Here is a 45,030-nt window from a genome sequence, read left to right as displayed (position 1 = left end):
TGCTCGGCTGTCAGCGTGCTGGCCGGCTGAGCATGAGAATCCGGGGGCATAGGCAGGAGGTTAGTGTCTGAGACATGCCACCAAGTATGTCATAGATCGGTATATCTAAAAGCGGAAATCGCCTTAGCCAAGGCTTTTGGCGTCTTCGATGCTGCAGGTTGGGGCCGGCATTGTCGTTGTTCGCAGTGACTCCCAGGAAAACAGCATCAAGTCAACTTGGCCCTGCGGGCTATGTGGTTCGGCGATGGCGGTCAATCGCTATCTCATCTTCTCGCTAGGATCGGCAGGAACCCAACAGCCATGAAACCCAGGCGGGACGGCGTTTGGCAGCTCAATCGTTGCTTGGATCGCCAGATCCTCCGCGCGCAGCACCAAGAGATCCGAGCGCCGCTCAGCACCGCGATAGACCAGGCTCAGCAGCCAGTCCTCCTGATCCGGACGCGTCGCGGTTGGGATGGGCTCTCCCGGTAGATCGGCGCCAAGATCCTGCTGGATTAGCTCGCCGGTCTGCATATCGAAGCGCTGCACTGCGCTGAAAAATGGGAGCCGGCGACCGACTGGCGTGCCGATACCATAGATCTGCCGCCGCTCGGCGCCGAGTCGACCCGGATTGACGGTTGGCAGCTCGAAGCCGACCTCCTCGCTGCAGGGACTGAGCGAGCAGCGATTAGCTGCGGGATCGATCTGAAGACGCTCCAGTCGCGGCAGCCCACCGGTCTGCTCAACCTCGCGAAAAAAGCCATCGACATCACCCAGGGCCGGAAAGCTTGGATAACGGATCACGTGCAGATCAAGACCGCCGTCATCGCGATCGCTGGCCGCGGCGATGTGGAAGACGAAGCCTGGCACCCCATCGATCAGCTGCGTCGGTCCGCCTGCGCGCGGTATGAGCAAGGCCTGCATCGGCCGCTCTGTATTGAGCTTCAGCGACGCCGCTGGACTCTTGAGCCCGAGCAGCGCGCGCGGGATATCGAAATCGGCAAACGGCAGCAGCACACAGATCCAGCGGGCGGTCACGGCGATATCGTGCACGAAGCTGAAGCGATCGAGCTGATGGACCTCGGGGGTTGCCATCATCCCTCGGGCATCGACCCGGTACAGTAGCAGCCGGCTCGGATGCCCAAGCACCAACCCAAAGTTGATCAGCTCGCCGGACTCGGCATCGAGCTGCGGATGCGCGGAGAAGGGCAGCAGCGGCGTGCTCCAGCGTGAAAGCGGATCGAACCGATTGCGTAACAGGCCGGCAAAATCCTCTTCACCCAGGGTCGCCAGCGTTACCGGGTCCAGGCGATGCGGCGCGCCACCTTCCCAGAGCGCCAGCAGCCGCCGACCCTGCCAGATCACATTGGTATTAGCGGCGTTCTTGAAGCGCAGCCTGAGACCGTTGGCCAGGAGCCCACCCGGTTTCTGCGTACCGAAGCCACGCCAGAGCATGCGTCCGGCGCCCTCCTCTGCGCAAAAAGCCTGAGTGCGAACGAAGCGATTAGTGTAGCGCACGCGCCCATGCACGAATTCGAAGCGACAAACATGGCCATCACCGTCGAAGGCGTGACCATAGGGCACACCGCCGCGCTCGAAGTGTCCCGGCCCGTTGCGATAGAGCACGCCATTCAACGCAGGGGGTAAGGTCCCCGAGACGCTCAGCTCGATATCGGTATACTCGCGCTCCACCGGCGTCATTGCCTCCGCCAGTATCTTCAGCATCTCAGCCCGATGGATGGTCATGAGGGATCTCGAGTTCTTGAAAACAGAGCGAGCACAACGGGCCACCCAGCGACTGTCACAGGTGGCGCTCTGGGGCTGTGTGTTGGTCGTCGCCTACCTGGCCTTACTGCCGAGCGCCGATCCGATTAGCGCTTCCTGGGATAAGGCCAATCACCTGTTGGCCTTCACGGTGATGGCTTGGCTGGCCGATCTCGGCTGGCCAGCGAAGCAGCAAGCCCCGCTGCGTTGGGGCCTGCTGCTCGGCTACGGCTTGCTGATTGAGGCCGTGCAGCACTTCCTGCCGCTGCGGCAGTTCTCGTTGCTTGATTGGGTTGCCGACGGCATGGGTATCCTGATCTACCTTGGCCTAAAAGCCAGCTGGCAACGCTACCAGTAAATTGAAGATAGCCTATCCAGCTTCCATCCCTTCAACCCGCTGGAAGCCCCGCGGCAACAAGGCACCTCGGCGCCCACGCTCGGCCTGATAACCCGCGATATCAGCCGGCTTCAGCGTCAGCTGACGCTTGCCGCTGAGGATGCTCAGGCTCGCTTCAGGCGGCAAGGTGCAGAGCGCCGCGACCACCTCCTCACGCGCTTTCACGCGAGCGCTTGGGATGCCGATCAGCTTATTGCCCTTGCCGCGCGTCAGTTCGGGCAGCTCTGCGGCGGAAAAGACCAACAGATGACCGGCGGTCGTCGCGATCGCGACCTGCGCATCCGGAGCGTTCGCCAATGCCACCGGCGGCAGGACCCGAGCGCCCTCGGGCAACGTCAACACCGCCTTGCCCCCACGCGGCTTGGCGATCAAGGCCTCCAGCGTGCAGATAAAGCCATAACCTGCATCCGAGGCCAGCAATAAGCGCTGGGCCGGGTCGCCGCCGAGCAGCGCGATGAAGCTCGCCCCTGTCGGCGGATCGAGCCGCCCGGTCAAGGGTTCACCCTGACCGCGCGCCGAGGGCAGCGAGTGCGACGGCAGCGAATAGCTGCGCCCGGTGCTGTCCAGGAACACCGCCGGCTGATTGCTGCGCAGCCGAGCCGCCGCCAGGAACCGATCCCCGGCCTTATAGGAGAGGCTGGCGCCATCGATCTCGTGGCCCTTGCCCTGACGCACCCAGCCCTTCTCCGAGAGCACCACGGTGACCGGCTCGCTCGGTGCCAGCTCGGCCTCGTTCAGTGCTGCGGCCAGCGGCCGCTCGGTCAGCGGCGAGCGGCGCTCATCGCCATACTGCTTGGCATCTTGCTTGATCTCGTCGATGATCAGATCGCGCAGCTTGGTCTCGTCACCGAGGGTTGCCTGGATGCCATCGCGCTCTTTGGCCAGCGCGTCCTGCTCGGCGCGGATCTTCATCTCCTCGAGGCGCGCGAGCTGGCGCAGCCGGGTGTTGAGCACATAATCGGCCTGCACTTCGGTGAGGGTGAAGCGCGCCATCAGTACCGGCTTGGGCTCGTCCTCGCTGCGGATGATGTGGATCACCTCGTCGATGTTCAGAAACGCGATCAGCAGCCCGTCGAGCAGGTGCAGCCGCTCGAGCACCTTGTCGAGCCGATGCTGCAGGCGGCGGCGCACCGTGCTGCGCCGATAGCTCAGCCATTCGGCCAGGATCTCGCGCAGGTTCATCACCCGTGGCCGGCCATTGAGCGCGATCAGGTTCATGTTGACCCGATAACCGCGCTCCAGATCAGTCGTCGCGAACAGGTGCGACATCAGCCGCGCGACGTCGATGCGGTTCGAGCGCGGCACCAGCACCAGCCGGGTCGGGCACTCGTGATCCGATTCATCGCGCAGATCCTCGAGCATCGGCAGCTTCTTCGCCTGCATCTGCGCGGCGATCTGCTCCATGATGCGACTGCCGGAGACCTGATAGGGCAGGGCGGTGATGATGATGTCGCCCTGCTCCAGCTCGTAGCAGGCGCGCTGCTTGACCGAGCCGTGGCCGGTCTCGTACATCCGGCGCAGCTCCGCCGGTGGCGTGATGATCTCGGCGGCGGTCGGAAAATCCGGGCCGGGGATGTGCCGCATCAGGGCATCCAGCTCGGCATTCGGATGCTTGAGCAGATGGATGCAGGCGCGGGCGACCTCGCGCAGATTGTGCGAGGGGATGTCGGTGGCCATGCCGACCGCAATGCCGCTGGTGCCATTCAGCAACAGGTTCGGCAGCCGCGCCGGCAGGGTCTTGGGCTCTTCCAGGGTGCCATCGAAGTTCGGCTGCCAGTCGACCGTGCCCTGGGCGACCTCGGCGAGCAGCACATCGGCATAGGGCGTGAGACGCGACTCGGTGTAGCGCATCGCCGCGAACGATTTGGGATCATCCGGCGAGCCCCAGTTGCCCTGGCCGTCGATCAGCGGATAGCGATAGCTGAACGATTGCGCCATCAGCACCATCGCCTCATAGCAGGCGCTGTCGCCGTGCGGATGGAACTTGCCGAGCACATCGCCGACGGTGCGCGCGGACTTCTTGAACTTGGCCGTCGCCGTCAGCCCGAGATCGGACATCGCATAGAGGATGCGCCGCTGCACCGGCTTGAGCCCGTCGCCGATGTGCGGCAAGGCCCGATCCAGGATCACGTACATCGAGTAATCCAGGTAGGCCTTCTCGCTGAACAGGTGCAGCGGCAGGCGCTCGAGGCCTTCGGGGCTGTAAAGTGGGTTATCGCTCATGCAATGACGGCAACGGGGTGGCGAAGGCTCATCAGTGCGCGATCGTCGCCACGCCATGGCCGAGCGAGGCGCTGACGATCATCGCCATGAGCGTGAGGACCACCCAGGTCATGGCGCCGGCGATCAGGTCATCGGCAATGATGCCGATACCGCCACGGAAGCGATTCTCGGCCCAGCTCACCGGCCAGGGCTTGTAGATGTCGAACAGGCGGAACAGCAGGAAGCCCATGATGATCCAGGCCAGGCTGACCACGGGGGCCGCCGCCATCGCGACCAGGAAACCGACCACCTCGTCCCAGACGATGGCCGAGGGATCATCCTCGCCGAGTTCGGCAGCGACCTTGCCGCAGGCCCAGACACCGACACCGATCATGGCGGCGACAGCGAGCAGGTAGACCAGACCCGGCAGGTTGGCGAGCAGCAGATAGATCGGGATCGCGACCAGCGTGCCCATGGTGCCCGGCGCCTTCGGCGAGAGACCGGCGCCGAAGCCATAGGCGATCAGGTGCTCGGGGCGGCTGGGCTGAAAGGTCGGACTCAGGGTCGCATCGGAGGTCGGGGGCGTGCTCATGGGTTATCTCCTCAAAGCAGGTTGGAAGGCTTAATTTTGTTGCGAGGCCTATGCAGCCGCGCATCGTCGATTATCCGGGATTATCTGGTCAGGGCGCATCAGGGTGCGAAGTGATCGTAGCCGAGGTGGTCACTGTGCCATTGATGGCCGTCGGCGGTCATCCAGCGCAGCCCTGGCTGTGCTTCGATCTCGCCGATCTGGGTCAGCGGACAGCCGGCGGCGGCCGCGAGCACCTTCAGCTCGCCGATGTGCGTGGGCGGCAGGGTGAAGCAGAGTTCGTAGTCATCACCGGCGGTGAGCGGCAGCGTCCAGTCGTGCTCGGCGGCGACCTCGCCGGCGACCTGATCGGCGAGCGGCAGCCGATCGAGTTCGATGCGCGCACCGCAGGCCGAGGCGCCGAGGATGTGACCCAGATCCGAGGCCAGCCCGTCGGAGAGGTCGATGGCGGCGCTGGCGACACCACGCAGCACCTCGCCGAGGGCCACGCGCGGCGTCGGGCGCTCAAGGCGCTGGCGCAGGTAGTCGCCGAGCGGCTCGCCGCGCTGCAGATGGCGCAGCGCGAGCCCAGCATCGCCGAGCGCGCCGCTGACGCAGACCAGATCGCCGGGCCGCGCACCGGAGCGGCGCAGCGCGTGACCTTGGGGCACCAGTCCATGCACCTGGACCGACATCGTCAGCGGCCCACGCGTGAGATCGCCGCCGACCAGGCGCACATCTTCCTGGCGAGCCAGCTCGGCGAAGCCGCGCGCGAAGGCCGCCAGCCAGGTCTCGTCGGGCGTCGGCAAGGTCAGTGCTAGCGTGGCCCAGGCCGGCTCGGCGCCGACTGCGGCCAGATCGCTGAGACCAACCGCGAGCGACTTGTGACCCAACCCCTCGGGGTCGGCCTCGGGCAGGAAATGCACGCCGGCGACGAGCGTATCGATGCTCAAGGCCAGCTCGCGATCGGCCGGCACCCGCAGCAGGGCGCAGTCGTCACCAACATCGAGCAGGACATCGTCGCGCGCCGCGCCGAGGCCGGTGAGGTGGCGCTGGATGAGGTCGAATTCGGACATCGCGAGGGTCCTGTTTTTGCTCTCGTGAAAATACGCCGGGCGCGGCTCGGCTCCGGCTAGGACGAACCCTTGGCCTTGCGGGCCAGCTCATCGGTGCGTGCCGAGCGCGCGACCCGATCCAGGACCGCGTTCACATAGCGATGGCCCTGCTCGGCACCGAACGCCTTGGCCAGCTCCACCGCCTCGTTGATGACGACCCGTACTGGCAGCTCGAGACTGTACAGCAGCTCGTAGGTGCCAATGCGCAGGATGCTGCGCTCGACCGGATCGAGACTCTGCAGCGAGCGGTCGAGGTTGCCGCGCAAGGCGTCGTCGATCTCGTCGGCCTTTTCCGGCACCCCGTGCAGCAGGCTACTGAAAAGCTGATGATCGTAGGGGCGGGCGCCGCTCGAGGTGGCCGTCGTACTCGACGGCTGATCGGACATGCCTTCGGCGAGCGCCTCCATCCAGGCCGGGTCATCGAAGAAATGGCCGGCAATCTCGGTCGGCGATTGGCCGCTCACCTGCCATTGATAGAGCGCGAGCACGGCGTAGCGACGGGCCTCGCTGCGGCGTCCGGCCATCTCAGGCGAGCCCGCGCAGCAGGTCGACCATCTCGATCGCCGAGAGCGCGGCCTCGGCGCCCTTGTTGCCGGCCTTGGTACCGGCGCGTTCGATGGCCTGCTCGATGGTGTCCACGGTGAGCACGCCGAAGGTCACCGGCAGCCCATGCTTGAGGCTGACCTGGGCCATGCCCTTGACGCATTCGCTGGCGACGTACTCGAAGTGCGGCGTGCCGCCGCGGATCACCGCGCCGAGGGCGATGATCGCATCATGGCCGCCCTTGGCCGCGAGGCGCTCGATCACCACCGGCATCTCGAAGGCGCCTGGCACGCGCACGATGCTCAAGTCCGCCTCCTCGGCGCCGTGGCGTTTGAGGGTGTCAATCGCGCCCTTTTCCAAGCTCTCGACGATGAAACTGTTCCAACGCGAGACCACCAGGCAGTAGCGCGCGTTGCCGGCGCGCAGGGCGCCTTCGTAGGTCTTGATCATCTGTGGGTTCTCTCAAACGCTAGCCACCGAGGTACTCGACGACCTCGAGGTCGAATCCGGAGATGCCGTGCATGGCCTTGGGCGCGCTCATCACGCGCATCCGGTGCACGCCGACATCGGCGAGGATCTGCGCGCCGATCCCGTAGGTGCGCAGCTCGTTGCGGGCGCTGTGCGGGGCAGGCATGCTCGTTTGCCGAGCCGCTTCCGGAACCGTTTCCTGGGCTGCCTCCGGAGCTGTTTCCTGAGCTGCTTCCTGAATGGGGTCGCGGTTAGTTGGTTCGGTGATCGCGGCCAGTTTGGCCAGCACATCATCGCCCTGATCGCGATTGCGCAGCACCACGATCACGCCCTCGCCGGCCCCGGCGATCTGGCGCATCACATCATCGAGCGGCCAGCCACAGGCCGGGTGCTGGGCGCCGAACAGGTCGCAGAGGGTGTTTTGCAGATGCACCCGCACCAAGGTCGGCCGCTCGGCGTTGATTTCACCCATGACCAGCGCCAGGTGGATGTCGTTCTCGATGGTATCGCGATAGGCGGTCACCTCGAAGGTACCGAATGCCGTCGGCAGGCGACCTTGCGACTCGCGGATCACGGCCTTCTCATTGGCCACCCGGTAGTGGATCAGGTCGGCGATGGTGCCGATCTTCAGGCCATGGGCCTTGGCGAAGCGCTCGAGATCCGGGCGCCGCGCCATGGTGCCGTCCTCGTTCAGGATCTCGACGATCACCGCCGCCGGCTCGAAACCGGCGAGCCGGGCCAGATCGCAGCCGGCCTCGGTATGGCCCGCGCGCACCAGCACCCCGCCCGGCTGCGCCATCAGCGGGAACACATGGCCGGGCTGGACCAGATCGCTCGGCTTGGCCTCGGCGGCGACCGCAGCGGCGATGGTGCGCGCGCGATCGGCCGCCGAGATGCCGGTGGTCACCCCGCGCGCGGCCTCGACCGAGATCGTGAACGCGGTCGAATGCGGGGCGTTGTTGGCGTTGACCATCAGCGGCAGGCGCAGGCGCTCACAGCGCTCCTTGGTCAGGGTCAGGCAGATCAGTCCACGGCCATACTTGGCCATGAAGTTGATCGCCTCCGGCGTGACGCTGTCGGCGGCGAGCAGCAGATCGCCCTCGTTCTCGCGATCCTCGTCATCCATGATCACCACCATGCGCCCGGCGCGGAGTTCGTCGATGATCTCGTTGGTGGAATTGAGGGCCATAGCGGGGAATAACGTTAGGGTGAGCGATGCGGTGTCAAGCCGACAAGCATAACGCAGCATTGACACACCGTCACTCAGTGACGATGCAATCGCCGCCACCGCCGATGATAGACTGCAACCATCATTCTGCTTTTGGAGAGGTTCTCGCACATGGCCGAGCACAACCCGCTCACCCCGCCGTCACGCTTCAGCCCGCACACCCATCAGCGCGGCTTGGACAAGGTCGCGCGCATCCCGGTCAAGGTCGAACGCCTCTCCGAGGTGCCGCGCAAGCCGGCCTGGATTCGCGCCAAGGCGCCGACCGGCCCGGGGGTCGCCCGCATCAAGCGGCTGCTGCGTGAGAACCGGCTCGCGACCGTCTGCGAGGAGGCGCAATGCCCCAACCTCGGCGAGTGCTTCAACCACGGCACCGCGACCTTCATGATCCTCGGCGATGTCTGCACCCGGCGGTGTCCGTTCTGCGATGTGGCCCATGGCCGACCCGAGCCGATCGACGAGACCGAGCCCGAACTGCTCGCCGAGTCCATCGCGCGCATGGGGCTGGGCTATGTCGTCATCACCTCGGTCGATCGCGACGATCTGCGCGATGGCGGCGCCGGGCACTTCGCGGCCTGTCTGCGCGCGGTGCGGGCGCGTTGTCCGGGCACCCAGCTCGAGGTCTTGGTGCCGGATTTTCGCGGGCGCGAGGCGCAGGCCCTGGCCGCGTTCGCGGGCGCGGCGACGCCGGATGTGTTCAACCACAACCTGGAAACCGTGCCGGCGCTCTACCGCGAGGCGCGTCCAGGGGCCGATTACGCCGGCTCGCTGGCACTGCTGCAACGCTTCAAGGCGCTGTATCCGCAGGTGCCGACCAAGTCCGGGCTGATGCTCGGCCTCGGCGAGACCTCGGAGCAGGTGCTGGCGGTGATGGCCGATCTACGCGCGCACGGCTGCGACATGCTGACGCTGGGTCAGTACCTGCAGCCGAGCCGCGAGCATCTGCCGGTGCGCCGGTACTGGGAGCCGGCCGAGTTCGAGGCGCTGCGCGTCGCCGGCGAGCGGATGGGCTTCACCAATGTGGCCAGCGGTCCGATGGTGCGTTCTTCTTATCATGCCGATCAGCAGGCGCTGGGTGCGCTTTGAATCGGAGGTCGCGATGTTCACCGGCATCATTGAAGCCATGGGGCGAATCGAGACGCTCGAGGATCGCGGCGGTGATCAGCGCATCCGCATCGATGCTGGGGTCGACGCCGGGGTCAAGGCTGGCGCGCTCGATCTCAGTCAGGTCTCGATGGGCGATAGCATCGCCGTCAATGGCGTCTGCCTGACCGTCGTCGAGCTGAGCGCGCGCGGCTTCGCGGCCGATGTCTCGCGCGAGACCTTGTCGCTCACCACCCTGGGCACACTCAAGGCCGGCGCCCGCGTCAACCTGGAGCAGGCGCTGCGCCTCTCGACCCCGCTCGGCGGGCACCTGGTCAGCGGCCATGTCGATGGCGTCGGCACCCTGCTCGAGGTGCGCGAGGATGCCCGTTCCTGGCGTCTGCAGATCCACGCGCCCGGCGAACTGGCGCGCTACATCGCCCCCAAGGGCTCGATCTGCGTCGACGGCACCAGCCTGACCGTCAACCAGGTCAAGGGCGCGGTCTTCGACCTGAACATCGTGCCGCACACCCTGGGCGCGACCATCATCGGTGAGTATCGTGTCGGCACCCGGGTGAATCTCGAGGTCGACCTGATCGCGCGCTATCTGGAGCGGCTGCTGCTCGGCGAGCAGGCGGCCGAGCACGTGGACGCGGGTCTCACCGAGGAGTTTCTGCGCCGCCATGGGTTCGCCTGAGCATTGCGTTGCCTCTAGAACGCCTGGACAGCGCGTCATCGTCGGTCTCTCCGGCGGTGTCGACTCGGCCGTTGCCGCGCACCTGCTGATCGAGCAGGGGTATCAGGTCGAGGCCCTGTTCATGAAGAATTGGGAAGAAGACGACGAACCCGGCTACTGCGCGGCGGCCGAGGATTTGGCCGATGCCCAAGCGGTGGCCGAGCAGCTTGGTCTCCGGCTGCATACGGTGAACTTCGCCAGCGAGTATTGGGACCGGGTGTTCGAGCATTTCCTTGCCGAGTATCGCGCCTTGCGCACGCCGAACCCGGATGTGCTCTGTAACAAGGAGATCAAGTTTCGCGCCTTTTTCGAACACGCGCAGACGCTGGGAGCAGCGCAGATCGCCACCGGCCATTACGCGCGTGTGACTCAGGACGCCGAGGGGCTGCTGCATCTGCGCCTCGCAGCCGATGCCAATAAGGATCAAACTTATTTCCTGCATCTGCTCGATCAGGCGCAGCTCGAGCGGGCACTGTTTCCGCTGGCCGACCTGAGCAAGGCCGAGGTGCGAGCGATCGCCCGCCGGCTCGGGCTGGCCAATGCCGAGAAGAAGGACAGCACCGGCATCTGCTTCATCGGCGAGCGACGCTTCGGCGATTTCCTCGCGCGCTATCTCCCGCGCACGCCGGGGCCGATCATGACGCCCGAGGGGCGCGTTTTGGGCGAACATCGCGGGCTTGCCTGGCATACCATCGGTCAGCGCCAAGGGCTTGGCATCGGTGGTGTCACCGAGGCCGCCGAGGCGCCCTGGTTCGTCGCCCGCAAGGATGTCGCGCGCAATGCGCTGATCGTGGTGCAGGGAGGGAATCATCCGCTGCTTTACGCGGAGCATCTGCTCGGCGAGCAGGTGCACTGGATCGCCGGGCGGGCGCCAGCGGCGGCACCGTTCGACTGTCTCTGCCGGTTGCGACATCGGCAACCGCTGCAGCACTGTACCATCGTCGGTTACGATAACAAGATGTGCCAAGTTCTATTCGACGCACCCCAGCGCGCGATCACGTCTGGCCAATCGGCGGTGTTCTACCAAGGCGACGCCTGCCTAGGTGGTTGTGTGATACAGCAGGCTGACTAGGAGTGCGCTGACCGGGTCGGCCTTGAGCATCACTTTTTAGTCTACAGGCGTGATCGGTTGCGACGCAGGGGTTACGACTCAGGGGTTGCGACTAGCACAGGTTTTCGAGAGTTTACATCCATGCCCTATAGCGACCAAGACCGCATCATTGCGCTCGCCGGACTCCACCAGGCGATCCACTGTGTGCAGCGTATCGCCAACCGCGGCAGCGTCGACATCGATCAGATGGCGCCCTGCCTGCATAGTCTGTTTCAGATCGATGCCGAGGATGTGCCCTCGGTGTTTGGCGAGCCCGGCGCGGTGGCGACCGGTGCACGGCAGATCATTGCCCAACTGACCGGCCAGCCCGAGCGCAACATGGAGATGACGCGCTATGTGATCACGCTGCTCAAGCACGAGCGCATCCTGGCTGGGCGTGGCGACATGCTGGCGGCGATCGGCGAAGGCATCGAGGCGGCGCGCGAGGCGCGTGGCGACGCGCCCTTGATCGACCGCGAGGTGATCGCCCGCTTCGCCAGCCTCTACTCGGCGACCATCAGTAAGCTCGAGCCGCGCATCATGGTGCGCGGCAATCCGCTCTATCTGCAGAACGAAGAGAATCAGGAGCGCATCCGCGCGCTGCTGCTGGCCGGCATTCGCTCGGCGATACTCTGGCGCCAGTGCGGTGGGCGGCGGATGCAGATCCTGCTCGGCCGGCGCAAAGTGCTCGATGCCGCGCGCGCCTATCTGAGCCCGACGGCGAATCTGCAGCAACCAAGCTGAGCTAGAATTTCCCTCATTCTGCCGTAAGCCCAATCCCCGGAGTCCTCCATGCACGACAGCTTCAAGTCCAAGGCCCGTCTCGACGCCGCTGGCAAATCCTATGAGATCTTTCGCGTCGACGCGGTGCCGAACAGCGCGCGGCTGCCGTTCTCGCTCAAGATCCTGCTCGAGAACCTGTTGCGCTATGAGGATGGCGTGACGGTCAAGCGGGCCGATATCGAGGCGCTGGCCAACTGGGACGCCAAGGCTGAGCCGGATCGCGAGATCCAGTATCGCCCGGCGCGGGTGCTGATGCAGGACTTCACCGGCGTGCCGGCGGTGGTCGATCTGGCGGCGATGCGCGATGCGATGAGCGCGCTCGGCGGTGATCCGAACAAGATCAACCCGCTGCAGCCGGCGGAGTTGGTCATCGACCACTCGGTGCAGGTCGATAACTATGGCTCCGACAGCGCGCTCGGGCTCAATGCGCAGCTCGAGTTCTCGCGCAACCGCGAGCGCTATCGGTTCCTCAAGTGGGGCCAGCAGGCGTTCGACGACTTCAAGGTGGTGCCGCCGGATACCGGCATCGTGCATCAGGTTAATGTCGAATATCTGGCGCGTGTCGTCTTCGGCCGCGAGGTCAATGGCGTGCTTCAGGCCTATCCGGACACATTGGTCGGCACCGATTCGCACACCACCATGATCAACGGCGTTGGCGTGCTGGGCTGGGGCGTCGGCGGCATCGAGGCCGAGGCCTCGATGCTCGGTCAGCCGGTCTCGATGCTGATCCCGCAGGTGGTTGGCGTGAAGCTGAGCGGGCGTTTACCGGAAGGCGCCACCGCCACCGACCTGGTGCTGACCATCGTCGAGCAACTACGTCAGCATGGCGTGGTCGGCAAGCTGGTCGAGTTCTATGGCCCGGCGGTCAAGAGCCTGCCGATGGGCGATCGCACCACCATCGCCAACATGGCGCCCGAGTATGGCGCCACCTGCGGCCTGTTCCCGATCGACGACGAGACGCTCGACTTCCTGCGCCTGACCGGCCGCAGCGATGAGCAGGTCGCGCTGGTCGATGCCTATGCCAAGGCCCAGGGCATGTTCGATGCCGACGGCAGCTTCGAGGCCGACTTCAGCGAGACCCTGGAGCTGGATATCGGCAGCATCGTGCCAAGCCTGGCCGGCCCCAAGCGCCCGCAGGATCGGGTGCCGCTGACCGAGATCAAGGCCAGCTTCGCCGGGGCGCTGAAGACGCAGAATGCCGAACGTGGCGTCGATGACCGCCCCGCGGTGACCACTGAGATCGATGGCGAGCCGGTCGCGATCGGCGACGGCGCGGTGGTGATCGCGGCGATCACCTCCTGCACCAATACCTCGAATCCAACGGTCATGCTCGGCGCCGGGCTGGTGGCGAAGAAGGCCGCCGCGCGCGGCCTGAAGGTGCCGGCTTGGGTCAAGACCTCGCTCGGGCCGGGCTCGATGGTGGTGACGCGCTATCTGGAGGCGGCGGGATTGATGACGCCGCTCAAGCAGCTCGGCTTCCATGTCGTCGGCTACGGCTGTACGACCTGTATCGGCAACTCCGGCCCATTGCGCCCGGAGGTCTCGAAGGCGATCAGCGACGGCGATTTGACCGTCGCCTCGGTGCTCTCCGGTAACCGCAACTTCGAAGGCCGTGTGCATCCTGAGGTGCGGATGAACTACCTGGCCTCGCCGCCTCTGGTGGTGGTCTACGCGCTCGCCGGTCGGATGGGTTTCGATCCCTATAATGACCCGATCGCCGATGACGCCGACGGCAATCCGGTGTTCATGCGCGACATCTGGCCGACCCAGGCCGAGGTGGCCGATACCGTCTCCAGCTTCCTCGGCCAAGACGATTTCCGCTCGACCTACGCCGACGTCTTCGCTGGCGATGCCCATTGGCAGACGCTCGAGGCACCCGCCGGCAAGGTCTTCGATTGGGACCCAAGCTCGACCTACATCCAGGAGCCGCCTTACTTCCAGGGCATCCAGATGCAGCCGGAGCCGGTGCAGCCAATCCGCGATGCGCGCTGTCTGGCGGTGCTCGGCGACTCGGTCACCACCGATCACATCTCGCCCGCTGGCAGCATCAAGGCCGACAGCCCAGCCGGGCGCTACCTGATCGAGCAGGGCGTGGCGCCGGGCGACTTCAACTCCTACGGCTCGCGCCGTGGCAACCATCAGGTGATGATGCGCGGCACCTTCGCCAATATCCGGCTGCGCAACCGCATGGCGCCGGGCACCGAGGGCGGTGTGACGCTCCATCAGCCTTCCGGTGATCAAGAGTCGATCTACGATGCGGCGATGCGCTATCAGGCCGAGGGCGTGCCGGTGGTGGTGATTGCCGGCAAGGAGTATGGCTCTGGCTCCTCGCGCGACTGGGCCGCGAAGGGTCCACGCCTGCTCGGTGTGCGCGCGGTGATCGCCGAGAGCTATGAGCGTATCCATCGTACCAACCTGGTCTGCATGGGCATCCTGCCGCTGCAGTTCCCCTCCGGTGAGAGCGCCGAATCGCTTGGCCTGACCGGCACCGAGCTGTTCACTATCGGCGATTTGGACGATGGCAACGCCAAGCAGGTCGAGGTGACCGCGACCCATGCCGATGGCAGCGAGGTCCGCTTCCAAGCCAAGGTTCGCATCGACACCCCGAACGAGGCCGATTACTACCGCAATGGCGGCATCCTGCACTATGTGCTGCGGCGCCTGGCGGCGGCCTAAGAGGAGCGCGTGAGCCTCATGGAGTTATCTTCCCTCACCGCCATCTCGCCGATCGACGGCCGCTATGGCGCCAAGACCGCTGATCTGCGCTCGATCTTCAGCGAGTTCGGGCTGATCCGGCATCGGGTCGTGGTCGAGATCGCTTGGCTCAAGGCACTGGCCGATTGCCCTGAGATCGCCGAGGTGCCGGCGCTGTCCAACGACGCCCAGCAGCGGCTTGATGCGATCGGCGGTGAGTTCTCGGTCGAAGACGCCGCACGCATCAAGGCCATCGAGCGCACCACCAATCACGACGTCAAGGCGGTCGAATATTTCCTGAAGGAGCGCATCGCCGATCACGCCGAGCTGGCGGCGGTCGCGGAGTTCATTCACTTCGCCTGCACCTCTGAGGACATCAACAACCTGGCGCACGGGCTGATGCTCAAGGACGGGCGCGACCATGTGCTGCTGCCGCGCATGGATGCGCTGATCGAAGCTCTGCGCACGCTCGCGCATTGCCATGCCGAGCTGCCGATGCTCTCGCGCACCCATGGTCAGCCGGCTTCGCCGACTACGCTCGGCAAGGAGCTGGCGAATTTGGTGCATCGGTTGCGACGGCAGCGCGACAGCATCGCCGCCGTGGCGGTGCTGGGTAAGATCAACGGCGCGGTCGGCAACTACAACGCCCATCTGGTCGCCTATCCGGAGCTGGACTGGCCGGACTTTGCCCGGCAGTTCATCGAATCGCTCGGGCTGGCCTGGAATCCCTATACCATCCAGATCGAGCCCCACGACGGCATGGCCGAGCTGTTCGATGCCATCGGCCGCTTCAATACCGTGCTGATCGATGGCTGTCGCGATCTCTGGGGCTATATCTCGCTCGGCTACTTCAAGCAGCGCACCGTCGAGGGTGAGGTCGGCTCCTCGACCATGCCGCATAAGGTCAATCCGATCGACTTCGAGAACGCCGAGGGCAATCTCGGTATCGCCAACGCGCTCTTCGATCATCTGTCGGCGAAGCTGCCGATCTCGCGTTGGCAACGCGACCTGACCGATTCGACCGTGCTTAGGAATCTCGGCGTGGCGATCGCACATACCTTGATCGCGCTGGATTCGGCGCTCAAGGGCGTCGGCAAGCTCGAAGCCGACGACGAACGGCTGGCAGCGGATCTTGACGCCAACTGGGAGGTGCTCGCCGAGCCGATCCAAACGGTAATGCGCCGCTATGGGGTCGAGCAGCCCTATGAAAAGCTCAAAGCGTTGACGCGCGGGCAGCGCATCGGCCCGGAGGCGCTGGCGACCTTCGTCGAAACGCTCGATATCCCGGATGCGGCCAAAGCCGAGCTGCGGGCGCTGACGCCGGCGCGTTACATCGGTAACGCGGCGGAGCAGGCGCGGGCGATCTAGGTCGGAGGCTTGCGGCCTGAATCTCGCGTGCACTCAGTCAGACGCATCCATGGTGGCGAGTATCGGCCTCAGCACTTGTTGTTCGGTGCGGCCTTCATCGTGCTCGGTGAATTCTGCTTCGCGTCGATGGGGGTTGGTATCCGCATCGTCTCGGCCGAATTGCCGAACGCGATGGTCGTGTTCGGGCGCAATCTGATTGGGTTGATGCTGGTCGCGCCCTGGCTGCTGCGCCACGGCGTCGGTGATGTCAAAACCAGGGTGCCGGGCCTGCACTTACTGCGCGCGGTGGCGGGTATCAGCGCCATGTATTGTTTCTTCTTCGCGATCGCCGAGCTGCCCTTGGCCGAGGCGATGCTGCTCAAGCTGACCGCACCGATTTTCATCCCTTTGATCGCGATCGCCTGGCTGCATGAACGAGTGACCGGTTTGCTCTGGGTCGCGCTCGGGATCGGTTTCGCTGGCGTGATCCTGATCTTGGAGCCCGATCCGAGCCGGCATTGGGCTGGGATCTCGCCGGTGGCGTTGATCGGTCTGATGGGTGGCGTGCTGGCGGCGGTGGCCAAGGTCACGGTGCGTCGGCTCTCGCGCAGCGAGCCCACCGGGCGCATCGTCTTCTACTTCGCGCTCATTGGTGGCTCGATCTCGGCGCTGCCGCTCTTCTGGGACTGGCAGACACCGACCCCGATCGCGCTGCTCTGGTTGCTCGGCATCGGCATCGCCGCGACCCTGGGCCAGTTGGCGTTGACGCGTGGGCTCTCCTTGGCGCCGGCCTCACGCATGGGCGCCTTCGGCTACTTCTCGGTGGTGTTCGGGGCCGGTTATGGCTGGCTGTTCTGGGGCGAGCCGATGACCCTCACCCTGATGCTCGGCACCCTGTTGATTGCCGCAGGTGGCCTGCTAGCCAGTCGCTCCAGCCGTGTCCCGCGTATCGAGCCGTCGCCAACGTCCGGCCAGGCAGCCGCCGGGCAGGCCGTCTCCGAGCGCGCAGTCAACGCGTTCCCGATCCCCGAACTGCCGGTCCCCGGATCGGAGATACCGCCCCGCACCGAGGTGACTTCCAGCCCATGAGCGCATTGCCTGATTTTCCCGCGCTGCGATTTCCCGACGGCCTGGATGCGCAAGGCTTCCTCGCGCGCTATTGGCAGCGCCAGCCCTTGCTGATGCGCCAAGCCCTGCCTGGCTTCGAGAATCCCTTGCCCGGTGATGAACTCGCCGGACTCGCCTGCGAGCCCGAGGTCGAGTCGCGAATTGTGCTGGAAGGCCCCGAACAAAACCGCTGGCAGGTGCGGCACGGACCCTTCGATGCTGAGCGCTTTGCCGCCTTGCCGCCGAGTCACTGGACGCTGTTGGTGCAGGATGTCGATAAGCATCTCCCCGAGATCGGCGCCTTACTCGAGCGCTTCGATTTCCTGCCACGCTGGCGCATCGACGATCTCATGGTCAGCTATGCCGAGGATCAGGGCTCGGTCGGGCCGCATGTCGATGATTATGATGTCTTCTTGCTCCAAGCCGAAGGACGCCGGCGCTGGCGCATCGCAACCACCCCCGGCCTGCCGATGGAGTTCGTTCCCGATCTCGAGATCCGAGTGCTAAAACAGTTCAGCGCTGATCAGGAATGGCTGCTGGAACCGGGAGACATCCTCTATCTGCCTGCGGGCGTTGCGCATTGGGGGGTTGCCGAGGGGGCCTGTCAGACCTGGTCGGTGGGCTTGCGTGCCCCGGCTTGGCGCGAACTGGCCGATGATTGGCTCGCGCAGGTAGCCGAACGCTTTACGCCCACCGGGCGCTGGCACGATGGCCCGCCAGTCGCGCCTCCGCGGGATCCAGCCGAACTCGATGCCGACACGATCAGCGCGCTACGAGCGAGGATCGAATCCGGTCTCGCCACGGCTAGCAGTGATGATTTCCAGGCTTGGCTTGGCGGTTGGTTGACCGAGCCGAAACTCAATCTAGAACTGGAGCCACCCACTCGGCCTTGGGCCACCGATGAAGTGATCGCGGCCTTGGCGACGCATGGGCGGTTCGAGCGCGACGGACGCTCGCAGCTGTTATTCGCCGGCCCAAGCGCCGAAGGCGTGGCACTATCGTTATTCGCGAATGGGCAAGCGTATCGCCTGCCGTACGATCTCTTGCCGTTGGCATCGCTGTTGGCCAACAGTCGAGTACTGGAGTTGGAGCGCGTCAGACCCTGGCTCGCGCGCGAGGAGGTTCAAACGCTCCTTGGCGCATTGTTCAATGCCGGCCACTTCCTGAATCCGAGCCTCTAGGCTCGATCATGGCTGGCTAGATGGGGTCCGCATGCTCGCGTTGGCCTAACGGTCGACCTTATTGATGACAACGCGGCGCTGCTCGACCGAGAGCGGACTGTACTGCGGCAGGAGTTCTCGCTCACCGCGGCTTTCGGGTGGGGCGAGCAGTGAGGCTGGATAGCCCTGGGCGATGAAGTAGTCATGCACGGCCTTCGCCCGCCGCATGCCAAGGGCCATGTTGTAGTCATCGGCGCCCTTGGCATCGGTATGACCGATGATGGTGATATATTCCCGCGCCGGGGAGCGGGTCACCTTATCGATGTAGCTGTCGAGGGTGGCGATCACCCAGCGGTTGACCACGGTGTCCGGCACGATGTATTCATCGAACTCGAAGAGCAGTTTGACCGTGAGCTGTTCTGGAACCCGGACAGCACCACACTCGGGTAAGCGCTTGCGGCTCGGGTCCTCCCAGCAATTGCCATAGCTCGGTTCCGGTCCCCAAAAGCTTGTCGACGGGGCGTGGTCCGCGTCGGGCGCGGCCGAGCCGTCGTAGAATCCCGCGATCGTCTCTGCTGCGAAGAGCAGCGTTGCGCAGGCAACACAGGCGGCGATGAGCGCGACGGGGGAGGGCTTCACGGCGATGGGAGAGCGATGGAGATCCAAGTGGGCTGGATGTGGAGACGCCGGCTAGACAGGTGCCAAGCCGGCTGTTCGTGGCATGGCGCAAGGCGCATGCAACGGGAGGCAAGGCCGGCGCGGGCCAAGGCCTGTGCGTCCCGTTTGCGATCGCCGCTTACTGGCCAGCGACCTCGCTGCGCAGCACTACGCGGCGCTGCTCGAGTGCAAAGGGGTCGTACTGCGGCAGGAGATCGCGCTTGCCAACGCTTTCAGCCGGGCCGAGCAGGTTCTCTGGATAGCCCTGGGCGATGAAGTAGTCACGCACGGCGTTGGCGCGCTGCCGGCCAAGCGTCATGTTGTAGGCGTCCGAGCCCTTGGCGTCGGTATGGCCAACGACGGTGATGTATTCATCGAACGGCGAGGCCTGGACCTTGGCGATATAATCGTCGATCTCGGCCAGGACGCTCCGGTTGACCACGGTTTCGGGGACCTGGTACTTGTCGAACTCGAACAGGAGCTGCACGCTGATCTCGGGCGGCACCGCCATTTCACGCTCACAGGGCGGCAGGTTGCTCGGGCCGCCAGCGCTCTGCCAGCATTCGCCATAGCTGGTCGCCCACAGCTGACCATTTGGGAAGTTCTTGCCGCCCGCGGCGTACCAGTAGTCTTCTTGTTGGTCTTGAGCGGTCGCGGTTCCGCCGACGAGGAGGGCGGCGGCAGCGGTGCAGGCAACTGCTGCGTTGCGGAAGGATTTCATAGTGGTGAACATCAGTGGCTCCTGTCGAAAGTTAGAGGTGCGGACGACGCAAGGACGGCCTCGGGAAAATTCAGCAGCTGACGATGATCTAGCGTCGACGAATCAACTGCTGCCGTGGAACAATGATAGCGTGTTGTCGGTAAAATGAAACAGGAAAAGCGAAAAAACCGCAGTCATGCGCGAACTATACCATAGTAGTGCCGCTCGAACACTCGCTTAGCCTCTCGTTGTGAATTTACAACAACTGTATCAAAGGCCGCGAAGTCGTTGGTGGCAACACTCTCTGCGTTGGCATCGAACGGGATCGGCCGACTTAGCGAGGCGTTCGCGCACAGCGATTAAGGTATGGTGATGACACTGCAAGAGGCTGCTCAAGCTCTAAACGCCGAGGTCTCCGCGCTGACCTTCGCGGCGCCGGTTGCGCTGGTCTATCATCCGCTCTCCTATGGCTGGGAAGCGCATGCGGCTTACCTAGAGCGCTACGGTCAAGCGCGCCGCTCAGTGCTGCTGCTCGGGATGAATCCGGGACCGTTCGGTATGGCGCAGACTGGCGTCCCTTTCGGTGATGTCGAGATGGTGCGTGATTGGCTAGGAATCCAGGCCCGAGTTGAGACGCCGGCGAAGGTGCATCCGAAGCGCCCGGTGCTTGGGTTCCAATGTCCGCGCCGCGAGGTCAGCGGCCAGCGGCTGTGGGGGTGGGCAAGCGCGCGCTTTGGGACGCCGGAACGTTTCTTCGCGCAGTTCTTTGTCGCCAATTACTGTCCACTGGTCTTCATGACCGAGAGCGGGCGCAACCTGACGCCCGATGCGTTGCCAGCTGCTGAGCGGGCGCCGCTATTCGCGGCCTGTGATGAAGCATTGCGCTCGACCGTCGAGCTGCTCGAACCCGAGTATCTGGTGGGCATCGGGCGCTTCGCCGAAGAGCGGGCACTCGCCGCGCTCGGCGGGCGTGATTTGCGCATCGGACGCATCCTACATCCCAGCCCGGCCAGCCCTGCCGCAAATCGGGACTGGGCCGGCCAGGCGGAGCGGGGCTTAAGCCAGCTCGGCATCCCGCTCCCTGGCCTCCACGTAGACGCCTAGGGGGATTCAATCGGTTCCTGCCTGAACCGGGGTGGGGGCTCGGTCAGGTGCTTGATCGGTTCCATGCAAGTGACGTCGAAGGCGACATCGATGTGCTCGATGGCAATGAAAGCGGCTAGGATCATCGCCCCAGCGGCGATACGTCGCACCGGTGCGCGAGGTGGCGGCCGTTTTTGCAGCCCTAGCAGCGAGCTGTAGATCGGCCGCCCACCCATGCCTTCGGCGGTGAAGGTGGCGGCGAGGCAGGTCAAGATGATCGGCAAGGCTAGGGCCTGTGCGCCCGTGAGTTCGATCACTAGGATGATGCCGGTTAGCGGTGCCCGCACCGTGGCGGCGAACAACGCGCCCATGGCGGCGACCGCGAAAACCTCCGGGGCCTGGGCCAGCGCGGGGATGACACGCGAAACCAGATGCGCAAAGGCCGCACCGCAGAGGGTGCCAAGTGCGAGCATGGGCGCGAAGATGCCACCCGGTAGTCCCAGGCCATAGCTACCGACCGTGGTCAGTAAGCGCACGGCAAGCAAGGCGAGCAGGAAAAACAGTGCCGGCTGGCCGTGCAGCAGGTCCTCGACCAAGGTCTCGCCGCCACCCACCGTGTCTGGGACAAACCAGATCAGGGCGCCCAGAAGCAATCCAGTCATGGCGGTCACGACATAAATCGCGGCGGGGCCGAGCGCTCGATAAGCGGCGACCGAGCCCAGCAGCAGGCGGTTGAAGAGTACCCCAAGGGCGCCGATCAGCAGGCCCAGGAGCACGAAGAGTGGTAACGCCTCCAGTGGAGCGACGCCCACGCTCGGCATGGGCATGGTCGGCCCCTGCCCGAGCATCCAGCCGCTGACGATCACCGCGGCGCAGCAGGCGAGGATGACTGATTGGATGGTCGCGAAGCGATATTCGAAGTGCTCACGCAATTCCTCGGTGACAAAGACAATGGAGGCGAGTGGGGCGTTGAAGGCGGTCGCCAGGCCGGCTGCCGCACCGGCGGCGATGAGGGCCCGTTTGGCACCGGGGTTGGCACTTGGATTGGGACCGGGATTGGTTGCGGGGTGTGGCCTAAGACGCGCGCTGGCCAATTGGCCGAGCGCGGCGCCCATGTGGATGGTTGGTCCTTCTCGGCCGAGTACCAGCCCGGAGCCGACGGCCAATGTGCCGGCTACGAACTTCACCGGCAACACGCGTTGCCAGCGCAGCGTACGCTCACCGGCCAGGATCGCCTCGACCTCCTGGACACCGCTGCCAGCGGTTTCCGGGGCAAAGCGACGGACGAGCCACAGGGCCGTCACCAGCAACAGGGCGCCGAGCACCATCAGCAAGAGCCAACCGGGCACGGGGGCCGCGCTGAGCAGGGCGTGCAAGCTACCTCGGCTGGCGGCGGCTTGATCGAGCAGCGCATGGAAAGCGCCGCCGATGAGTCCGGCGCAGGCACCTACCAGGGTTGCCGAGAGATAAAGCCGCCAAGGAAACATCATCGCTGAGACATCGACCTTCAGAGCCGCAGGAAACGGTGGCCGCGAAGCGGTTGGGATGATTGAAACGTGTACATTGGGGCAACCATAACGAAAAAATGCCGTGAGCGCCGCGAAACAACGCCGTACGCATGGGCGTATCGGTCGCGTGGTGGAGTTGCGGCGGTCTGTTCGTGGGCGATAGACTCATTCCCACCCCATCGCGATAGGCTGAGTGGCCCGCTCGGCCTGGCTACCTTGGCACCCATCACCCCCTCCTAACCGTGCTCGTTGTTATGGCATCACGCTTGTCTGCTCTGGTCTTGTTTGTCTGTCTCTCGCTGTTGTTGTCAGGGACGGTTGTGGCTCAAAACGAGTCGGCCTCGGGGACTGATGCGGATGCGCCCTCCGAGGTGGCCGTGGAGGGTGCACCGCAGGCGGACTCCGACGCCGAGCCATCTGAGCAGGCGCCAGACACGCCGGTTGAGAATGGTCGCCAAGCCCTGGCGTTCGATCCCGCCTTGGTTGGGCTTCCAGACCTTCCGCAACCGATGGCCTCGCCCGATGATTTCCAGAAGACCTTGGACCTGATCGACGTGCGCATCGCTGAGAAGACCGCCGCGCTCGAGGCGGCGATGGCCGATGCGGCTGCTGCGGAAGCGCCCGCTTTTGAAGCGGAGTCGGCCGCAGATGACGCTGAAGAGAACGGATTGGATGCTGATGCCGATGCCGAGAGGGGCGATGCCGGTATCGATGACGCCGAGAACACTGCCGCGCCGCAAAGTGTGCTCGCGGCGCGGATCGCCAGGCTCGAGCAACGCATCGAGCTGCTGAAGGAACTGCGGCTGGTTGTTCAACGCAATGCCACCCTCGCCGAGCGGCTCGGCGAATCCGAGCGCGAACTTGCCAACCTGCAAGCTCGGTTAGAAACCGTGGAGACAGAGGGCTTCTCGCTGGAGCCACCGCTGCAGGTCTCGCTCTTGGATCAAGCGCAGGCGGAACAGGCACTGCGGCAGTCGTTCGCCGAGGTCGCTGTGACCAGAGCCGCGAGCGCCGAACGGCGTCAGGCCGCCGCCGAGCAGGCGCTGACGACCGCGATCAGGGAGCGCCGCGCCGCGCGTGATCGATTCACCACCGCCGAGGCCGTGGATCGAACTGTGACGGAGCGCGATGACCTCGCCGAAGCGCTCGAGCGGGCCCGTCTCCGCGAGCTGCTGGCGCGGCAACAGCTCATCGCGACAGAACGGGCGCTTGAGCTGGCGCGACAGCAAGGGCGTCTGGCCGAACTCGAGCAAGCCTTGTTAGCCAAGCGCATCGCCTATCTGGAGGAGCGCGTGGAGCTACCGCGCGACGCCCTCGAGGCGCAGCTTGAAGACCTCGACGCCACCGAGAAGGAGATGCGGGTTCAGATCGACACCCTGCAACGCACTGGCGATCAGGCGGAAGCCGACCTCTACCGCGCGCGTCAGCAGCTCGCCGATGCCAATGGAAACGCCGAGCAAGCGGCATTGGAGGAATGGGTCGCGGCGCGTCAAGCCGAGCTGGCGGCGGCCCGCACTGGGGTCGACAGCTTGGTCTCGGCGATCGCCAACCTCGAACAGATGGACCGTCTGTGGCAACAGCGTTACCAACTGATGCATGACCCGGAAGCGCTCGACCTCGCGGAGCTGCTGCGCCAGATCATCATGGAAACGACCACGGCGATCGACGAGAAGGATGCCATCGAGAGTCGACTGAATGCGCTGCGCTCGATGCAGCTGGCTCAGACACGGCGCTTGCGCGATGCCGGTCATGATGCCGTGCGCGAAGCGATGGCGGTGCGCAGTGCCGCGCACGAACTGGCCGAGCGTTATGGGCGCGAGCTGCTCGAGACGCAGGAGGAACTGATCGCGCTGCTGCAAGGCATGCGCCCGCAGGCCGAGGCACTGGTGGAGCAACAGAACCTGTCACTGCAGCTGCTCCAAGCGCAAGAGACGCTAGCGAACTGGTGGGAGGCCGAGGTGCTGGTGATCGACGATCAGAGCATTCGCGTGCGCGAGCTGATCACGGCACTGGCGATGTTCCTCGTTGTGCTCCTCATCGTCTCGCTGATTCGCATGGGTGCGCGTCGAGCGCTCAATCGGCGTCGAGCGAAGAGTTCAACGACGGATGCGGGCGATCTGCGCTTGGCGCTCTCCGCCATCGCTGGCAACACCAGCCAGTTGTTCGTGCTGATCGCGGCCTTCTTTGTCGCCATGACCTTCTCCGGGCTGGCGAGCCCAACGGTCAAGCACTGGCTCTGGAACCTGCTGATCATCGCCTTCTATATCCAGCTCGGCATCTGGGCCACGGCGGCGATGGCCGACTACTTCAATCGCAAGCGCACCCGCAAGGAGATGCACGACCCGTCCACCGTGACCGGCTACGGCGTGATGATGGTGTTCATCCGCGTCGGCATCTGGATCACCGTCGTCGTCTCGCTGCTGGCCTACTTCCAGTATCCGGTCGCGGGCCTGCTCGGCGCCCTCGGTGTCGGCAGTGTCGCGGTCGGTTTCGCGTTGCAGAACATCCTCGGTGATGTCTTCAGCTCGATGGCGATCATCCTCGACAAGCCGTTCCGCGTCGGCGATTTCGTCAAGGCCGGCGACACCCTCGGCGTGATCGAGTACACCGGCGTCAAGACCACCCGCATCCGCAGCCTCTCGGGCGAGCAGGTGGTGCTGTCCAACAGCGACATCCTCAGCAGCCGCATCCATAACTACAAGCACTTCAAGGAGCGGCGCATCGCCTTTCGCATCGGCGTCGTCTATCAGACCCCGCGCGTGCTGCTCGAGCGCATTCCCGAGATGTTGCGCGCGGCCGTCGACGCGCAGCCGAGTACGCGCTTTGATCGCGCGCATTTCGCCGAGTACGGCGACTTCGCGCTCATGTTCGAGATCGTCTACTACGTCCTGAGCCCGGATTACGGGATCTACATGGATATCCAGCAGGGCATCAATCTCGATATCCACCGCCGCTTCGAGGAGGCGGGCATCGACTTCGCCTACCCCACCCAGGAGCTGATCCTGCGGCGTGGGCCGCCGCTGGCGGCGAGTGCGGCCGATGGCTAAGCGCTACCACTGATACTCGAGTTGCCCCCGTGGTCTGCCATTCATGCCAACAGCGGCGATAGTGGAGTTCGAAATCCAGGTCGATTGCGCTGCTCTCGGAATTGCCGGTGCGCTCTTGCAGGGCCAGGTTGATGATCCCGCCCAAGCGATCACCTTTGTGCAGAATGACCTCGTCGGCCACGCTCGTGCTCAGCAGCGCAAGACCGAGGAGGGCGAGCGGCGCGCGCTGGATCAGGGTTGCTGTATCGTGATCGTTGTTGCGGAAAACAGCCATACGTTCAGTCTTTCAGTCCATCAAACTCGCTGGTCGCAGCGAGTCAAAAGGTCTTGCCGTCGAATCCGAACAGATGTCGTGGCGGTGAGGCGAATTCGATGTAGACCCGGTTGGAGGGTATCTCGAGCGTCTCGTCGAGCAGCTCGCAGAGTGCCGCCGAGAGCGCCGGGGTCTGGTCTTCGGGCAGTCCCAGGCTCTTCAGCTCCAGGAAGGCGAGCGGGCTGGTCTCGCCACCAAAGCACATGGCGGGAGTTGGCTCGAGGATCACCATCACATAGCGCTCCGGCTTGCCGAGCAGCTCGGCGACACGGGCGGAGGCGTGTTTGATGAGCGACTCGGTTGCTGTCGACTCAAGGGGTGCGTTGGTCTTGATGATGAGAGTGGGCATTATAGATCTCGCTGCAGTGGAGCGCTGGTGAGCTAAATGACTCGGCGCGGTTGCTCTCAGGGGCGATGGATGCGACCTATGTGCTGCTGGGCGGTATACGTTTAGTCTACCAACAAGCCCTGATTCGCCAGGCGCACGTCCTCAAGCTGTCGCTGGATCAGTCGGATGCTGTCGTTGCGAATGCCGAGCGCTTTGGCGATCTCACTGAAGCCGCTGATACTGTCGAGCACTTCGGCGATGACCGCGCGCGCCTGTCGCCAGTGGGCGAAGTTGGCCTGAGCCGCCAGGCGTTGCATGGCTTTGCGTGGTGGCGCCTTGCCGAAGCCGGCAAAGGCGGTGGCGTGCTCGCCATAGGGGGTGGGGCTGAAGGTGACATCGTAGAAGGGACTCGGACGCCAGTGACCCTGATCGTCTTGCAGAAACGCCCAGTTCTTGCTGTGATCATCCTGATTCAGCGCAAAGAGGTTGAACACCGCCCGGCGGAACTGCGCCTGCCCGACGGCTGGGCTTTGACAGAGCAGACTGCTGGCCTTGATCAGATCCGCGTAATCGAGACTGGGCAGGCGAAAGTCCGCGTCGAGCAAGCCGCAAGCGCTGTGCAAATGCCAGCGTCCGTCAGGCCCCTGGGTGTCGAAACGCTCCATGGCCAGCCATTGCCTTGCCCCCGAGGCGGCCGGCGCCTCCAGCAGTCGCCAATTTGCCACCTCAATGCCGGCCTGCCGGGCCATCGTCAGGTAGGCGGCTTCGCACAGCCCTTCTTCATGGCCGAGCGGCAGACTGGCAGAGGTAAACTTGACCAGATAGGCGGTGCGATCCGGGCCGGGTGTCATCCCGCAACTCTCGTTATCCGTGTCCGACAGATACAACAGCGCCTTGGGTCTGGCACCGCCCGAACTGCCGACCCGGACCAGCTCCGCCAGTACTTCGGTGGTCTGCCCCTCGTACAGGGCCTGCGCCTGTAATCCAAGCTCCCAGAGGTCGATGCGCGCATCCGTGGCCGCAGGTTGCAGCGACGAGGGCGGTTCGTAAGACAAGGCACCCAATGCGCGATTGGCCACGAAAGCCAGGCGATCCAGCGCGGTGACCTGGGACGGTAAAATCCCCGCCTGACGGAATATCCGGTCCATCAGCAACAAACCCCAGCCATCGGGCAATGAATCGGCGAACACGCCATGCAGCCCGGCATGCGGATCGCGCGGGGCGGCCTGCAGCGAGGCATCGAGCGTCAGGCCAAAAGGCGAGAGATTCGCAAACCGCGCCAGATAATCGCCGGCATACTGAAAATAGACCCCTTGCCGATTCTGCGCCAAGACACCAACGCGGTGGCGGCCGCCATCGCTGAAGGTGCGCCAAACGTCCAAACGCTTGACAGGTTCGAGGCTCACTGTGTCAACACCTCTTCGATGCTGACAGGAACCTTGGGCGGCGGATCGGTCAGGCCCTGCAAGCGACCGAGGTCATCCACGCTTTGCCATAAGAACAGGAATTGGCGCAGCGAGATCTGGCCTGTGGTTTCAAATTTTTTGATGGTCGGCGCCGGCACGGTGCTGCGCGCCGCCAGCGCCTGGCGCGAGAGCTTCAGCGTCTTGCGTCGCGCCTTGATCCAGGCGGACAAGGCAAGCTGCACATCCGCGGCCGAGTATAGGGAGAGCTGGCTCACCTCAATAATAGATACAATGGTATCTTTTCCTGTGCGGTAAAGACAGAATCAGATACCATGGTATCCTTTATGCTCTGACCTGTGCAATGTTCGTCACGGTTAAGGTATGCACCATAGAATTTATCCGAATGCTGAAGAGCAGTTTTCTGCTCCAATCCGTCCACGCCCGCTTCGCTTCACCTCCAGCATGGCCAGATCGGCCTGATGCAGCAAGGCATCCAAGTCCACGGGCTGGTCGGCACGCAGGCAGGCGAGGCCGATACTGGCGCTCAGGCTCAAAGGCTCGCCCTGATCGTTGAGGACCTTGGCCGCCCGGATCTCCTCGAGCAGGCGTTCGGCAAGGCCAAGCGCCGCTGTTTGATCTTGACTGATGAGCACGACGAACTCATCACCGCCCCAGCGTCCCACCACGTCCTCGGTGCGGGTGACACGGCTGCAGCAGGCGGCAAAGGTCTGGAGGGCGCGATCGCCGACATGATGACCATGGGTATCGTTGATGGTCTTGAAGCGATCGACATCGACCATCAGCAACGCGATCCAGCCCTGAGTCCGCTGCGCCCGGGCGATCTCGCGTTCCGCCAGCGCGGCGAAGTAGGAACGGTTGGCGATCCCGGTCAAGGGGTCCGTGCGCGCCTGCTGATGCAATGCGTTGCGCCCTTCGAGCAAACGCAGGTAGTTGCGCAGGGCGATAAACCCCAGCGCCATGATCAGGGTCCAGCCCAACACCGCCAGCCAGGCCAGACGATACCAGTCCGCCAACCAGTCGGCGCGATCGATGCCGAGGATGATCGTATAGGGAGTCCCCTCGACCTTCCGTGTGCCGAAGTAGCGGTGTTTCTGGTCCACCGGAGAGCGCACAGGGGGGTAGACCCGAAACTGTTCGTCAGAGGCGAAGAAGTCATTCATGTTTGGGTCGTCGAACAGTTGCCCGATCGCCTGCGGGAACGGCGGGTAGCGCGCCAGCAGCATCTGTTGGTCGTCCTCGATCGCCAGGGAATCGACGCGCCCCGTGCCCATGCGGGCCAGCCATTGACTGAAGAACTCGAGATCCAGGGCAATGGCGACCAGGCCGAGAAAGCGCCCGTCTTCATCCCGTATGGCGCGTGCCTGGGTCACATTCACCGGGCCGACATTGGCGCGAAAGCCGCGCGTCACCAGGCTATCGAGCTCGGGATCGGCCTGCAGACGTTGACAGTATTCGCGCTCGCTGGCGTCGAAACCGAGCCTGGCGTTGCCATGTGTGACCACGCACTGGCGATCGAACGCGCCATACAGGAAGGCGTGGGGAAAGGTCTTGTAGCGTTGCTCGAGCCGTTGGCTCAGATCGGCATGGGCCTGGGGGTCGGGATGGGGATAGCGCAGGTCATCGGGGTCGATCTGGCCGGCCATGTCCCGCAACAGGTAATCCGAGGCGACAAAGGAGCCGCGAATCCATTCGGCGATCAGTTCCGAGGAGAAGGCCAGGCGGCTCTCCTGAAGCTCCCAGGTGCGCTGATACGACGACCAGAGCAACAGGCCCAGCAGAAGACTCGACAGGCCCAACAATAGCGCATAGGTGGTGAGCCCTGAGCTCCTTTTTTGCAACTGACGACTCCTGACTAACCTAAACCCGGGATGATACCGACGACCTTGCTTGATGTCACAAGCCGGTCGGCTGGGCTGCTAAACTGCCCCATCGTCTCGGCGATCAGAGCGCAACCCATGCCTGGTCGCGCGACGCATTGCACCGAGGGCTGTTGATCTTCAACCATGTGGTATCCCCTAAACATCGCGTTCTTGATCCTGATGTGTGTTCCAGCCGCAATGGCCGCGAGCGCCGGTTCTTCGGCTCCAACGCCAGCGCCAGCGCCAGCGCCAAAACCAAGGCCAACGCACGGAGTCTTGTTCGAGGCGGTGCGCGTCTTCGACGGCACCGCCGAGCAGCTCACCGAGCCGATGCAGGTGTTGGTGGTCGGCAACCGCATCGTACAGCTCTCGGCGGAGCCGATCCCGCCACCAGCCGAGCTGGAGCTGACCCGCATCCAGGGCGCTGGCCGCACCTTGATGCCGGGGCTGATCGATGCGCACACCCATGTGATGTACGCCACGCTGTCGCAGCAGGCGATCCTCACCAGCGATCTCGGTTTCCTCAATGTCGCCGCGACCAAGGCGGCGGCAGACATGCTGATGCGCGGCTTCACCAGCATCCGCGATCTCGGCGGTCCGGTGTTCGGGCTCAAGCGCGGCATCGACCTGGGGCTGGTGCCGGGGCCGCGCATCTGGCCGGCAGGCGCCTTCATCTCCCAGAGCGGTGGTCATGGCGACTTCCGCTTGCCGACTGAGCTGCCGGCCGCGCCGGATGCCTTCTCGTTCAGCGAGCGGGTCGGCGCCGCGGTGATCGCCGATAGCCCCGATGCGGTGCGCAAACGCGCCCGTGAGCAGCTGGCACTCGGCGCCTCGCAGATCAAGCTGATGGCCGGTGGCGGTGTCGCGTCGAGCTACGACCCGCTCGATGTCACCCAGTACACGGTGCCGGAGCTGCGCGCTGCGGTCGAGGCGGCGGAGAACTGGGGTACCTATGTCGCCGTGCATGCCTACACGCCGCGTGCCGTGCGTCAGGCCATCGAGGCGGGTGTGGCGAGCATCGAGCACGGCCAACTGTTGGATGAGGCGACGGTGCGGCTGATCGCCGAGCAGGATCTCTGGTGGAGCCTGCAGCCGTTCATCGATGATCAGCCTTCGCCCTATGCCGAGGGTTCGATGAACCGGCGCAAGCAGCTGGCGATGTACGCCGGCACCGATCGCGCCTATTGGCTGGCCAAGCAGTTTGGCGTCAAGACCGCCTGGGGCACCGATATCCTGTTCAATGCCGAGAATGCCAAACGTCAGGGCGCCAAGCTGGCTGCGATGACGCGCTGGTATACGCCGGCCGAGGCGCTGCGCATGGCGACTGCGGACAATGCCGAGCTGTTGGCGCTCTCCGGTCCGCGCAGTCCTTACGAGGGCAAGCTGGGGGTGGTCGAGGAGGGCGCGCTGGCGGATCTGCTGCTGGTCGATGGCAATCCGCTCGAGGATCTGTCATTGGTTGCTGATCCCGCCAGCAACTTCCTGGTGATCATGAAGGATGGCTGGATCTACAAGAACAGTTTGACTAGCCCTGATCCGCCCCCGGCGAGCCCTCGGGCGGATAGTCCAGAGTCCCGGTGATGCGCTTGCGTTGGGCCTCGTCGATGTCGGGAAACGGCAGCTCATGCGCCGCAGCCCATTCGCGCACGCGCCGTTCGGCCGCCGCGCGCGCGTCGGCATCGAGCCCGCTGTCGCGAGCCATATACAGGGTCTGCGCCGGCAATGCAAAGCCGGTCCCCGCCTGCTGGATCGCCTGCATCACGCGCAGCATGATGTCTTCCTGAATGGCCAGGAATTCGGTGTAGGAGGTGGTGCGAATATAGGCGCGCAGCTCCAGCGTCAGCGCCTGGTCGCGAAAGCCGAGAAAGCGCGCGCGGATCGGGTACTCCTCGGTGTGAATCGTCATCGGGTGCGCGTGCAGCAGCTCGCGTAAGGTGGCGAGCAGATAGCGCAATTGATCGGCGCTGGTCTCGTAGCGCAGCGGTAGGCGTTGCTGCAGTAGAAAGCGCTCGCAGGCACTGAGGTTGACGATGTTGCGCTCGGCCAGATCGGCGTTCGGAATGGTGATCAGCGAGCGATCGAACTGCCGGATCTTGGTCGAGCGCAGACCGATCGCCTCGACGGTGCCGACCGGATTCCAGCCCTGACCGTGGTGCTCGTCGAACCGGCACAGGTCGCCGACGCGGATCGGCCGGTCGGCGAACAGGTTTAGCGCGCCGATGAAGTTCTCCAGCGTCGGCCGTGCGGCGAGCGCGATCGCCAGGCCACCGACCCCGGCGCCGGCGACCAGGCCATAGACCGGAATCCCGAGATCTTGGGCCGCGGCAAACAGCAGCCCCAGCACCGTGAACAGCGCAAAGACGCGCGCGACCCAGCGGATCAGGCTGGCATCGGCGCGCTCGGTATTGCGCCCTGGCGCGGCGATCAGCGCCTCGGGAATCCAGCGTGCGACCAGCAACACCAGCCAGATCAGCGCCAGCACCCGGGTCAGCTCAGCGAGGTAATCGGGCCAGGCGATCACCAGACCGGTGACCTGCACCTGGTCATCGAGAAAGCGGCGCAGCAGCGGCATCCAGAACAGCAGGGTGAGTGGTGCGCTCAGGCGTCTCAGCAAGGTGCTAGGGCGGGCATCCCAGGCACGGCGGTGCGCCCAACGCAGCACCAGCCCGAGGAGGACCAGGGTCAGCGCCAGATTGGCCACGAGCATCGCCCATTTCCACAGCACCTGGCCGGCGATAGGCCGCCGCGCCCAGTCGGGCAGGCGCTCGATCAGGTGCGGCGGTAGCATCCAGCCGGAGAAGCCGAGCGCTGTGGCGCTGAGGTCTCTGACGTTCTCGATGCGCGAGGAGCGCCGATAGGGCAGCCCCCGTGCTAGTTCGGCGTAGCTGCGGGCTGAGGCGACCGTCTCCGGGCTGAACAGGAACTCGCCCGCGCGCGGACCCTCCTCGACGCGCGCGATGACGATGCTGGTGTCCGGGAGGCGCCAGCGCGGGGGTTGGTCGGTGAGCGGACCCTCACTGGCATAATCGGCCGTCTCGGGGATCGCGTCGGCCTCGGGCAGATCGACGCGGGCGATGATCTCCCAGAGCCAGATGATGGTGGCGGTGGCGATCTCATGCTGCGCCGCCGGTGGCACGTTGCTCAGATCCATCAGTTGCTTGCCCTGCTCGACGGCGCGCAAGAAGGTCTGCTGGCGTTGCGCGCTGGGCGCCTCGCGATAGGCGGCATACTGCTCGGCGATCTGATCGGTGAGCCGGCGAAAGCTGTCGAAGGTCGCGCGTGGCGAGCTGGTGTCGGGTGGGCTGAGCAGGCTGGTGCCGGTGCCGGTGCTGGCGCGGTCGCTGGTGTTGGTGGCAAGCGCCGGTACGGTGATGGCGATGGAGAACAGCATCGCGCAGAGCATCCAGCCCAGTCTCCAGAAGCGCCTCCAGCTCAGCCAGGATGCGCGCGATTCAGGCCGACTCGGCATCGTGCCGACAGCGCCGGGTTGGCTCGGATTCACTGCCGGAAGCGCAGATCAAAAGGTCTTGCCGTCGAACCCGAACAGATGCCGTGGCGGTGAGGCGAATTCGATGTAGACCCGGTTGGAGGGGATCGCGAGCGTCTCGTCGAGCAGCTCGCAGAGTGCCGCCGAGAGCGCTGGGGTCTGGTCTTCGGGCAGCCCCAGGCTCTTTAGCTCCAGGAAGGCGAGCGGACTGGTGTCGCCGCCAAAGCACATCGCGGGGGTTGGCTCGAGGATCACCATGACATAGCGCTCCGGCTTGCCGAGCAGCTCGGCGACACGGGCGGAGGCGTGTTTGATGAGCGACTCGGTTGCTGTCGACTCAAGGGGTGCGTTGGTCTTGATGATGAGAGTGGGCATTATAGTCTCGCTGCAGTGGGTTGCTGGCTATGGGTGGCTTGCTTTAGGCGCGACTCCAATCCGTCCACGCCCGGTTCGCTTCACGTCCAGCATGGCCAGATCGGCCTGATGCAGCAAGGCATCCAGGTCCACGGGCTGGTTGGCACGCAGGCAGGTGAGGCCGATACTGGCATTCAGGCTCAGAGGCTCGCCCTGATCGTTGAGGATCTCGGCCGCCCTGATCTCCTCGAGCAGGCGTTCGGCGAGACCAAGCGCGGCTGTTCGATCTTGGCCGATGAGTACCACGAACTCATCACCGCCCCAGCGGCCAACGACGTCCTCGGCGCGGGTGACATCGCCGATATGATGACCGAAACAGTGGGTGATACGCACGAGGGTGTGTTTGTGCCTTATGAGTCGCAGCGCTCGTGTCTGCCTGGCGCGGCGCCTAATCGAGGCTTGTCTGCGCGTCAGACTGGCCCGTTGGCGCCAGCGGCACAAACTTGTTTGATCCTTTAGGCTGGCGGCGGCGACTCGGTATCCGGCACGCCGCCCTGAGTCCAGGCTGTGCAGACGCGATTGCGCCCCGACGACTTGGCGGTGTAGAGGGCATTGTCGGCCGCGGCGACGAGACTCTTGGTATCCAAGTAGTCATGGCTAGAATGGGCGACGCCGATGCTGACGCTGAGCGGGTGGCCGGAAAAACGGGCCTCGAGCATCCGTCCGCGTCGAGCGATCTCGCGGCGGATGCGCTCGGCGTAGCTGGCTACGCCCGAATCGCTGGGTGACATCAGCCCAAACAGGAATTCTTCGCCACCGTAGCGGCCCAGGAAGTCGCCGGGGCGGGTTAAGCCGCGCATGGTGTCGGCCACGATCCGCAGCACATCATCGCCGGTTTGGTGGCCGAAGGTATCGTTGAAGGCCTTAAAGTGGTCGATGTCGACCAATCCGATGCCGACATGACGCCCGGCGGAGACCTGCGCGAAGGATTCCTGCAAGAAGCGGTCGACGGCGCTGCGGTTGGGCAGCTGGGTCAGGGCGTCAACCTCCGCCTTGGCGCGCTCCACCGCGAACAAGCGGCTGCGCTCGAGTGCGATGCCAAGCTCGCCGGCGACGGCTTGGATCTCGTGCAGAATGGTGGGGGCCGGGGGCCGTTGCGCTTCAGGATCGTAGAGGCAGAGGATGCCCTGCAGCCGCCCCTGGCTCATCACCGGGATGGCGGCTGCCACGGACGCTCCGAGCATGCTCAGGAAGCGGCGATTGGGCGGGGTATCGTGGATCATCACCGCAGTGCGTTTGCGCAGGCAGTGGATCAGGTCGCCGCCGAGCCGATCGAAGACGATCTGCATGCCCGGCGGCTGCCCGCCTTGCGCTCGCTCGGGCAGCCCGTGGGTGGCGACGAAACGCCGCCGCTTGGGCTCGATCTGCATCAACAGCAGATGCGCGAGCGCGAATTCCTGCTGCAGTGCGTGCAGTGTCTGCGGCACGAAGACATCAGGGCTGAGGCTCTGGTGGGGGGCGGTGGCACTCTTGATCGGTCGACGACCGACCGGGCGGGTCGCGCCCTGGCTGGCGTTGACCAGGGCCAGCGCGGTGGTCACCACATTGGCGCGCAGTTGTAACGGGGAGGGGAAGTGCAGTCCATAGAAGGCGGCGATCTCGGTCATTTCTTGATCCGCCGCCGAGAGCAGCTCGGCGAGCCCGATCTGCTCGAGTTCGATCAGCTCGAGCACCTCAGGTGCCAGGGTCGGGCTGGTGTAGGTGCGAACCGAGCCGAGGCCCTGCGTCCAGGCGATGAAATCCGCGAGCGCGACGATGGCGACCTCTTGGGCTTGCGGCGTTTCCAGATGGCTCTCGGCGAGTCCGCAATGGTGCAGTGCTTGGACTCGGCAGACGATCCCCGGCAGCCCCCAGTTCTCGCTCACCAGCGCGCCGAGACGGTCGTGAGTGATGCCGAAGAAGAGCGCCTCATCGTCGCGTGTGGCCTTGCCGCTGGTGCCCACGGTACTGAGGAACTCGCTGTAACTGAGCTTGCCGTGCGATTCCAGGACGACTTTGCCGAGATCGTGCAGCAGGCCGGCTGCGTAGAGTTCATCGGGATGCTCGTGGCCAAGGCGCTCGGCGATGCTGCGGCTCAGGATGGCCACCAGCAGGCTGTGCTGCCAGAAGAAGAGGCGATCGAAGGCGCTCTTGGTGTCGCTCTCGATGATGCTCTCGTAGAAGAACAGATGCAGGGCCGTTTGACGCAGCGTCGATAACCCGAGCAAGGCGGCGGCGCGATGGATCGATGGAATGCGCTGGGGGAAGCCGTAGTAGGCCGAATTGACGAGCCTGAGCACCTTGGCGGCGAGTGCCGGTTCGGTCTCGATGAGCTGGGCGACCTCGGCGATGCCGGTGTCCTCCGAGCGGGTGAGCTGCAGCAGCTTGAGCGCCGCGGCGGGCGCCGGTTGCAGCGCGCTGACCGGGCAGCGGAGCGCCTGGTGGACGATCGCCTGGGTCTGCGGTGCCGCTCCTACAACATCCTCTGCCACGCTGTCCTATCCTGCCTCGGTTGGCTGTTTGGCGTGCTGCCACGATCTTGGCTGATCCTTATCATAGCCTGATGAAGACGGGAGGATGGGGCACAAAGGCTTGATGTGAATGGCGCGCCCGGCAGGATTCGAACCTGCGACCCCTGCCTTCGGAGGGCAGTACTCTATCCAGCTGAGCTACAGGCGCGTAGATGAAAAGCATAACGCGATTGCGGGCGGTCGTCCATGGCCGCTGCGTTGCCGATGTCCGCTGCATCCGACATTCCATGACTCAACTCGGTCGCGCTAGCAGCTCCTTGAGTGCCGCGAGATGCGCCTTGCCGCGCTCGCGCTGCTGCGCTTCGCTCACGGGTTCTTGGTCGACTTGGTGCAGCTCGGCGCTCGCTAGTTCCTCGAGGAAGCGGCTCGGCTCGCACAGCACCCGCTCGCCATAGCGTCGGCGATGGCGCGCGAGGCTGAAGTTGAGCCGATGGCGCGCGCGGGTGATGCCGACATAGGCCAGGCGCCGCTCCTCCTCGATGGTGTCGTCCTCGATGCTGCTGCGATGCGGCAGCAACTCTTCTTCCATGCCGACCAGGAAGACCTCCGGGAATTCGAGCCCCTTGGCCGCGTGCAGGGTCATCAGCGAGACCCGGTCGCCGCCTTCCTCTTCGTCCTGGCGCTCGAGCACGTCCATCAGCGTCAGGTGGGCGACCATTTCCGGCAGGCCGCCGTTTTGCACGGCGCCCTTGCGCAGCGCCTCGAGCCAGCCGATCAGCTCGGCGACGTTTTCGATCCGCCGCTCGGCCGCCTTCAGGCTCGAACTCGTGTCCTTGAGCCAGCCGTGATAGTCGCTCTGATGGACCAGGGCGCGCACGGCGCCGAGCGGGTCGGTGCGCGCGCGTTGCTGATAATGCGCGATCCAGCTCTTGAACTCGGCCAGGCGCCGGCGCTGGCGCTCGTTCAGGTGCTCGGCCAGGGCGAGATCGGCGCAGGCGTGAAACAGGCTGCTCTGGCGCTGGGCGGCGACCGCAGCCAGCTTCTCCAGCGTGCCCCGGCCGATCTCGCGCCGTGGCACGTTGATGATGCGCAGGAAGGCGGCGTCATCGTCTGGGTTGGCGATCAGGCGCAGATAGGCCATCACATCCTTGACCTCGGTGCGGGCGAAGAAGGCGGTGCCGCCGGAGAGGAAGTAGGGGATGTTCAAGGCCCGCAGCGCCTTCTCGAAGGGGCGCGCCTGGTGGTTGCCGCGATAGAGGATGGCGTAGTCGCCATAGGCGCGGTCCTTGATCTGATGGCCGTGCAGGATCTCGCTGGCGACGCGCTCGGCCTCGTGGGTCTCGTCGCGGCACTGCAGCACGCGCGCGCGCTCGCCGGGTCCGAGCGCGCTCCAGAGCTGTTTCTCGAACAGGTGCGGGTTGTTGGCGATCAGACCATTGGCGAGATTCAGGATGCGCCCGGAGGAGCGGTAGTTTTGCTCCAGCATGATCACCTTGAGCAGCGGGAAGTCGTCCTTCAGGCGCGCGAGGTTCTCCGGCCGTGCGCCGCGCCAGGCATAGATGGATTGATCATCATCACCGACCACGGTGAAGGCACCATCGGGGCCGACCAGCAGTTTGACCAGCTCATACTGGGCGTTGTTGGTGTCCTGATACTCGTCGACCAGCAGATGCCGGATGCGCCCTTGCCAATACTCGCGCACGGCGGGTACCTCGCGCAGCAGCTGCACCGGGCGCAGGATCAGGTCGTCGAAGTCGACCGCGTTGTAGGCGGCCAGGCTGCGCTCGTAGCGGGCATAGAGCCGCGCCAGGTCGGCCTCGAACGCATCCTCGGCCAGACGCTCGGCGCGCGCGGGGTCGATCAGGCCGTTCTTCCAGTGCGAGATGCGCGTCAGCGCCGCCGCCGGGCTGGTGGCCTCGCTCAGATCCGCCTCGCGCAGATGCTCTTTCAGGATCTGCTCGCCGTCCTGCGGGTCGACCAGCGAGAAGCCCGGGCGCAGCGCGCTGTGGGCGATCTCGCGCCGCAGCAGCTCGAGGCCGAAGGTGTGGAAGGTCGAAACCCGCAGTCCATGCCCGGCGCGGCCCTTGACCAGCTGACCGACGCGCGTCTTCATCTCGCGCGCGGCCTTGTTGGTGAAGGTCAGCGCGACGATGGCGCGCGCCGCGACCCCGCGCTCGCCGATCAGGTGCGCGATCTTGTGCGTGATCACCCGGGTCTTGCCGGAGCCGGCGCAGGCGATCACCAGCAGCGGGCCTTGGCAGTCGCGCACGGCCTCGATCTGCCGTGGGTTGAGGCCTTTCATCAGGGACTCCAATGGGGTTGAGGGTGAGGCGGCAACCGGGTTGGGCGTCGGGCCGGGCCGCACGCTACACTAGGCGTTTGCATGTTGTATCGAGGTCGAGGCCCATGCCAGCGTTCGCATCCTTCCCGATCCCCGCCCGTCATGGCCTCGCGGCCCTGCTGTTGCTCACGTTGGCGTTTGCGCCGGTCGCGTCGCTCGCGCAAGGCGGCGGCTTCTTGTCCGCGCCCGAGGTGCCCTCGATCCCCGGCCCCTACGCCGGCGATAGCGCCAGCGCCCCCGAGGTCACCATCACCGAGACCGATGAAGGCACCGTCTACGAATATCGGGTCAAGGGGCAAGTCTACATGGTCAAGGTCGAGCCCAGCGTCGGGCCACCGTATTTTCTGCTCGATACCAATGGCGACGGCACCCTCGATGTCGAGGAACGCCGCGCGCCCTCGGATCTCGCGGTTCCGCAATGGCTGCTGTTCAGTTGGTAGTGAGCGCAGCGAGGGCAAGCGCATGAGCCGTGCATCCGCCCCCGGCGTGGCGCATGCCTTGGCGCGTCACCTGCCGCGGCTGGCCGACGGGCTGGACTGGGTCAACCGCGCGGTCGGCACGGCGGTGGCCTGGTTGGCGCTGGCGATGGTGCTGGTCACCTTCATCGTCGTCGTGCTGCGCTATGGGTTCGACGCGGGCTCGATCGCGCTGCAGGAGTCGATCACCTATATGCACGCGACCCTGTTCATGCTCGGCGTCGCCTACACGCTGCGGCAGGACGCGCATGTGCGGGTGGATATCCTCTACCAGCGTTTCACGCGGCGTGGGCGCGCCTGGGTCGATCTGCTTGGTACCCTGTTCCTGCTGACGCCGGTCTGCGTGTTCCTGTTCATCGCCTCTTGGGAGTACGTGGCCGATGCCTGGTCGGTGCGCGAGGGCTCGCGCGAGGCGGGTGGTCTTCCAGGCGTCTGGCTGTTGAAGACGCTGCTGCTGGTGATGCCGGTGTTGATGCTGCTGCAAGGGCTGATCTGGGTGCTGCGCAATGGATTGTTCATCGCCGGCTTCGAGACCGAGGCGGTGGATCAGCCGCCAGTCGACCAGGCGCCTGACTCGCTGTCGCGCGACGACGACGAGCCAAACGCTCGGCGGGAGTCCCGTACCAATGGCTGAACTGATGCCGATCCTGCTGGTGCTGGCCGTCGGTATCGTCCTGCTGCTCGGATACCCGGTGGCGCTGTCGCTGGGCGGCACCGCGTTGGCGATGGCCCTGATCGGCGAATGGTTCGGTTACTTTGATCCCGCCTTCATCGCGGCGCTGCCGAATCGGGTCTATGGCGTGATGACCAACGAGACCCTGATCGCCGTGCCGCTGTTCGTGTTCATGGGAGTGATGCTGGAGCGCTCGCGCGTGGCCGAGCATCTGCTCGACACCATGGCGCTGTTGTTCGGCCCGATGCGCGGCGGACTCGGCATCTCGGTGACCGTGGTCGGCATGCTGCTTGCCGCGAGCACCGGCATCGTCGGCGCCACCGTGGTCACCATGGGACTGTTGTCCCTGCCGACCATGCTCAAGCGCCATTACGACCCGAGCGTGGCGGCGGGTACGATCTGTGCCTCGGGCACCCTGGGGCAGATCATCCCGCCGTCGATCGTGCTGGTGCTGCTCGGCGATGTGCTCTCCTCGGCCTATCAGCAGGCGCAGCTCGACATGGGCATCTTCTCGCCGGAGACGGTCTCGGTGGGGGATCTGTTCGTGGGGGCGCTGATCCCGGGATTGATGCTGGTGGCCGGCTATATCGCCTACATGCTGGGCGTGGCGGTGTTTCGCCCACAGGCGGTGCCGGCCATCCCGGCGGCGGAGCGGCCCCGGCACGATGCGCGTTTCTGGCTGCGGGTGCTCCAGGTGCTGCTGCCACCGCTGACGCTGATCGTTGCCGTGCTGGGCTCGATCCTCTATGGCATCGCGACGCCGACCGAGGCGGCCTCGGTCGGCGCGGTGGGGGCCTTGCTGCTCGCCGCCTCGCATCGGCAACTGGGCGTTGAGACCCTGTTCGCGGTGGTGCGTCAGACCACCATCGTGACCAGCATGGTGTTCCTGATCTTCATCGGGGCGGCAATCTTCTCGCTGGTCTTCCGCGGCTTCGGCGGCGACGAGCTGGTGACCGAGTTCTTGAGCGATCTGCCGGGCGGCACGGTCGGCGCGGTGGCGCTGGTGATGCTAGTGCTGTTCCTGCTCGGGTTCATCCTCGACTTCATCGAGATCACCTTCGTCGTCGTGCCCATCGTTGGCCCGGTCTTGCTGGCGATGGGGTTGGACCCGGTCTGGCTCGGGGTGATGATCGCGATCAACCTGCAGACCTCGTTCCTGACCCCACCGTTCGGCTTTTCGCTGTTCTATCTGCGCGGGGTCGCGCCACCGGCGTTGCGTACCAGCCAGATCTACTGGGGGGTCGCGCCGTTCATCCTGATCCAACTGCTGATGCTGGCACTGCTGGCGCTGTTTCCGGCGCTCGCGACCTGGCTGCCACATCAGGTCTATCAGTAGCGCGCCTCACGAGCGGTTTACGGGCGGTACTCGTCGCTGTCCATGTGCTACGCCAGCTAGTCCTCGCGGAAGGCGACGCTGATGCGGTCGCTGATCGGACGGATCAGGTACTCGAAGAAGGTGCGCTCGCCGGTCTTGATCATCACCGTGGCTGGCATGCCGGGTAGCAGGGTCTTGTCCTCGAGTTCCTTGAGCGACTCGGGCGGCACCCGCACGCGGGCGAGAAAATAATCCTGATCCGTTTTCTGATCCGTCATCCGATCGGCTGAGACGGTCAGCACTTCCCCGGTAACGGTCGGCGTGGTGCTGGCGTTGAAGGCGGTGAAGCGGATATCGGCCTCGAGACCGGGAAAGACCTGATCGATGTCCGTCGGCGAGACGCGCGCCTCGATCAGCAGCGGCTCGTCGGCCGGGATCAGATCGAGCACCTTGTCGCCCGGGCGCAGCACGCCGCCGATGGTGTGGGTCTGCAGATCGACCACGGCCCCGCTCGCGGGCGAGCGGATTTCTGTGCGCTCGAGCCGCGCGGAGAGCGCGCGCAGGCGTTCCTCGCGGTCGCTGAGTTCGGTCTCGACCTCACGCAACTGCTCGACCACCTCGCTGACGAAGCGGCGCTTGATCTGCGCGATCTCGAGTTCGGTCTCGCCGATCTGCACGCGGGTCGAGGCGATGGTTGAACGCCGCTCGGCCTGCTCGCCGAGCAGCTCGGCCTGTTGACGTTCGGCCTCGCGCAGCCGGCTCTTGTCGCCGAGCTGGCGATCGAACAGGCTGGTCAGCGCGTCGATCTCTTCCTGATAGAGCTTGGCGCGGCGCTTGTTGGCCTCGAGCACATCCTCGACCCCGGCGATGCGCTCTTGCAACTGCTCGATGCGCTGCTCGAGGACGCTGATCTCGCCCTCGCGCGCCTGGCGCCGGGCCTCGAACACGCGTTTCTGACCGGATTGCGCCATCAGTAGGCGCGGATCATCCATCTTGATACCGCCAAAAAGTCGAACGGGGAACTGGGGCTGCTCAAGCCCATCACGCTCGGCGATCAGGCGCGCCTCCTCGGCCGCCAGGGCGATGAGCTGGCCGCGCTCCATCTCGAGCTGGGCGCGCGTCTCGCGATCGTCGAGGCGGACCAGCAACTGATCGGCCTCGACCTTATCGCCCTCGCGCACGAAGATCTCGGCGACGATGCCGCCGTCGAGGTGTTGCACGGTCTTGCGCGCGCCCTCCACGGTGACCACGCCGGGGGCAACGGCGGCACTACTGATCGGGGCGAGCGCGGCCCAGGTCAGGAAGCCGCCGAGCCCAAGCAACAGGATGAGCAGGCCGAGCAGGCGCGCGCCGCGGTCGGTGGTGGGCACGGCGGGCGTTTGCGGCTCGACGACGCGGGTCGAAGGGGCGTTGATCTCCAAGGCGATTGACTCTCCCGGGAAGGGCGTTGTGTAAAGGAATTGGCGAAGCACGCGCGGCGGCGCGCGTCTTCACAAAACGGGTTAGACGGCTGGTTTAGGCGCAGAGGCCTAGGCCGTTGGGGTCGTGACTGTCGGGGCTGCTGGTGCCGAGCCGCCGCCGCCATCTCCGCGTAAGGCCTTCGTGGGCGCTTGGCGGGGCACCGACTTCGGCCGCGCAAACTGCGCCAGCACCTCATCACGCGCACCGAAGGCCTTGATCGTGCCCTCGCTGATGACCATCACCTTCTCGACCGCATGCAGCACATTGGGTCGGTGGGTGATCAGCAGCAGGGTGCTGCCAGCCTTTTTCAGCGCCGTGATCGCGCTCACCAGTGCCGCCTCGCCCTGATCATCCAGGTTCGAGTTGGGTTCGTCGAGCACCACCAGCACCGGCTGACCATAGAGTGCGCGTGCCAGCCCAATGCGCTGGCGCTGGCCAGCCGAGAGCACCGTACCGCCGGCACCGATCTGGGTGTCGTAGCCCTCGGGCAACTGCAGGATCATCTCGTGTACGCCGGCGCGTTGCGCGGCGTTGACCACGGCGTTCGGGTCCACTTGGCCGAAACGGGCGATGTTCTCGTTCACCGACCCCTCGACCAGCTCGACATCCTGCGGCAGATAGCCGATGTAGGGGCCGAGCGCCTCACGGTTCCAGGTTGAGATGTCGGCGCCGTCGAGGCGCACATAACCGCCCATCGTCGGCCACACACCGAGGATGACACGCGCCAGGGTCGATTTACCGGCCGCGCTCGGGCCGATGATGCCGACGCTCTCACCGGGGTTGATCTCCAGGCTGATGCGTCGCAGCACCGGCACGCGCACCTGCGGCGGGGCGGCGATCACCTCTTCGAGCGTGAGGCGCCCACTCGGCGCCGGCAGGCTCATGCCGAAGGTCCGCTCCGGGACATCGTTGAGCAACGCGCGCAGGCGCTCGTAGGCGCTGCGTGCGCTGAGGAAGCCGCGCCAAGAGCCGATCAGCATATCCAGCGGCGCGAGCGCGCGGCCCATGAGGATGGAGCCGGCGATCATCATACCGGGGGTGATGATGTTCTGGATCGCCAGATAGGCACCAACGCCGAGGATCAGCGATTGGAGCATGACGCGCAGCGCCTTACTACTGTTGGTCAGCGTGCCGGCGCGGTCACTGGCCTGGCTCTGCAGCTGCAGGACTTCGGAGTGGCGGCTCAGCCAACGCCGATGCACGTTGCCGAGCATGCCCATGGCCTCGATGGCCTCGCCGTTGCGCAGATTGCCCTCGATGAAGTTGGAATTGGCCACCGCCATGCGGTTGGCCTCGCCGAGTGGGCGCTGCGTGCTCAGTTCGTTGGCTACCGCAAGCCCGATCAGGATCACCGCGCCGCCAACCGCAACCCAGCCGATGAGCGGATGCAGCAGGAACAGCACTGCCATGTAGACCGGCACCCAGGGCACATCGAAGAAGGCGAACAGCCCACGGCCGGTGAGGAATTGGCGCAATGTGGTCAGATCGTTGATCGGCTGCGCCCCGGTGCGCCGACCCTGGCGCACGCCGGACTCGAACATCGCCGAGAAGAGGCGCTCGTTCATGTGCATATCGAGCCGACTGCTGACGCGCACCAGAATGCGCGTGCGCACCATCTCGAGCGCGCCCATGATGGCGTAGAGGCCGACCACCAGCAGTGTCAGCATCAGCAGGGTCTCGACACTGCTGCTGGCGAGCACCCGGTCGTAGACCTGGAGCATGTAGAGCGCTGGCACCAGCATGAGCAGGTTGATGAACATGCTGAACAGGCCGGCATACAGAAACGAGCCGCGACTGGCCTTGAGCGCGGCTTTGAGTTCGTCCTGAGGTTTAATGGGGGTACGCACGGCGTTCTCGTCCCGATCGCTTTGGGTAATCCCCTAGTCTACGATACCAAGACCCAGTCCGCATAGGCGGCGAGGCGCGGCGGTCCCTCATTGATTGAAGTCGAATTGCAACTCCGACTGCCCGCCAAAGAAGTCACCAAGATCCTCGCGCGGGGCTTGGCGCTCGAGCTGGCGCGCGCGTGTTTGCAGCGCCGGCAGTTGATGGGTGCTGACCATCTGCGCATAGGCCAGCGCCAGGGCGCCTTGGCGGTGCAGCTCGGCCAGGGGCTCGGCATCGAGTTTGGCCAGCGCGGTCTCGTCGACCCGTTGTAGCCCGCGCAGGGGCTGATCCTGTTCATCCTCGATCGTCCAGGGGATGAGCAGGCCCGCCGTCTCCAGGGCCGCCACCGCCTGCTCGGTGCGCGCCAGGTGCTGCGCGAGCTGGCCGAGGAACTGAAAGATCTCCTCCACCGCCGGGCTCATGCGCTCGCCGTCGAGGAACGCCTGATCCCCGTCCGGCCCCACCCAGGGGCTATCGATATCCACGCAGAGCACGCGCTGATGCGCCTCGCCCTTCTCGGGCGGCGGTGGCAGCAGCCGGAACGGATGAGAACGCAGCAACGCCGGCGTGTAGCCGGCCAACCAAGCCTGGCGCGCGTCCAGGCAATGATTGACGCCTTCGCGCAGACCGGTAAGCGCGCACAGCAGGCGCTTACCCTGGGCATCGCGTGCGAAGGCCAGCGGCAGATGGGCGGCGGCCGCACTCACCTCCGGCGCCGCCACCGGCGTGAGATGCACGCCGAGCGTGTGCCGATAATCGCGAAAACGCTGCCACCTCAGCTCGCCGAAGCGTTGCGGACTGAGAGGGATATAACGGCTCATGAGGGGCCTCCGGTGAGCAAAAAGGTGTCCATCAGGATGCCAGAGTCTAACGTTCAACCGCCGCGGTTCCAAACGTCTTGCGCAGACTTCAGCGGCTAGTGCAGCCCTGTTAAATACCTGAGACCGTTCCCAGATAGTAGCGTTGTCATTCTCATCATTCACATCGCGACTGACCGGAGGTTCTTACCGATGCCGCGCTGTAGCGCTGCCCCCATTCACGTGTCCGACAAAGACGCTCGCGCCCTGGAGGAACTGGAGCGCCGACACACCGCGCTCCAAGGATTGGTCAAACGCGCCCAGATCATCCTCCTTGCCGCGCGCGGGCGGCGTAGACGCTGTCCATGACCGCCTTGAGGCACGTGTTAACCGCCTCCCCAAAGGCGCGGGCTTGGCGCTCCAGGCTCTCCTCTAAGCCGCGGGCTTTGCGCTGCACATGCGCCAGACAGCGCAGGCGGTTGTCAACGTCACGATAGGCCCAGTAGCCATCGCTCATCAGCCAGCCGTTGAACAGCGGGCCGAGCA

At 65.1% G+C, this 45,030-nt stretch carries 38 protein-coding genes and 1 tRNA gene; 15 read left to right on the top strand and 24 right to left on the bottom strand.

Annotated features, from left to right (window positions below):
- Positions 1–258 precede the first annotated feature (258 nt).
- On the bottom strand, positions 259–1,725 hold the full coding sequence (locus CCR82_RS06965; RefSeq protein ID WP_201244675.1) for a carotenoid oxygenase family protein: 1,467 nt from the start codon (positions 1,723–1,725) through the stop codon (positions 259–261).
- Here CCR82_RS06965 and CCR82_RS06960 point away from each other — a divergent pair.
- On the top strand, positions 1,724–2,101 hold the full coding sequence (locus CCR82_RS06960; protein WP_201244674.1) for a VanZ family protein: 378 nt from the start codon (positions 1,724–1,726) through the stop codon (positions 2,099–2,101). The two genes, CCR82_RS06965 and CCR82_RS06960, sit on opposite strands and share 2 nt — an antisense overlap.
- A 12-nt stretch (positions 2,102–2,113) precedes the next feature.
- On the opposite strand, the gene parC is transcribed toward CCR82_RS06960, so the two are convergent.
- The 6 genes from parC to ribBA form a co-directional block, all read right to left on the bottom strand.
- Complete coding sequence (gene parC / locus CCR82_RS06955; RefSeq protein ID WP_201244673.1) at positions 2,114–4,363, bottom strand: DNA topoisomerase IV subunit A; 2,250 nt, start codon at positions 4,361–4,363, stop codon at positions 2,114–2,116.
- Positions 4,364–4,394: 31 nt separating this feature from the next.
- The gene (locus CCR82_RS06950; RefSeq protein ID WP_201244672.1) at positions 4,395–4,934 is read right to left on the bottom strand and encodes a phosphatidylglycerophosphatase A family protein; all 540 of its coding nucleotides are present in this window, start codon (positions 4,932–4,934) and stop codon (positions 4,395–4,397) included.
- A 98-nt stretch (positions 4,935–5,032) separates the two neighbouring features.
- Positions 5,033–5,986 (bottom strand): thiamine-phosphate kinase, encoded by a 954-nt coding sequence (gene thiL, locus CCR82_RS06945; RefSeq protein ID WP_201244671.1) that lies wholly within the window; start codon positions 5,984–5,986, stop codon positions 5,033–5,035.
- Positions 5,987–6,042: 56 nt separating this feature from the next.
- Positions 6,043–6,549, bottom strand: a complete 507-nt coding sequence (gene nusB, locus CCR82_RS06940) for a transcription antitermination factor NusB (protein WP_201244670.1) — start codon at positions 6,547–6,549, stop codon at positions 6,043–6,045.
- A 1-nt stretch (position 6,550) separates the two neighbouring features.
- Entirely contained in the window at positions 6,551–7,018 is a 468-nt protein-coding gene (gene ribH, locus CCR82_RS06935; RefSeq protein WP_201244669.1) for a 6,7-dimethyl-8-ribityllumazine synthase, read from the bottom strand.
- Positions 7,019–7,037: 19 nt separating this feature from the next.
- Positions 7,038–8,225: a bifunctional 3,4-dihydroxy-2-butanone-4-phosphate synthase/GTP cyclohydrolase II gene (gene ribBA, locus CCR82_RS06930; protein WP_201244668.1), complete on the bottom strand. Its 1,188-nt coding sequence runs from the start codon at positions 8,223–8,225 to the stop codon at positions 7,038–7,040.
- A 150-nt stretch (positions 8,226–8,375) separates the two neighbouring features.
- On the opposite strand from ribBA, the gene lipA reads away from it, so the two are divergent.
- From lipA to CCR82_RS06890, 8 genes are all read left to right on the top strand, one after another.
- On the top strand, positions 8,376–9,347 hold the full coding sequence (lipA, locus tag CCR82_RS06925; protein WP_201244667.1) for a lipoyl synthase: 972 nt from the start codon (positions 8,376–8,378) through the stop codon (positions 9,345–9,347).
- 13 nt (positions 9,348–9,360) lie between these two features.
- The gene (locus tag CCR82_RS06920) at positions 9,361–10,041 is read left to right on the top strand and encodes a riboflavin synthase (protein WP_201244666.1); all 681 of its coding nucleotides are present in this window, start codon (positions 9,361–9,363) and stop codon (positions 10,039–10,041) included.
- Entirely contained in the window at positions 10,028–11,152 is a 1,125-nt protein-coding gene (gene mnmA, locus CCR82_RS06915) for a tRNA 2-thiouridine(34) synthase MnmA (RefSeq protein ID WP_201244665.1), read from the top strand. Before CCR82_RS06920 ends, mnmA begins: the two co-directional genes overlap by 14 nt.
- Before the next feature lie 120 nt (positions 11,153–11,272).
- On the top strand, positions 11,273–11,914 hold the full coding sequence (hflD, locus tag CCR82_RS06910; RefSeq protein ID WP_201244664.1) for a high frequency lysogenization protein HflD: 642 nt from the start codon (positions 11,273–11,275) through the stop codon (positions 11,912–11,914).
- Between the two features lie 48 nt (positions 11,915–11,962).
- Positions 11,963–14,629, top strand: coding sequence for an aconitate hydratase AcnA (acnA, locus tag CCR82_RS06905; protein WP_201244663.1), 2,667 nt, complete (start codon positions 11,963–11,965; stop codon positions 14,627–14,629).
- Positions 14,630–14,647: 18 nt separating this feature from the next.
- Positions 14,648–16,015: an adenylosuccinate lyase gene (purB, locus tag CCR82_RS06900; protein ID WP_201244662.1), complete on the top strand. Its 1,368-nt coding sequence runs from the start codon at positions 14,648–14,650 to the stop codon at positions 16,013–16,015.
- A gap of 27 nt (positions 16,016–16,042) precedes the next feature.
- On the top strand, positions 16,043–17,083 hold the full coding sequence (locus tag CCR82_RS06895; protein ID WP_201244661.1) for an EamA family transporter: 1,041 nt from the start codon (positions 16,043–16,045) through the stop codon (positions 17,081–17,083).
- Positions 17,080–18,282, top strand: a complete 1,203-nt coding sequence (locus tag CCR82_RS06890) for a cupin domain-containing protein (protein WP_201244660.1) — start codon at positions 17,080–17,082, stop codon at positions 18,280–18,282. Before CCR82_RS06895 ends, CCR82_RS06890 begins: the two co-directional genes overlap by 4 nt.
- A gap of 45 nt (positions 18,283–18,327) precedes the next feature.
- Here CCR82_RS06890 and CCR82_RS06885 read toward each other — a convergent pair whose 3' ends face one another.
- Positions 18,328–18,900 carry an OmpA family protein gene (locus CCR82_RS06885; protein WP_201244659.1) on the bottom strand — a complete coding sequence of 191 codons (573 nt, stop codon included), beginning with the start codon at positions 18,898–18,900 and terminating at the stop codon, positions 18,328–18,330.
- Between the two features lie 157 nt (positions 18,901–19,057).
- Positions 19,058–19,651 carry an OmpA family protein gene (locus CCR82_RS06880; RefSeq protein ID WP_201244658.1) on the bottom strand — a complete coding sequence of 198 codons (594 nt, stop codon included), beginning with the start codon at positions 19,649–19,651 and terminating at the stop codon, positions 19,058–19,060.
- Between the two features lie 339 nt (positions 19,652–19,990).
- Between CCR82_RS06880 and CCR82_RS06875 the strand changes: the two genes are divergently transcribed.
- A complete protein-coding gene (locus CCR82_RS06875; protein ID WP_201244657.1) occupies positions 19,991–20,722 on the top strand; it encodes a single-strand selective monofunctional uracil-DNA glycosylase in 732 nt (243 codons plus the stop codon).
- On the opposite strand, the gene clcA is transcribed toward CCR82_RS06875, so the two are convergent.
- Entirely contained in the window at positions 20,719–22,191 is a 1,473-nt protein-coding gene (clcA, locus tag CCR82_RS06870) for a H(+)/Cl(-) exchange transporter ClcA (protein ID WP_242513317.1), read from the bottom strand. The genes CCR82_RS06875 and clcA overlap by 4 nt on opposite strands.
- Positions 22,192–22,529: 338 nt before the next feature.
- Here clcA and CCR82_RS19095 point away from each other — a divergent pair, with 338 nt between their 5' ends.
- On the top strand, positions 22,530–25,256 hold the full coding sequence (locus tag CCR82_RS19095; RefSeq protein WP_201244656.1) for a mechanosensitive ion channel domain-containing protein: 2,727 nt from the start codon (positions 22,530–22,532) through the stop codon (positions 25,254–25,256).
- A gap of 317 nt (positions 25,257–25,573) precedes the next feature.
- Here CCR82_RS19095 and CCR82_RS06860 read toward each other — a convergent pair whose 3' ends face one another.
- The 4 genes from CCR82_RS06860 to CCR82_RS06845 all read right to left on the bottom strand — a co-directional run bounded on the left by CCR82_RS06860 (position 25,574) and on the right by CCR82_RS06845 (position 29,162).
- Positions 25,574–25,918 (bottom strand): phenylpyruvate tautomerase MIF-related protein, encoded by a 345-nt coding sequence (locus CCR82_RS06860; RefSeq protein WP_201244655.1) that lies wholly within the window; start codon positions 25,916–25,918, stop codon positions 25,574–25,576.
- Positions 25,919–26,019: 101 nt separating this feature from the next.
- The gene (locus tag CCR82_RS06855) at positions 26,020–27,303 is read right to left on the bottom strand and encodes a HipA domain-containing protein (protein ID WP_201244654.1); all 1,284 of its coding nucleotides are present in this window, start codon (positions 27,301–27,303) and stop codon (positions 26,020–26,022) included.
- Positions 27,300–27,578, bottom strand: a complete 279-nt coding sequence (locus CCR82_RS06850; RefSeq protein ID WP_201244653.1) for a transcriptional regulator — start codon at positions 27,576–27,578, stop codon at positions 27,300–27,302. The genes CCR82_RS06855 and CCR82_RS06850 overlap by 4 nt, the downstream gene beginning before the upstream one ends.
- A 120-nt stretch (positions 27,579–27,698) precedes the next feature.
- Positions 27,699–29,162, bottom strand: coding sequence for a sensor domain-containing diguanylate cyclase (locus CCR82_RS06845; protein WP_201244652.1), 1,464 nt, complete (start codon positions 29,160–29,162; stop codon positions 27,699–27,701).
- 309 nt (positions 29,163–29,471) lie between these two features.
- Here CCR82_RS06845 and CCR82_RS06840 point away from each other — a divergent pair, with 309 nt between their 5' ends.
- Positions 29,472–30,764 (top strand): metal-dependent hydrolase family protein, encoded by a 1,293-nt coding sequence (locus CCR82_RS06840; protein ID WP_338073123.1) that lies wholly within the window; start codon positions 29,472–29,474, stop codon positions 30,762–30,764.
- Here CCR82_RS06840 and CCR82_RS06835 read toward each other — a convergent pair.
- The 6 genes from CCR82_RS06835 to CCR82_RS06810 all read right to left on the bottom strand — a co-directional run bounded on the left by CCR82_RS06835 (position 30,709) and on the right by CCR82_RS06810 (position 37,836).
- Positions 30,709–32,574: a mechanosensitive ion channel family protein gene (locus CCR82_RS06835; RefSeq protein ID WP_201244651.1), complete on the bottom strand. Its 1,866-nt coding sequence runs from the start codon at positions 32,572–32,574 to the stop codon at positions 30,709–30,711. The two genes, CCR82_RS06840 and CCR82_RS06835, sit on opposite strands and share 56 nt — an antisense overlap.
- 126 nt (positions 32,575–32,700) lie before the next feature.
- Positions 32,701–33,045: a phenylpyruvate tautomerase MIF-related protein gene (locus tag CCR82_RS06830; protein ID WP_201244650.1), complete on the bottom strand. Its 345-nt coding sequence runs from the start codon at positions 33,043–33,045 to the stop codon at positions 32,701–32,703.
- Positions 33,046–33,072: 27 nt separating this feature from the next.
- Positions 33,073–33,417 (bottom strand): diguanylate cyclase, encoded by a 345-nt coding sequence (locus CCR82_RS06825; RefSeq protein ID WP_201244649.1) that lies wholly within the window; start codon positions 33,415–33,417, stop codon positions 33,073–33,075.
- A gap of 122 nt (positions 33,418–33,539) precedes the next feature.
- Positions 33,540–35,555 carry a sensor domain-containing diguanylate cyclase gene (locus CCR82_RS06820; RefSeq protein WP_338073122.1) on the bottom strand — a complete coding sequence of 672 codons (2,016 nt, stop codon included), beginning with the start codon at positions 35,553–35,555 and terminating at the stop codon, positions 33,540–33,542.
- Between the two features lie 110 nt (positions 35,556–35,665).
- A tRNA-Arg gene (locus CCR82_RS06815) sits at positions 35,666–35,742 on the bottom strand.
- 84 nt (positions 35,743–35,826) lie between these two features.
- A complete protein-coding gene (locus CCR82_RS06810) occupies positions 35,827–37,836 on the bottom strand; it encodes a UvrD-helicase domain-containing protein (RefSeq protein WP_201244648.1) in 2,010 nt (669 codons plus the stop codon).
- A gap of 104 nt (positions 37,837–37,940) precedes the next feature.
- On the opposite strand from CCR82_RS06810, the gene CCR82_RS06805 reads away from it, so the two are divergent.
- From CCR82_RS06805 to CCR82_RS06795, 3 genes are read left to right on the top strand one after another with little or no spacing between them, the layout of a single operon-like run.
- Positions 37,941–38,315: a DUF2782 domain-containing protein gene (locus CCR82_RS06805; RefSeq protein WP_201244647.1), complete on the top strand. Its 375-nt coding sequence runs from the start codon at positions 37,941–37,943 to the stop codon at positions 38,313–38,315.
- A gap of 22 nt (positions 38,316–38,337) precedes the next feature.
- Complete coding sequence (locus CCR82_RS06800; RefSeq protein WP_201244646.1) at positions 38,338–38,985, top strand: TRAP transporter small permease subunit; 648 nt, start codon at positions 38,338–38,340, stop codon at positions 38,983–38,985.
- Positions 38,978–40,360: a TRAP transporter large permease gene (locus tag CCR82_RS06795; protein WP_201244645.1), complete on the top strand. Its 1,383-nt coding sequence runs from the start codon at positions 38,978–38,980 to the stop codon at positions 40,358–40,360. Before CCR82_RS06800 ends, CCR82_RS06795 begins: the two co-directional genes overlap by 8 nt.
- Positions 40,361–40,416: 56 nt before the next feature.
- Here the strand turns inward: CCR82_RS06795 and CCR82_RS06790 are convergent, their stop codons facing one another.
- From CCR82_RS06790 to CCR82_RS06775, 4 genes are all read right to left on the bottom strand, one after another.
- Positions 40,417–41,760, bottom strand: coding sequence for an HlyD family type I secretion periplasmic adaptor subunit (locus tag CCR82_RS06790; RefSeq protein WP_201244644.1), 1,344 nt, complete (start codon positions 41,758–41,760; stop codon positions 40,417–40,419).
- A 108-nt stretch (positions 41,761–41,868) separates the two neighbouring features.
- Complete coding sequence (locus CCR82_RS06785; RefSeq protein WP_338073121.1) at positions 41,869–43,647, bottom strand: type I secretion system permease/ATPase; 1,779 nt, start codon at positions 43,645–43,647, stop codon at positions 41,869–41,871.
- 87 nt (positions 43,648–43,734) lie between these two features.
- Positions 43,735–44,508, bottom strand: coding sequence for a SapC family protein (locus tag CCR82_RS06780; RefSeq protein WP_201244643.1), 774 nt, complete (start codon positions 44,506–44,508; stop codon positions 43,735–43,737).
- Between the two features lie 301 nt (positions 44,509–44,809).
- Positions 44,810–45,030, bottom strand: a 221-nt coding sequence (locus tag CCR82_RS06775; protein WP_201244642.1) for an IS66 family transposase, incomplete at its 5' end; no start/stop codon positions are given.

It is taken from the genome of Halochromatium salexigens (assembly GCF_016653295.1).
In the GTDB taxonomy this organism is placed as follows: Bacteria; Pseudomonadota; Gammaproteobacteria; order Chromatiales; family Chromatiaceae; genus Lamprobacter; species Lamprobacter salexigens.
This window is presented reverse-complemented; position numbering and strand designations above follow the sequence as displayed.

Excerpts from the sequence above, each read along its gene's own strand:
- CCR82_RS06960 (WP_201244674.1), top strand. The coding sequence starts at position 1,724 with ATGAGGGATCTCGAGTTCTTGAAAACAGAGCGAGCACAACGGGCCACC.
- CCR82_RS06965 (WP_201244675.1), bottom strand. The coding sequence starts at position 1,725 with ATGACCATCCATCGGGCTGAGATGCTGAAGATACTGGCGGAGGCAATG.
- parC (WP_201244673.1), bottom strand. The coding sequence starts at position 4,363 with ATGAGCGATAACCCACTTTACAGCCCCGAAGGCCTCGAGCGCCTGCCG.
- CCR82_RS06950 (WP_201244672.1), bottom strand. The coding sequence starts at position 4,934 with ATGAGCACGCCCCCGACCTCCGATGCGACCCTGAGTCCGACCTTTCAG.
- thiL (WP_201244671.1), bottom strand. The coding sequence starts at position 5,986 with ATGTCCGAATTCGACCTCATCCAGCGCCACCTCACCGGCCTCGGCGCG.
- nusB (WP_201244670.1), bottom strand. The coding sequence starts at position 6,549 with ATGGCCGGACGCCGCAGCGAGGCCCGTCGCTACGCCGTGCTCGCGCTC.
- ribH (WP_201244669.1), bottom strand. The coding sequence starts at position 7,018 with ATGATCAAGACCTACGAAGGCGCCCTGCGCGCCGGCAACGCGCGCTAC.
- ribBA (WP_201244668.1), bottom strand. The coding sequence starts at position 8,225 with ATGGCCCTCAATTCCACCAACGAGATCATCGACGAACTCCGCGCCGGG.
- lipA (WP_201244667.1), top strand. The coding sequence starts at position 8,376 with ATGGCCGAGCACAACCCGCTCACCCCGCCGTCACGCTTCAGCCCGCAC.
- CCR82_RS06920 (WP_201244666.1), top strand. The coding sequence starts at position 9,361 with ATGTTCACCGGCATCATTGAAGCCATGGGGCGAATCGAGACGCTCGAG.
- mnmA (WP_201244665.1), top strand. The coding sequence starts at position 10,028 with ATGGGTTCGCCTGAGCATTGCGTTGCCTCTAGAACGCCTGGACAGCGC.
- hflD (WP_201244664.1), top strand. The coding sequence starts at position 11,273 with ATGCCCTATAGCGACCAAGACCGCATCATTGCGCTCGCCGGACTCCAC.
- acnA (WP_201244663.1), top strand. The coding sequence starts at position 11,963 with ATGCACGACAGCTTCAAGTCCAAGGCCCGTCTCGACGCCGCTGGCAAA.
- purB (WP_201244662.1), top strand. The coding sequence starts at position 14,648 with ATGGAGTTATCTTCCCTCACCGCCATCTCGCCGATCGACGGCCGCTAT.
- CCR82_RS06890 (WP_201244660.1), top strand. The coding sequence starts at position 17,080 with ATGAGCGCATTGCCTGATTTTCCCGCGCTGCGATTTCCCGACGGCCTG.
- CCR82_RS06880 (WP_201244658.1), bottom strand. The coding sequence starts at position 19,651 with ATGTTCACCACTATGAAATCCTTCCGCAACGCAGCAGTTGCCTGCACC.
- CCR82_RS06875 (WP_201244657.1), top strand. The coding sequence starts at position 19,991 with ATGACACTGCAAGAGGCTGCTCAAGCTCTAAACGCCGAGGTCTCCGCG.
- clcA (WP_242513317.1), bottom strand. The coding sequence starts at position 22,191 with ATGATGTTTCCTTGGCGGCTTTATCTCTCGGCAACCCTGGTAGGTGCC.
- CCR82_RS06860 (WP_201244655.1), bottom strand. The coding sequence starts at position 25,918 with ATGCCCACTCTCATCATCAAGACCAACGCACCCCTTGAGTCGACAGCA.
- CCR82_RS06835 (WP_201244651.1), bottom strand. The coding sequence starts at position 32,574 with ATGCTGTTCTCCATCGCCATCACCGTACCGGCGCTTGCCACCAACACC.
- CCR82_RS06830 (WP_201244650.1), bottom strand. The coding sequence starts at position 33,045 with ATGCCCACTCTCATCATCAAGACCAACGCACCCCTTGAGTCGACAGCA.
- CCR82_RS06810 (WP_201244648.1), bottom strand. The coding sequence starts at position 37,836 with ATGAAAGGCCTCAACCCACGGCAGATCGAGGCCGTGCGCGACTGCCAA.
- CCR82_RS06805 (WP_201244647.1), top strand. The coding sequence starts at position 37,941 with ATGCCAGCGTTCGCATCCTTCCCGATCCCCGCCCGTCATGGCCTCGCG.
- CCR82_RS06800 (WP_201244646.1), top strand. The coding sequence starts at position 38,338 with ATGAGCCGTGCATCCGCCCCCGGCGTGGCGCATGCCTTGGCGCGTCAC.
- CCR82_RS06795 (WP_201244645.1), top strand. The coding sequence starts at position 38,978 with ATGGCTGAACTGATGCCGATCCTGCTGGTGCTGGCCGTCGGTATCGTC.
- CCR82_RS06780 (WP_201244643.1), bottom strand. The coding sequence starts at position 44,508 with ATGAGCCGTTATATCCCTCTCAGTCCGCAACGCTTCGGCGAGCTGAGG.